The 55,133-nt window shown below is 46.4% G+C and carries 35 protein-coding genes, 1 tRNA gene and 3 pseudogenes (1 of these 39 cut by a window edge); 8 read left to right on the top strand and 31 right to left on the bottom strand.

Translation table 11 applies throughout. The features are described 5' to 3' along the window. The 12 genes and pseudogenes from CIK88_RS05380 to CIK88_RS05330 form a co-directional block, all read right to left on the bottom strand. On the bottom strand, window positions 1-656 hold a 656-nt coding region (locus CIK88_RS05380; RefSeq protein ID WP_144007322.1), incomplete at its 3' end, for a DUF6443 domain-containing protein. A gap of 120 nt (window positions 657-776) precedes the next feature. Further along, entirely contained in the window at window positions 777-1,358 is a 582-nt protein-coding gene (locus CIK88_RS05375; RefSeq protein ID WP_094389612.1) for a hypothetical protein, read from the bottom strand. Window positions 1,359-1,892: 534 nt separating this feature from the next. Further along, window positions 1,893-2,600 carry an RHS repeat-associated core domain-containing protein gene (locus tag CIK88_RS05365; RefSeq protein WP_254046317.1) on the bottom strand — a complete coding sequence of 236 codons (708 nt, stop codon included), beginning with the start codon at window positions 2,598-2,600 and terminating at the stop codon, window positions 1,893-1,895. Continuing rightward, window positions 2,563-3,510: an ankyrin repeat domain-containing protein gene (locus tag CIK88_RS05360; protein ID WP_094389610.1), complete on the bottom strand. Its 948-nt coding sequence runs from the start codon at window positions 3,508-3,510 to the stop codon at window positions 2,563-2,565. The genes CIK88_RS05365 and CIK88_RS05360 overlap by 38 nt, the downstream gene beginning before the upstream one ends. 2 nt (window positions 3,511-3,512) lie before the next feature. Continuing rightward, on the bottom strand, window positions 3,513-6,293 hold the full coding sequence (locus CIK88_RS05355) for an RHS repeat-associated core domain-containing protein (RefSeq protein ID WP_158214647.1): 2,781 nt from the start codon (window positions 6,291-6,293) through the stop codon (window positions 3,513-3,515). Window positions 6,294-6,464: 171 nt separating this feature from the next. Then, window positions 6,465-6,758, bottom strand: a pseudogene (locus CIK88_RS12795) (DUF6443 domain-containing protein); the annotation flags it as partial. A gap of 97 nt (window positions 6,759-6,855) precedes the next feature. Then, window positions 6,856-9,474 (bottom strand): hypothetical protein, encoded by a 2,619-nt coding sequence (locus CIK88_RS12370; protein WP_158214646.1) that lies wholly within the window; start codon window positions 9,472-9,474, stop codon window positions 6,856-6,858. A gap of 758 nt (window positions 9,475-10,232) precedes the next feature. Further along, window positions 10,233-11,294, bottom strand: a complete 1,062-nt coding sequence (locus CIK88_RS05350) for a hypothetical protein (protein ID WP_094390556.1) — start codon at window positions 11,292-11,294, stop codon at window positions 10,233-10,235. A gap of 11 nt (window positions 11,295-11,305) precedes the next feature. Further along, on the bottom strand, window positions 11,306-11,617 hold the full coding sequence (locus CIK88_RS05345) for a hypothetical protein (RefSeq protein WP_094435022.1): 312 nt from the start codon (window positions 11,615-11,617) through the stop codon (window positions 11,306-11,308). Window positions 11,618-11,798: 181 nt separating this feature from the next. Next, window positions 11,799-13,589 carry a hypothetical protein gene (locus CIK88_RS05340; protein ID WP_094390554.1) on the bottom strand — a complete coding sequence of 597 codons (1,791 nt, stop codon included), beginning with the start codon at window positions 13,587-13,589 and terminating at the stop codon, window positions 11,799-11,801. Window positions 13,590-13,755: 166 nt separating this feature from the next. Beyond that, window positions 13,756-15,513, bottom strand: a complete 1,758-nt coding sequence (locus tag CIK88_RS05335; protein ID WP_094435020.1) for a phage tail tape measure protein — start codon at window positions 15,511-15,513, stop codon at window positions 13,756-13,758. A 31-nt stretch (window positions 15,514-15,544) separates the two neighbouring features. Continuing rightward, a pseudogene (locus tag CIK88_RS05330) lies at window positions 15,545-16,449 on the bottom strand (IS982 family transposase). Between the two features lie 420 nt (window positions 16,450-16,869). On the opposite strand from CIK88_RS05330, the gene CIK88_RS05325 reads away from it, so the two are divergent. Beyond that, window positions 16,870-18,141 (top strand): ATP-binding protein, encoded by a 1,272-nt coding sequence (locus tag CIK88_RS05325; RefSeq protein ID WP_094435018.1) that lies wholly within the window; start codon window positions 16,870-16,872, stop codon window positions 18,139-18,141. A gap of 453 nt (window positions 18,142-18,594) precedes the next feature. On the opposite strand, the gene CIK88_RS05320 is transcribed toward CIK88_RS05325, so the two are convergent. From CIK88_RS05320 to CIK88_RS05245, 15 genes are all read right to left on the bottom strand, one after another. After that, window positions 18,595-23,847, bottom strand: a complete 5,253-nt coding sequence (locus CIK88_RS05320; protein WP_094435016.1) for a T9SS type A sorting domain-containing protein — start codon at window positions 23,845-23,847, stop codon at window positions 18,595-18,597. 130 nt (window positions 23,848-23,977) lie between these two features. Continuing rightward, window positions 23,978-25,324, bottom strand: coding sequence for a DUF4906 domain-containing protein (locus tag CIK88_RS05315; protein WP_144269581.1), 1,347 nt, complete (start codon window positions 25,322-25,324; stop codon window positions 23,978-23,980). Window positions 25,325-25,329: 5 nt separating this feature from the next. Then, window positions 25,330-26,322, bottom strand: coding sequence for a hypothetical protein (locus tag CIK88_RS05310; protein WP_158214645.1), 993 nt, complete (start codon window positions 26,320-26,322; stop codon window positions 25,330-25,332). Between the two features lie 108 nt (window positions 26,323-26,430). Next, window positions 26,431-27,414, bottom strand: coding sequence for a FimB/Mfa2 family fimbrial subunit (locus CIK88_RS05305; protein WP_158214644.1), 984 nt, complete (start codon window positions 27,412-27,414; stop codon window positions 26,431-26,433). 124 nt (window positions 27,415-27,538) lie between these two features. After that, window positions 27,539-29,251 carry an Mfa1 family fimbria major subunit gene (locus CIK88_RS05300; RefSeq protein WP_094435009.1) on the bottom strand — a complete coding sequence of 571 codons (1,713 nt, stop codon included), beginning with the start codon at window positions 29,249-29,251 and terminating at the stop codon, window positions 27,539-27,541. A 34-nt stretch (window positions 29,252-29,285) separates the two neighbouring features. Then, entirely contained in the window at window positions 29,286-30,608 is a 1,323-nt protein-coding gene (locus CIK88_RS05295) for a DUF3868 domain-containing protein (RefSeq protein ID WP_158214643.1), read from the bottom strand. A gap of 19 nt (window positions 30,609-30,627) precedes the next feature. Then, on the bottom strand, window positions 30,628-31,203 hold the full coding sequence (locus tag CIK88_RS05290; protein WP_094390240.1) for a DUF3575 domain-containing protein: 576 nt from the start codon (window positions 31,201-31,203) through the stop codon (window positions 30,628-30,630). A gap of 1,416 nt (window positions 31,204-32,619) precedes the next feature. After that, window positions 32,620-32,690: transfer RNA gene (locus tag CIK88_RS05280), tRNA-Gln, on the bottom strand. Between the two features lie 70 nt (window positions 32,691-32,760). Continuing rightward, window positions 32,761-34,056 carry a tyrosine--tRNA ligase gene (gene tyrS, locus CIK88_RS05275; RefSeq protein WP_094390946.1) on the bottom strand — a complete coding sequence of 432 codons (1,296 nt, stop codon included), beginning with the start codon at window positions 34,054-34,056 and terminating at the stop codon, window positions 32,761-32,763. Between the two features lie 53 nt (window positions 34,057-34,109). Next, complete coding sequence (gene yidD, locus CIK88_RS05270; protein ID WP_094391030.1) at window positions 34,110-34,361, bottom strand: membrane protein insertion efficiency factor YidD; 252 nt, start codon at window positions 34,359-34,361, stop codon at window positions 34,110-34,112. Window positions 34,362-34,363: 2 nt separating this feature from the next. Further along, window positions 34,364-34,756: a ribonuclease P protein component gene (locus tag CIK88_RS05265; RefSeq protein ID WP_094390947.1), complete on the bottom strand. Its 393-nt coding sequence runs from the start codon at window positions 34,754-34,756 to the stop codon at window positions 34,364-34,366. A gap of 93 nt (window positions 34,757-34,849) precedes the next feature. Then, a complete protein-coding gene (locus CIK88_RS05260; RefSeq protein ID WP_094435003.1) occupies window positions 34,850-35,599 on the bottom strand; it encodes a uroporphyrinogen-III synthase in 750 nt (249 codons plus the stop codon). Window positions 35,600-35,606: 7 nt separating this feature from the next. Further along, window positions 35,607-36,635, bottom strand: a complete 1,029-nt coding sequence (locus tag CIK88_RS05255; RefSeq protein WP_094435001.1) for a DUF4271 domain-containing protein — start codon at window positions 36,633-36,635, stop codon at window positions 35,607-35,609. 9 nt (window positions 36,636-36,644) lie between these two features. Continuing rightward, window positions 36,645-37,904 carry a methionine adenosyltransferase gene (gene metK / locus CIK88_RS05250; RefSeq protein ID WP_094434999.1) on the bottom strand — a complete coding sequence of 420 codons (1,260 nt, stop codon included), beginning with the start codon at window positions 37,902-37,904 and terminating at the stop codon, window positions 36,645-36,647. Between the two features lie 94 nt (window positions 37,905-37,998). After that, on the bottom strand, window positions 37,999-38,919 hold the full coding sequence (locus CIK88_RS05245) for a site-specific tyrosine recombinase (protein ID WP_094434997.1): 921 nt from the start codon (window positions 38,917-38,919) through the stop codon (window positions 37,999-38,001). A 114-nt stretch (window positions 38,920-39,033) separates the two neighbouring features. Between CIK88_RS05245 and CIK88_RS05240 the strand changes: the two genes are divergently transcribed. The 5 genes from CIK88_RS05240 (at window position 39,034) to CIK88_RS05220 (ending at window position 46,394) form a co-directional block, all read left to right on the top strand. Continuing rightward, window positions 39,034-40,884, top strand: coding sequence for a 2-oxoacid:acceptor oxidoreductase subunit alpha (locus CIK88_RS05240; RefSeq protein ID WP_094434995.1), 1,851 nt, complete (start codon window positions 39,034-39,036; stop codon window positions 40,882-40,884). Window positions 40,885-40,890: 6 nt separating this feature from the next. Then, a complete protein-coding gene (locus tag CIK88_RS05235; protein WP_094390953.1) occupies window positions 40,891-41,898 on the top strand; it encodes a 2-oxoacid:ferredoxin oxidoreductase subunit beta in 1,008 nt (335 codons plus the stop codon). Window positions 41,899-42,588: 690 nt separating this feature from the next. Next, window positions 42,589-43,689, top strand: coding sequence for a redox-regulated ATPase YchF (gene ychF, locus CIK88_RS05230; protein WP_094390954.1), 1,101 nt, complete (start codon window positions 42,589-42,591; stop codon window positions 43,687-43,689). A 75-nt stretch (window positions 43,690-43,764) separates the two neighbouring features. Then, window positions 43,765-44,583 (top strand): prolipoprotein diacylglyceryl transferase, encoded by an 819-nt coding sequence (lgt, locus tag CIK88_RS05225; protein ID WP_094434993.1) that lies wholly within the window; start codon window positions 43,765-43,767, stop codon window positions 44,581-44,583. Window positions 44,584-44,588: 5 nt separating this feature from the next. Further along, a complete protein-coding gene (locus tag CIK88_RS05220; RefSeq protein ID WP_094434991.1) occupies window positions 44,589-46,394 on the top strand; it encodes a HAMP domain-containing sensor histidine kinase in 1,806 nt (601 codons plus the stop codon). Between the two features lie 63 nt (window positions 46,395-46,457). Here the strand turns inward: CIK88_RS05220 and mutS are convergent, their stop codons facing one another. Genes mutS through CIK88_RS05205 form a run of 3 tightly spaced genes read right to left on the bottom strand, consistent with a single transcriptional unit; the run spans window position 46,458 to window position 50,799 of the window. After that, entirely contained in the window at window positions 46,458-49,079 is a 2,622-nt protein-coding gene (mutS, locus tag CIK88_RS05215; protein ID WP_094435060.1) for a DNA mismatch repair protein MutS, read from the bottom strand. Window positions 49,080-49,101: 22 nt separating this feature from the next. Beyond that, window positions 49,102-49,527, bottom strand: coding sequence for a SufE family protein (locus CIK88_RS05210; RefSeq protein WP_094434989.1), 426 nt, complete (start codon window positions 49,525-49,527; stop codon window positions 49,102-49,104). Between the two features lie 21 nt (window positions 49,528-49,548). Further along, window positions 49,549-50,799 (bottom strand): peptidase U32 family protein, encoded by a 1,251-nt coding sequence (locus CIK88_RS05205; RefSeq protein ID WP_094390958.1) that lies wholly within the window; start codon window positions 50,797-50,799, stop codon window positions 49,549-49,551. 331 nt (window positions 50,800-51,130) lie between these two features. Between CIK88_RS05205 and CIK88_RS05200 the strand changes: the two genes are divergently transcribed. Both CIK88_RS05200 and CIK88_RS12790 read left to right on the top strand, forming a co-directional pair. After that, the gene (locus tag CIK88_RS05200; RefSeq protein ID WP_094390959.1) at window positions 51,131-52,678 is read left to right on the top strand and encodes a YifB family Mg chelatase-like AAA ATPase; all 1,548 of its coding nucleotides are present in this window, start codon (window positions 51,131-51,133) and stop codon (window positions 52,676-52,678) included. Window positions 52,679-52,746: 68 nt separating this feature from the next. Continuing rightward, window positions 52,747-52,860 (top strand): annotated as a pseudogene (locus tag CIK88_RS12790) (group II intron maturase-specific domain-containing protein); the annotation flags it as partial. A 431-nt stretch (window positions 52,861-53,291) separates the two neighbouring features. On the opposite strand, the gene CIK88_RS05190 reads toward CIK88_RS12790, so the two are convergent. Further along, window positions 53,292-55,133, bottom strand: partial view of a TonB-dependent receptor gene (locus CIK88_RS05190; protein WP_094434985.1) — the 3' portion only. 567 nt of this gene lie beyond the right edge of the window; only the last 1,842 of its 2,409 coding nucleotides appear in the window; its start codon lies off the right edge, out of view — the gene reads right to left on this strand; the stop codon is at window positions 53,292-53,294.

Genomic DNA, 55,133 nt, shown 5'->3' with positions numbered 1-55,133 from the left:
GTATCTCCTGCTGCGGTGCGCTCCATAATCTTCCTCCCGAGCAGGTCGGTGAATACGGCTGTGCTCCTGTTGTCGGCATCGTAAGACACTGCTTTTGCCAGCGTTCCCTCTGGATAGTACTCGAAGGCTGTGTTCTCGGGGAGCGTGAGGCTGTACGAGCCGTCCTCGGGAGCCTCGAAGTGCAGCACCTGGTCGGAAGCGGTGTTTGCGAGGTGTTCCGTCCTGTCCTGCTTTCCCGCCTGTCTCCATGTGTCTCCTGCGATGTCGACTGCTGTCACCCTGTCGAGCGCGTCGTAGTGGCTCTCGGTGAAGAATCCGTCGTCAAGATAAAACAAGCCCATGGACGTGACCCCGCTCACGGGGATATAGTCGAGTCCGCTTGCAGGCACGGGGAGATACCTGCGTTTCTCGCGCCCCGCTCCGTCGTAGGTCGTCAGGGTGCAGGCGGTCTCGCCGTTTCCTCCCGCCGTGGCGACAGAGAGCGTGGGGCGGCCCAGGCCGTTGTAGTACTGCACAGCCTGAATGGAATCCGTCCCGTAAGCGTCGAGCATCGTCACGGTCCTGACGTAGTTCTGGGATGGAGTCTGAGCCAGAACCGAGCATGGCGGCACCGCAAGCATCGTTATCAGCGTTATGTGTATTTTATTTATACTCATGGCTTCCTGTAGTTGTAACTATTGATGGAGATAACGGAATCGTTCGTTTGGACGACATAATCTAAACAAATTTGAATATCAGTATTTTCAATGCGCACCGTGCTCATGTCTCAATTTACTTTAATTATGTTTAATCGACTCATAATCCATCTTCTGATCTGAATCTTGCACACTTATTACTGGATTTATGCATATATCGTTAGTGTCATTATTAAAGATTATGTTGGGAATTTTATCTATGTTTTTCCCATTCGTTGGCTTAACCAATTTTAACTCCATCTTTGACATCAACTCCTTGGTTGAAACATTCCGCAACCATTCGCTATCAGTACTGTTTTTAGGATATATGGCAAAAAGGAATGTAATTGAAATACTATCTCCCGGTGCAAAATATTGCTGTGCTGAACCATTAAACTTATTACATCTATATAATTGATATGGCTGATAAAATAAATCCCTTGACTCTATATTGGCAATAACCGTTTTCTCGTATGGATACCCTATTGGTATAAATATGGAGTCATTGGATTTGTTTATGGCTAAATAGTGAATGGACAAACATCTTATGTTGAAAACGTTATCCATTTCGTCTCTCCTTATCTCTTTATTATCACCAACCATGCATAAATTCGCCTGCAAGACATATTTGTCATTGCACGCAAACAAAAGGGGTACTAATGTGACAATTATTAATCTCTTCATCTTTTATTCTCCTAAAAAAAATTGTTTGTATCTTATCAAACTTTGTTTGTAAGTATCAGTTGTCTTATTCCATGTTGGGTGGTTCATTAAATAATTAAATATTTTAATATTGTCGGTTTTGTTAGGATTCCTACTATCTTTCATGTAGTGATGCCATTGTTTTTTTATATGGCAGGTGTATTCTTCTCCACCTAACATGTTCTGAATATTACTTCGTGATTCAAACATTTGTTTGTTGTCTCCCCAAAAAGCTGTTATATTGTTGCCTAATGTGCTCGCATTTGTTTTATCATCACCACCATGACATTACCATAATGGCTATCAACGTGTATAGTGTTGCTATATGCGTCACGTGACCATTTCACAACATTAATCTGATTACAATCTATTTGGGTTAAATCTACTTCAGGCATTCTTCCAACGATATGTGTGAAAATTTTTGATAAAGCTTCTGCCGAAATATCAGATGATGGTAAACCAACTCTTGTATTAAGATTGATAACATATTTGCCATCTTTCAGTTCGCGATAGTCATCACTTATATATATAATCCGATTCTGCAGAGTTTGTACCTAAGTATGTTCCGTCAGAAGTGTAATAATCATCCATCCCATCTGGATCCATCAACATTACCGGATTATTGTGGCAATACGCATACGGACTCACATTATAGTACTTCTCCGCCAGCGGATCTACCCTGTCCCAACGTGCAGTGACGGGATTGTACTGCCGTGCGCCGTAGTCGTAGGTGTTCAGTCCGTGCATCTTATCCAGTTCCTTACCATTGTATTTGTATGGCTGCACATCGTTGTTATTGGCGGAGCCGTCACAGAACTGGGCTCCAAAGGGGTAGTAGTTCATCGTCTGCATCACCGTCCCCGTGCTGCCTATCGCCTTCGTCACCTGACGGACATTGCCCAGGTGGTCCTTGTCATAGTAGAGGAAGGTGAAGTTGTCCTGCGTGGCATTATATTGTGTGGCCTGACAGTAGCCCTCGTCAAACTGGAACATGTCTATGCGTCCGTTCTTAAGCGTCAAGGCACCTCCAAGCAGATAGTCCGTGGAGTCTGTGTATAGTATCTCCGACGGCATGAGCTCCCTTGTGCTTCCTATGGCGACGGTGATGTTCGGAACGGCAGTCTGATACACCACTCGCAGTTTCTCGCCCGTGGCGGAATAGACAAACCTCGTCACGTTGCAGTTGTCAATACCGCTTGAGATATTCCTGTAATTCCTTTTCATCCTTCGGAGATATTTCACGTTTTATAACAGTTAAAGCCCAATCTGAGACAGGTGACTTCCAATAGTCCATTCCTCTTTCCTTTAAAAAATCTATGACTTTTAACTTTTCCTTATGCTTTTTAGAGTCAAGAGGATATGCCCTAAGTCTCAACATATAAAGAATGTCAACATAAAATGACTTGTAATATGCAGAGTCTTTAGAACTGATAACATCCATTCTTTTAAACTTCCTATTATAGTCTGCTCCGTGTTCCAGTAAATAAAGAAGGACATCCATACGGTCAAATGTTAGTGCGACATACATTGCACCTGCACCTGTATCTTCTGTCTGCATGTTAACATCAGCACCTGCCTCCACAAGCATTCTTACTTTTTCATAATCTCCATCCAAATCCACTGCCTCGAACAACGCAAAATGGCGAGCGGGAATCCAGTTGCCAAGATTGTCTTGCTGCACTCCGCGCTCTACGGAATTGGGGTCTCCACCATATTCTAACAACATCTTTAGTATTTCAGGGGAAACACGACTAAATCTTGAAGCAATAATAACCGAATTATCCCCTCTATATCTAATGGTATCACATGGTACATTAGGATTTGCACCTAATTCCAATAATGCTTTTACTGATTCTTTCTTATTATTATGGGTGGCAAGCATTAATAGAGTTTGCTTCCATCTATCTTCCTTATAATCAATAGGTATATTCTTATCCTGAACCTGCCGCCTTATTTCATCGGCATTTTCGTCTTGTACAGCCTTGGCTAAATTCCATGCAATGGTGCCTTGAAATAACCTAAAATCATCTCCTAATAGTTTTTTCTTATCTACTGGCGCCTCCCTGTCTATGCACGCGGACGACAACAATACCAGCAAGACACATATTGCACAAAAATATCCATTATGTTTCATAATTAAAAGCCAAATAAAATATTGTTAGTATTCAACGTATATTGCGATTGTGCATTTTTGCTCTTCTGCATTATCATTTCCTTTCCCGAGGGATAGAAATTCTTTATGCTGTGCCCCATTATTGCACGGTTTTTATTGCGCCAATGTATATTTCCATTAGCTCTCACTCCCATGTGTGTTTGTTGGAAAATATTCAATTCATCCCGAACATGAACATATGCGTCTATTTTTGCACCTTTCCTGTTCCATGGTGCAATGGTAAGGGGACTTACCCATGCGGCATTAAATGTCATTGCACTGCGACCTGTCTTGTAGGCATTCGTAGCCGCCATGCCTCCGCCCAAAGAATGACCTACGAAAGTAAGTTCTTGATTAATATTGTCCGATAAAACACGTGCGTTTTCCTTTGAAATATTATACTGCTCCGAGGCTCCAAATACCTGTAAGAAATTATTTTTCCAGTCTTCATAACTATCACTATCTGTTCCTGAAGTAGCATAGACATATTCTGTGACCCCGTCAATTGTACGTTCATATATAGCAGACTTAAAACCAGAACGGTCATCCCTTAAAGTGACTCCGTCTATATGCAAATTAGAGACTCTCCACCCCCCAATGAGTTCAACTTTGTCTTTGCCATATACATGATGCGCGATTCGAGCCGCTTCCTCTTCCGTAGGCTTCAAGCCATCTTCGTCCACAAACTTTACTGGATTCCCCAAACAATACACATACGGACTAACGCTATAGTATTTCTCCGCCAACGGGTCCATCCTGTCCCAACGTGCGGTGACTGGATTGTACTGCCGCGCTCCGTAGTCGTAGGTGTTCAATCCGTGCATCTTGTCCAGTTCCTTGCCGTTGTACTTGTACGGCTGCACGTCACCTGATGCGGCAGAGCCGTCACAGAACTGGGCTCCAAAGGGGTAGTAGTTCATCGTCTGTACTACTGTCCCATTGCTGCCTACCGCTTTCGTCACCTGACGTACATTTCCCAGGTGGTCCTTGTCATAGTACAGGAAGGTGAAGTTGTCCTGCGTGGCATTATATTGTGTGGCCTGGCAGTATCCCTCGTCAAACTGGAACATGTCTATGCGTCCGTTCTTAAGCGTCAAGGCACCTCCAAGCAGATAGTCCGTGGAGTCTGTGTATAGTATCTCCGACGGCATGAGCTCCCTTGTGCTTCCTATGGCGACGGTGATGTTCGGAACGGCTGTCTGATACACCACGCGCAGTTTCTCGCCCATTGCGCTATAGACATATTTCGTCACGTTTCCGTCGGTGAACTGTATCCTTATCGGATTGTTCCTCAGATCATAGTCTATCCTCGCTATCCTGCGGCTCGCGTCGCTCGTGAGCGACCCTGCCCCGTTGTATGTCAGTGGATACTCCTGCCCAGCCACGCCGTCGAAGTCCGTCGCCCCTGCGTACGGAAGTCTCCATACGTTGTCGAACACGCTTGCCAACTGGTTCCCCTCGTATGTCATCCGCAGGTCGTCAACCAATCCGAAACCTCCGTGCATCGCGTCCTGAAGCCCGCAACGTCGCAGCCTCTTGATGTTTCCGTTGCAGTCGTACTCCGCCTGCTCGTTGAAGTAGTTTCTGTTGCCTGTCAGGTTGTCGCCTGTTCCGAAAAGCGCCAGGTACAGGCGGTTGCACCCGTCGTACCTCAGGTTGTAGCCCTTGTATTCGCTATCATTCCTTGCCTTCCACCGCACGGTGCTTATGTTTCCGTTGTAGCATGCGCTGTCAAGACCGTCGGCATAGTACAGGTCTTCGCGGAATCCTCCGCTGCTGACGCTCTTGAGCCATCCGTGAACGTCGTATGTATATGAGCACATGGACTTGGATGTCCTGGTCAGTTGCCTTTCCTTCCTTTCCAGCCTGCCTATGGCGTCATAGACGTATCCCGTCTCACGCGACTGTGTGGAGGCACCATGTCTGACGGACAGGCTCATCTTTGTCTTTTTGCCATATTGGTACGTATAGGAGGTCTTTGCCATGAAGTCACTCCCGTAACCGACACCGGCATGCACCTCCGTGCTGTCAACGGCACCCGTGAACGTGTATGCCGTGACCACATCCTCGAGACGTCCGCCGAGACCCTTGCGTACACATCTCACCGCCTGCCCCTTGCGGTCGTACACGGTGACGGTGCCGAGGGCCTCGCCGCCGGTAGCGTACACCACCTGTCCCGTAAGGTAGCCGATGGCGTGCTGTCTCTGTTCCTGTCCAATGGTTAATGCAGGCATCGCGCTTGTAAGGTTGTTGCCGATGAATTCATAGGTGTCGTAGTAGTTGACTATCTCGAGTTGCGGGTCGCTGATGCTGTACGGTGCGGAGTAGCCTGTGCTGCAGACACCCCCTGATCCGCTCGTGTATGATGTAGCGGAGAGCACCGACCCGTCGCGGTTTCCGTCGCTGCATGTGCCCTGCACGCACAGCCTTCCGAAGCGGTCGTACAGGCAGAAGCGGTAGCGGTTTCCCAGAGCGGTGTCTCTCATGTACGCCATGCGGTCGGCACTGTCGTACCAGTACTGCACGCATTCCGCCCCGGGCAGTTTCTTCCATACCACCCGCCCTCTATTGTCATAACGATATTCGTATGCATATATTGTCTTTTCCTGCGATATTTTGTTGAATGCAGGTGTGAGCACGAAGCGCAGCTGGCCGAGGTCGTTATATACATAATAGGTATCTCCTGCTGCGGTGCGCTCCATAATCTTCCTCCCGAGCAGGTCGGTGAATACGGCTGTGCTCCTGTTGTCGGCATCGTAAGACACTGCTTTTGCCAGCGTTCCCTCTGGATAGTACTCGAAGGATGATGTGTTCTCGGGGAGCGTGAGGCTGTACGATCCGTCCTCGGGAGCCTCGTAGTGCAGCACGAGGTCGGACAGTGTGTTGGCGAGATGCTCTGTCCTGTCCTGCTTTCCCGCCTGTCTCCATGTGTCTCCTGCGATGTCGACTGCTGTCACCCTGTCGAGCGCGTCGTAGTGGCTCTCTGTGAAGAAGCCGTTGTCAAGATAAAACAGGCCCATGGACGTGACACCGTTCACGGGGATATATTCAAGACCGTTTGCCGGCACGGGTAGATACCTGCGTTTCTCGCGCCCCGCTCCGTCGTATGTCGTCAGGGTGCATGCCGTCCCTCCGTCGGTGCCGGCAGTGGCGACGGAGAGTGTGGGATAGCCCAGCCCGTTGTAGTACTGCACCGCCTGCAGCGAGTCTGTCCCGTCCGCGTCAAGCATCGTCACTGTCTTGACGTAGTTCTCCGTTGCCGTCTGAGCAGAGCACAGGGCAGGAACGTACAGCAGGAGTGCAAGTAATAGTTTTATATTGTTCATACTAGTTAGTCTTGTAGTTGTAGTTATATTTTTGAAGGATATTGTCGTCAGCGTCACGTGCTTCTTCCAGTCTTCCATAGGTGTCATAGCGGTATTTCGCCTTGTCTCCGTTAGGCTTGATGACACATGAAAGAGTATGCCATGGGGAATATTCATAAGCTGTCGCCATGGCTCTCTCATTCAGCAGGGCAGCGTGAAGAGACTCCGTAGCATTTGTTATTTCTGTGGCGGCAGTTCCATTTTCCAGAATGTCGACAATGCCCGACATTGCCTTTACTTCGGAATATGCCTTGCCGACAATCTCCAATACAGGAAGCCGATGGCAGTAAGACCATATTACGGCAACGGGAGTTCCGTCCTTCTTCTTATAACCGCAGATGTTTCCGTAGTCGTCGTAGTCTGTCACGTCCAGTTCAAGAACCTCGCTGTTGTTAGGAGTTATGGAATAGTTCTTGCTGACTACCGGCAAGCCATTTGAAAGCGGCATGTAAAGATTCCTGTAGCCGCCAACTGTGTTCCCGTTCCTGTATTGCAGAGCCTTTACTCTCTCGCTGATACAATGCGCGCTTGTCAGGCATGCCGTGTTTGAGTTGACGGCTTCCGCATCACCTGGGTACCAATACCTTGTCAGGCATGTCTCCTCCGTGTTGGCGTTGAAGGCAACGCTCTTTGTTATGCTGGAGGGCATGTAATTGTTTTCATTGTATTCGTAAGTTGTAGTTACTGGTTTCATCGCCACACCATCAACATAGCCAGTCTCGGTGACGCTTGAGGGCAATGCGCACAAGGGAGATTTGGAGATCAGGGCGTATTTGTAATATACATCCAAGGCACTGCTACCGGGACTCATGTCTGAGCATCGAGCCCAAGGGAAGAAAACCATATCGCTCAAGGCAGGGCTGCCGCCGATTACCGTATAAGAATAGCAAATCTTGTGCATCAGCACACTGTCACTTGAAAATGTCGCGGATTCTGTCAGTTTTCCGTTGAGTCCGTCCGTGTTTACTCCGAAAATGCCGTTGTTGACACTGTGACACCCGTCGTTATGGAAATTCTCTGTGCTATATGACATCAGTTGCCCGTCCTTGTCGTAATTCTCCTTAGTAACTTTAGAGTAGCCGACATCCGGGCATTCCAAAGAACAAACAGCAAGATATTTCGGGTCGGAGGTTATAAAGTAAAAGGCGCAGTACAGGGTTGACGGTATGGAGTAGAAACAAGGATTGGCAGGCTTGCTGGCAAAGAGGTACTGCATGTCGATGTGCTCTTTGTCAACTGTCGGTATGAGCAGTTTTCCTTCTTCATACCTATAGCGTGTATATCCTAACATCTCACCATCGCTGTCATAGTTCTCTACTGTCCTGATTCTTAGCCCACCGCCGACAGACTTTCCGCTGGCATCGGCAATAGATGTATCTTCGACGTATGCAGGCGGAAGCGTTACCTGAATGCGTCCTCCAGTTATTAATCCACTTGCCACAGTGCTGAATTTGCATGACAGCACATAATGTCCCTTGGGAAGCACGCATGATTCCTTGAAATCCTCCATGTCATTATATTTAGTATAATACCTTGAGAATACGGTTTGTCCTGTGGAATCCTTGCCGACGATGCCCAGGTCAAGTTTGTAGTATTGCTGTGGCGAAGGCAAATAAGAAGATCCAGAGGATATTTCGACGGGCACTGCCTGGTCGATGTCGAAATCCCTCGTCTCTGGTGTGTTGTTATAGCCTGTTCCGTTATAGCCTGTACCACATGTTACCGTCCTCGGAATCTTAACGCTTGAACTGGCAGACGGGTAGTAATATTTTCCGTGTTCATCGTCAAAGTGGTTTATCTCATATTCAAACAACGTGAAGCCGCCGGTAGGGTATGTAATCTGGTTTAATGTTCCAATCTTGCAGTACAATTCGTTAGCGTAACGGTTAGCCGGCCCAACAGTCTCAATACCTGTAAGCCTGCCATCATAGTCATATTTGTATTCTGGTGAAGCGCATAGGCCGTCAGCGTTGGTCTTCCCGTTGTAATACCCCCAGAAGTCTTGCCGCATGCTTATTCGGGAAGGCAATTCTTGCGCATCGTTATATCCGAATGAGTATTTCTTTCCGTCAACCGTAACGTCAGTTAATTTTAGCCGTTTAAAGCCATACACGTTTGTATATCCGTACTTGCTGCAAAGCGTGTGCTCATATTCGCTTTCCGTATGGTATCCATAGGCAAAAGCGACAGTATGCAATATCGTGCCGTTGTCGCTTGACCTTACGGTTATACTGTCTATTCTTTTCGCAAACTTTATGTCCTCCCTGCTTCCATAGGCAAACGTTACTGTCTCTTTGTCGGTTATAATGGTGTCAGGATAGTATTCCCTAATGCCATATACCAGCGTGCTTGGCTGGTTGCGCTTTATGAATATCTCCCGAATTGCTTCCGATGCTATCGGCATGTCGGAGTTTTCGTCGCGCTTGCCTACGGTCTCATAATAGGACTGTAAAAGACTGTATCCCTTTTCGGAGTATTTGAATTCTGCAAGGCATCGGCCCGCAGCATTCCTTATTTCCGCCAGATTGTATGACGCATTGTCCTCCATGGAAGTCTTTGGCGCCTCGGCAAAGACGTACATTTGCCCATGGTCGTCCGTAATCTCTATGCTGTGAGGATAGGAGCCGGTATAATCCTTTAGTTCTATTCTGTAAGCCGTTGCGTCGTTTCCGATAATCCTTGCCTCTTTGCTTCCAGTGTCGATGACAAAAGAAACTCTATGCCCGCAAAAGGAAGCCTGGAATATGTCCGGGACTCTTACCCCGTCTGAGACATCTCTCAGGATGTCAAACTTCTTTCGGTCTTCTTCTATAGGCTGGCAGAAGAGAGAGGGGTTTGCAGGAACTGAAGGAAACCTGACAAGGGGAAGGCCTGCTATGCAGTAATATGGTGTATATCCTATTCCAGGCAATACAGTCTGGAGCAGGTCCAAGTTGGTTATCGAACTTGGGTTTATGCTAAATGAATTCTGGTTAAAGTCATTCTTTCCACATACTATCTGGCTGATGCTCCCGCCCATAACCATGTTCCATCCCAGTCCAACATACGTTGCCTGCTGGTCAACCTTTATGCCTGACGCATCGTAGCACAGTTCTACAGGCATAGTGAAGTCTCCTGAGCATATGTCGAATAAGGGTACAGAAATGTTCGGCACACCAGTGTACCCCGAGTTGTTGTATTTCCCATACTGTCCAAGCGCGCTTGCCTCTGGAGTCAGATTCTGGAAGTCTGGCAGAAGGCTGTTATAGATATTTCTCAAATCTTGTGTGTCGTCGGCATTGGCATAACAAGAAAGAGCCGCCAGTAATAATAATGCTGCGGTTTTAATTGCTGTTGTTTTCATAGTGTCACTTTCTCGCTGTATACTTTTCCGTTAACGTTGATATAGAGGATATACACTCCCGGGAGCAGTCCGTTGCAGTCTATCTGTGTGGAATACCCCTGTCCTGCGTTTTGTGTCCATTGCCTGCTTACGCATAGCATGCCCATGTGGTTGGCGACGATGTTTGTGATGGTGGCGTCCTCGTCAAGGTCGTATGCCATCTGTATTACCTTCCCGTGTGTCTCTATCTGGTAATGTATGATTCCGTCGTCCTGCGCGTCCCCGTCAGCGAATCCCTCTTGCTCATCGTCTGACGGGAAGTCCGTCTGGCTTATATAATATGGCACTTGGTCTGAGGGCAGGTTGCAGTAGGCATATCTCGTCGTTCCCACAACGTCCATGTTGAAGTAGCTGGTGCTTGTCACGTCCTCGATAACGGGATACTGCGATTCGGGCAGATACCACTCGTAGCGTTCGTCAATGACCTGTGCGAGCCTTGCGGTGTCGAGGGCGGCGGAGTCGATGTCCATGCAGATGGAGTAGGAGTCGATGGTATGCACCCTGAGCACATTCCTCAGAGTGTCGTTCTCCGCCAGCACTATAGAGCCGTCGGCATCCACCTTGACGGTTGTCGTGCCGACCTCACGGAAAGGATGGTCGCCGCAGTACATCCCCTCGCATCTGAACGGCTTGCCGATAGAGTCTCCATATACGAGATGGAGTCTCCTTGTGGTTTTACTCAGGGCATAGTCCCTTTTCTCCAGCGTTGACTCACTGCCGACGAGAACGAGCGTGTCAGGGGTTGCCCGATAATAACGGATTTTGCCAGGCTCAATGACGGAGACCACGCCTGTGCTGTCCTTCATAAACATCACCTGTTCTGCCCCCTTAGATCCGAGTTTCCTGGAAAAGTCCCACACTTTGTTACTCCCTCCCTTACCGGGGGAGAAGTAACGGATTCTGCTCTTCTGTAAACTGTCGGTTGATGCCGGAACCATTTCAGACAGGTTCACCTGACCATAGACCGATGTTATCCCAAATAGCAATGATAAAGCAGAAATGAAAACTCTTATTTTCATCTTCGCTCTGCTTACAGTTCAATTACACCTATATAATATACAGAACCGACGGTGAGGCGGATGGCGTATTCTCCTGTAAATGTGGAAGGGAAAACGAGAGAAGTCTGACCCGGAGCCAGCCAATCGGTATAGACCAGGTTCTCGTCTTCGTCGAAGAGTTCCACAGAAATGATTTCCTCAAACGGATAGAAGAGGGTGAGCGTGTGCCCCGTGATGTCAATGGTCAGCGGACGAGCAGGTGCTTTTGGCTTGCCTGGATAAATGGGCGTTTCGTCAATGATCGAGGAGTGCAAGATTTTGGGGTTACCTTTTACTGAAGCCATGCTGCCTAACCAGACGCAAAGAATAAAATAAGAATCTTTTTCATCGTTGTTTTGTTTTGATTTGCATGCGAAATTACATCGTTGAATTATGATGCCAAAACAATAACAACAGAGATAATTAACCAAAAATTAACCTCAATGTAATTGACTGATTATGAAGCCGTTCTTACATACAGACGATTCAAAGACCCAATATTTCTTCATCAAGTTTCTTGGAATTACCCTCAACACCGAATAATTTTTTCATCATCGTATTGCGTATTTTCGTGATATAGGCAGATGAAACTCCAAGCAAGTTGCAGATGTCCTTTGGTCGGAAATGCAGACGGATAAGGATGCAGGTGTTGAATTCCTTTTCGTTCAAGGCATATTTCTTGGAAGATATAAACTGATAGAATGAGGGGAAAAAGTCTATGACCATCATATACATTTGTTGCCATTCTTCAGCAGAAGGCAGGTTTCCTTTTGCCGCCAACTTGTCAAAAATGTGATAGATTTCCGAATCCTTTAGTTTCGCCTCTGCAATTTCCCTTTCTTTAGTTTCTTTGCTCTGGTATTTCTCAATATCACTCCGTAGAATCTCAATGTCTATCTCCTTTTTCTCTATCAAAAGATTTAATTCTGAAGTGTAATTGTTTAACTCCTCTATATTGCTTTGTGCTTGCGAGAGGGCTGTTTCTATGTTTCTTCCATGGGATCTAAGCCTGATGACTTCCGACTGTGCCTTGGCAAGTTCGGCAATACTCTGTTTGTAATGATGGAGAGCCGCTATACGTTTCTTTCTTTCCCTACGTATAACAATGAAGGTTATAGCGATGATACTAAACGTAGAAAAGCCGATGACCATAAGCCTTTTGTGCATTTTTTCAGATTTCTCGTTGGCCAATCGGGCTGATTCCTGATAACGCGAATAGTCATACATGGCTTTCATCCGTTCCACTTCTTCCGTTGCCATGTTAGCATAGACGGAATCGTTCATCGTATAACTGTAAAGCGCGTATTTGGCTGCAGAGTCTGGCCGATGTGTCTTCTGGAAAAGCAGCGCCAGACCTCTTGATGCGGCATTCTGGTTGTTGAAATCCTTACCTTCACGGAGTTCCTTGCGAAAATAGTGTTCTGCAGAATCATATTTCCCGACAGCCAAATAATAGCGTCCTTTAGGGTAATAGTAAACCTCACGCCCCTTAACTATATCATGGTTTTCGTCAAAGAAACCGGATTCTGATTCGTATATGTCCATGAAGGTCTTGGCTTTGTTCAAGGAATCTTTCTCTACAAGTATCGTAATGGCTCCTCCTAAGATTCCGGCAGACAAGTTCTTATATCCATATCTTCTGGCGAGCACGGATGCTTGTTCGCAAATGGATAGTGCAGAGTCAGGCTTCCCCATTCCTTTATAGGCTGCTATATTTCCCGCCATACCTAATATTGCAGCGAGTGTGTCTTTTGCTTTCCATGAGTATCTGATAGCAAGATTATTAAACTTTAAATCTTCTTCAATCAGATTTTGGTGGTAGAAAACATCGCTCATCTGCCCATAAACTCTACTGAGCAAGGCATAGTCACATTCAATGTCTGTCGTATCTGCATGATTTGCAGCCTTCTGATAATTATTCAGAGCATTAGGGTAGTCATGAATATCTTGGTAAGCGCGTCCAAGGAGATAGTGGGCAAGCATTCGTTCGTTGGCAGTACCGTGGCTTTCATAATAATTGACGAGAAGTTTTTGGATACTGTCAGAACGGAAAACCGTATCGCATTTGTTCTGGGCATTGGTAAGCAACAACAGACGACGCATACGCTGGCTGCGGGATAGTCCGTCATTGCTAATGCTGTCGAGAATGGTGATAGCCTCACTGGAGTTTTCATTTATAACAGCCTCTGCTTGGTCAAGCAAACGCTGAGCCTCCCTACTACCACAGGCGTTGAGTAGCAGAACTAAGACGCATATATGGAAGAATCGTTTCAGCATCGTTTGTTTCTTAAGTTGTTGCAAAGATAATGAAAATAGTTGAAATTTATATTGAAACGCGTATGAAAAATCATAATAGTAAATTTTGAAACATCTCGCAACGCAGTCTACACACAAATTTAGAAATCTATTGACGAGGTTTTTAAATGAAACATGTTTAACACCATTACCCAAGACCGCGTTTTGATGTGCTACCCTTTATGAGAAGGCAATTATTATCAGACATACTCATTTCAGAGGCTAGTTGGTCCATACGACGTAAGGCAATATCCCATTTGAATTGACTAATTTCACCGACAATGGAATCTGCAATGTCCGCAATGCCTTTTGCCGCCTTCTGACGATTATTTTCATCGGATGGATTTAATCCTTCTAGTTGGCATTTTGCAACAATTCCCTGGCCTATTGTACGCTCATCCTTATTGGTGAATACAAGTTTCTTGCTTAGCGCCCAAGTTACTAATGCTTTAGCAGCTTCTTCGACAAGACCATAGAGATTACTCCAATTAACAAAGGCTTCCGTTGCTCCTGCTTGACTGATGAACCTCTCCATCATTGACAAGCGCTTTACTGATTCCTCCACTTGCTTTTCTGCCTTCTCTGCTCTCATGGTCTGTTCCCTGGCTTTTTGTTCTGCAATTTGGGTCTTGGCTTTCTCACGGGCTACTGCTCTTTCATCGAGTTCCGAGATACGTTGTCTCAACGCCATATTCTCCTTGTCCGTCTTAGCAGCTAAGGCAATCTTCCTTTTGACATCGAGATACATCTTCTTGCCGACATCATTGATTTTCTTTTTGTGCAGTTTCGATACGCTGAGTAACTGGCTCTGAAGGGTGGTAACAATCTCTTTAGCCTTGGCATTGCGTTCCTTTTGCCATTCTTCACGCTTCAATATAGGAATAGGTGTGCTGATTTCCCTATCAAGTCGTGACAATGTCATGTTAATAAGGTCTTTAACGGTCAACGGTTCCTTTGAACCTTGGAAGGAGAATGTCATTTCAGCAAATGGTACCGCCTCCAGTTCTTCTTCTGGAACACTCGTTGCAGAAAGCAATTCGTCGATGGCTTCCTGAAGTTTGGTCAACTTACTGTTACTGGCTTCTATGTTCTTCTGAATCTGCTTCACTTCTGCTTTCTTACGTTCAGTATATTCTGCTACCTCTTTGGCACGAATGGCTTCCTGCTCAGCCTTGAAAGTATGAGCGTCGCGCCATTTCTTGTCACTTTTCTTGCCACGCTCCATTTTGAGAGTATTAGCCAACATATCCTGAAGTTCTGACATATCATGACGGTTTAGATTGATGCACTGGCCTGTCTCATGGTCAGTCCAATCAAAAACATAGTGAGCATGGTGGTTCCAGAGAAAGATTGTCGAACCTTCTGCAGAATCGAGATACTTACCCTGCTGATGATCCTTATCCGTCACCAAATGCTCATGGCCTTCATCAAGGTGAGCATAGATGGCTTTGGTCTTGATGTCCCAACGCTGTTCGATTTGATTAGCCAAAGTCTTCATCTGCTCCATCGTCGTATTCTCTGTGATGACAGCAACACCTTCACGGACAGGCTCGGCATTCTTGGGCATCTTCTTGGGTTTCGACAAGTCGAGTTCCCATTCTGGAACAACCTTTTGAAGTCCAGTTTTAGGGTCAACGATTGGGTCGACCGTCTTTTTATCGTAAGCAAGTGTTGTCAATTGTTTTCCATTTTCATCAAGTTTCGCCTTACGACAGAAATGATGGCTGGAATAGCGTTCCTTAGCCTTGCGAATCTCATCGGCTACCGACTTGAAGTCCTCAGCTTCCCAACTCTTGTTAAGATTTGAATACTCGGGATGAACATGCTTCATCTCCTTCTCGCGTCTGTTGTGCTTCTCGGCACCATACTTGGCAGCGCAAATGTGTATCGATGTTTTTTTAGCCATAATTGTATATAATTAACGTGAGTTCGACGAATTAGAATAAGGTCAATTGTCTATCAATAGTCCTTTGAACGGCAATTGTAGGTTTCTTAGGAAAGAAGCAATATGCTGCCAAAGCTCCAAGAGTATTGACAATGAAGTTGTCGAAAGATCTGTGTCTGGAATGTTCCACCTGTGCAATATTCTTAAGTTCATCGTTAACGGTCTCTATGATAGCCCGCTTTCTAAGCAAGAGTCTATCTGATATTTTCATGATAGACCCCTTCATGTTGCTTTTTAGTTTCGTGATAAGTTGTATCCCATCAACGAAAAGTTTATCGAATAGGTTCTTGCCTATATACCCCTTGTCTCCAACAAGTTTGCCGTAGATGAAATCAACAAAGGCTTTATATTCCAATGGTTTACGGTCGCAATATCACCTGGAGTAATCATAAAATTCAGCAATTCTCCTTTTTCATTACATATCAGATGAAGCTTAAAACCGAAGGACCATCCCATAGAACATTTACCTCTTTGAGCGATACCTTTAAATGTCTTATGGATAAGGATTCTCTGGTTCCTACATACACGAAGAGGGGTGCTATCCACGAAACTGATTCCTGTACATTTTCCTAAAAGCACCTTCTTTATAAAGATAGTTAAAGGAATAGCAATAGTCTTCTAGAGTTCCACAAAACGATTGTATGACACAACATTGGGAAACAAGTGTCGAAGATGCACACATACATATTCTTTGTAGAAATGCTTCAAGCAACGAAAGCCTAAACTGTGAAAAAGTATAATGACAACCATAATTTCGGCCTTTGACATAGTCGATTCACGATGGTATTTGCGTTTTAAATTGCTTTTTATGGTGTATTTTTCCATTTGGGCATCAAAAACTTTGCAGAAGTCATCTGCAATACAGAAAATTTCAGTAACTTTGTCCTCGGTGATCATAGCGATTATTGTTTGTAAACTTTTGATTTTTTAGCACCTTAAAGTTACAACAATTTTCGCTAATCACCAAATTTTTAGACACTTATATTTCGTCGAACTCACGTTAAATATAGATTTCTGGCCATAGGCCATAGATTTTTTCAAAGATTTCCTCCAAGATTTACCTATGGTTTGTTTTGGCGTGACTCAACAGAGTGAACCGAGCTTCCCTCTGTCTTCGCTACTCCAAAACATCTTGCCGTAGGCAACTAACCCCCAATAAAATCTTTAATAGCGACATTATTCCGCCAACTAAGGAAACAAAATACAGCCAACTGAGGAAATAAAATACGGCCAACTGAGGAAACAAAATACGGCCAACCGAGGAAATATCAATAAAAAGTTGTATCTTTGCACACAAAATATCAAATATATGAAACTATGGAATACAAACATAGAATCGCAGATCAAATGCTAACCAAGAAACTGGCAAGCAAGGGAGCTATCTTGATAGAAGGCCCAAAATGGTGTGGAAAGACAACCACTGCAGAACAACAAGCAAACAGTATCTTGTATATGGATAATCCTGCCTCATTGGAAACTAATCTACAAATGGCAGAGATTGACGCTTCTGTTTTGCTGGATGGTGATACACCAAGACTTATTGACGAATGGCAACTGGCACCAAAACTATGGGATGCCATCAGATTTGAGGTTGACCATCGCCATGACGTGGGACAGTTTGTATTGACTGGGTCCGCAGTTCCTGCAGATGAAAAAGACATGCAACATTCTGGAACAGGGCGATTCTGTTGGCTGACTATGCGCCCAATGAGTCTCTATGAGTCTGGCGAATCAAATGGAAAAGTAAGTTTGGCACATTTATTTGAAACACCAGAAAAAATTGTTGCAGTTAACAAACTGAAGATAGACGATCTGGCATATCTGATTTGTCGTGGTGGCTGGCCATTTGCTTGTGGATTACAAGCAGAAGCTGCGTTGGAACAAGCCTTCGACTATGTGGATGCAGTCATCAAAAAAGATATTTCGCGAGTGGATGGAGTAAATCGCAACGCTACAACAACCAGATTGCTATTACGTTCATACGCCAGAAACCAAGGATCACAAGCTACCATCGGAACGATTGTGGCTGATATGATGACAAATGACGAAAATGAAATTAGTGTAAAAACAGCAGGTAACTATCTGGAAACGTTACGTAAGATTTTTGTAATAGAGGACTCTGAAGCCTGGAATCCTAACCTACGCTCCAAGACAGCTATCCGTACAGCGAATACCCGTTACTTCATAGACCCATCTATTGGAACGGCTGTTTTGGGACTTGGCCCTAAAGATCTTATTAATGACCTCAACACGATGGGACTCTTTTTTGAGACTCTATGTGTTCGTGATTTACGAGTTTTTGCTGATGCGCTGGATGGAGAGGTGTATCATTATCGCGACAAAAACGGATTAGAATGTGATGCCGTAGTACATCTGCGCAATGGAAAATATGGACTTATAGAAATTAAGTTAGGGGGTGATAAACTCATCAACGAGGGTGCTGAAAATCTATTAACTCTTGCGGGTAAAATAAATACAGAAAAAATGAATGAACCATCTTTCATGATGGTACTTACAGGAACAGGCGATTTCGCTTATCGAAGAAAAGATGGGGTTTATGTGGTTCCTATCGGATGCCTGAAAGATTAAAACCAAATGAATAAGCAGGAGTAAGATGTTAATTTTTGGGGGTAGCCTACGGCAAGATGTTTTGGAGTAGCGAAGACATAGTAAGAGCGCGCTTTTACTATGCTGAGTCACGACAAAACAAGCCAACTGAGGAAACAAAATACGGCCAACTGAGGAAACAAAATACGGCCAATCGAGGAAATATCAATAAAAAGTTGTATCTTATTTTTGACTTTTCTGTATATATAGATACAGATCATTCATAAAGACTGCATGCAAAATGATACTTTCTTACCAAGAGAGCCTAATACCGAAAAGTCAGTCAATATAAATGGACGTTCTGTCCAAGTATTCTTGACTTCGCTTCCATTCGGAATGTACCTATTCAGCGTTGGCTCAACAAACAATGTCAACTTTGGTGCAAATTGATATTGTATTCCGATGTTAGTGTTTACAGCCCACTGCATAGGTGTATTATCTTACACTTAGCTTGAATGTCTTGCTCTGTCCATCCTTAGTTTCAGCCTTTACAATATACAAGCCACAACCAATATTCTTGGTCCAAGATGCTTGATTAATGCCTAAAGCCGATGTTACGAGCAAGCCTTCGAAATTGTATATACGCACATTAGCAATAGCTATATTAGGTGAACTCACCGTTATAGTACCGCTATTAGGCGAGAAACACTTGATATTAGCCTCATCATTATGTTGCTTCAAGTTGTAAGTCGATGTGGTGATGTAGTATCTACCATGCTCATTCGCCATAATAGATATTGGAGCATCGGCAGGAGTGAAAGTTCCCATCTTGGCATCAAACACAAACAGCTTATCAGTAACATAGCGGTTTGCTGATATTTCAACATTAACAGTTGCGCCATTACTCATCACATTTCCATCCACCTTAGCAATGATGCCCAACGGCAGGAAGTTGATGTTTGAGAGTTTGTTAAGAGCAACAGCCTGATTGCCCGCGACAGTATACACTTGCGGAACATCTTCAATATCAGAGTTGTTAAGCAACTCAACATCCTCATCATCAACAAATTCGTCGTCGGCATCATTGCAAACCACAACCTTAGCTGTAGAACACAGATTATCATCATTAACTACATTGATATATACTGCAGCAGGTTCCTGTACAGCAGTACCACCAGATATCCAGCGGTCTGTAGTCATCATCAAAGTAAAGTTAGCTTGACTAACCGTCTCGCCCTCCTTAACCTTAACAAAGAAGCCTTGCATTGGCTCAATGATATAATCTTGACTGCGGTTGTATGTACCCTCTGGCACACTATGTGCCTTAAGAACACCATCTACTAAAGTCCACACCTTACGCTCAAAGCTCGGGTTTCCATTTAGGAATTGATACATACTAAGCGATGCAGTATACGGATTGCCCACTATGTAGTAGCGATTATTGCTATGAGTATTGGATGTGAGCGGCTGAGAGATTTCGCCCAACAAGCCAGGCTCATTAGAGTATGGCACATTTAGCATATACTTTTCAGGCTTTGGCACAGAAACCTTCAAGTCAGAATACCCTCCATCTGGTTCGAAGTATTTATATTCCTCATCCTCCTTAGGCAGACGGAATAGCCATTTTGCCGACAGGGTTTTATATTGGTCGCCAGCCTTTAGAGCAAAGCCCTTGCCTTCAGAATAATTCTCGTCCAGCTTATTGTATACATGGCTCCAATATAGCGACTCTACATTCATCGAAGCATCTGAAATAGTATCAATGCTGATATTTGTGCCATTATAGTCATGAGCTTTATAATTAGTAACTCCATCTACTACCTGGGTGGCATTACTATCCCAATTGCGCTGATACACTGGGGCTGCCACACGATTATCAGAAGTCCCATCGAAGTTCATTGCCGAGAAAGCAGTCTTCGATTCTTCCCTGCCTGTTGTTTTTGGCACAAAGAAGTCGCCAGCATAAATATTCTTCATTGGGGTCGATACGAGATTCCATTTGTTGCTCTCCACTTCCTTCTCCACGAAAGCCTTATTATATATAAGGTATGGCTGATTGAGCAGCTCAGCTTGTGCCTTGAAGAATATCTGGTCGCAGAGGTTACCATGGAAAGTCTCACACTTAAACGTTCCGTTGCCGTCTGTAGAATGGTCGTCAGGGTCGGCAGTATTGTCGTTCCATGTCACCACAAAGTCGTATGCAATACCCGATGTAGCCTCCTCGCCCTTAAAGTTTGTCAACTTCGTAGCGATATCGTTACTCACACGATAAACGATATTGCCAAGTCCTGGATATACCAACTTGTTTTCAGGTATAACAACCTTCGAGAATTTCATTGGCGTATAAGCCTGTTGTCTTGTCAATTTTGCATTAACCGGATTGCCACAAGTAGCCTCACCATAGTCTTCATAATTTTTGTCGTATAGCTCTGCTGCCGTAGATCTCTTCCAGTTCAGGTCGTTGTTCCAGTTGGCATTAAGCTTGTTTGCAACGGTAGGAAACCATGTAAGATACTCTGGCACCACCTTTAACGTTATGAACAAATCGCCAGGACATGCAGCTGTCGTAGTACTATTATGCAGTTCATACGAGAAGTTCAGCTCATACCAATATCCTTCATGCAGAATATCCAAGACATTATCACCAAACACCAGTCCCAATGTCTTTTTTCCTGATGCCAAAGTTTCTTCTTTCAACTTACCAACAATCTGTTTTGTTGAAGTGAAAGTAGGGTCGTTGCTGTCTGAGATAAATACCTTTTGATCATCAAGGAACTTAATCTCAATATTCTCGTCTTTTCCATTATTAAGTTCAACCACCGGCAATATCAGCATGCCATTATCCGCCTTCTTCAGCATCTCCCTTATTTGTGGCAAACCGATGCGCACGGCACGGTCGTCGGTAGGATAAGCCACTTTGTCGAAACCAAGAATAAGCTTCGGACCATTCTCCACAATACGAATAGTGAAGTACATAGGGTCTGAACATATTTCGTAAGTCACAGTTCCCTGCTTTATTGAAGTTGCAATAGGAACAGCCGCTATCTTGTATGTTCCCACCTGCTTAAACTTATACCCCGTAAGACTGTTGCTTACAGCAAGCACCAATGTTCCCTCGCCATCTACGCCCTTGATATATTTATCAAGTATGTCGTAGTCGGCAGGATTAGATGTTTGGAATGCTGCATTAAGAGAAGTCGCATCAGGAAACTTCAGGCGATAATTTCCTAACGCCTCCTGCAACCCCGAGATAGAAGAAAACTTATTGTCTGCGCCATCTGGAGTTCCCACAAACCAGTCAAACTTCACGTTATTAAGCAAGATAGAGCCACCGCCCACTTTGTCGGCAGTCTCAAGCTTTGCATTAATATCCACATCAGGTGTACTATTGCCGTCGCACGACACTCTCACCGTAGTAACCAAACTTCCGTTGGCATCAGATATAACCACCTTCTGCTGCACAATGCTGAACGCATCGCTATATGATGAGCATTCATCAGTAAACTTTCCCCATTCATCGGGATTGCCATCAGCATCAGGATAAGCCACCGAAACATAGAACTTCTTTCCCAAAGGCAAATCGAAGTGCCTGTTGTCAATCACCAATATTACATGTCCCTCAGGGTCTATCTCAAACGCCGAAGAAGAAGCATCATAGTTGGCAGGAATAGTTACCTCGCCATATTCGTCGGCAGTACCGTCGCCATTATAGTCGATGCCCGCAAACGGCTTGCCATCCATATCGGATATACGATAAAACAACTTCGACTCCTTGCCCACACCTGTTATAGCCTGCACATTTTCGTAGTGCGAAGTTATTTTAAGTGTAATCTCGTGGTTTGCTATGCTTCCGCTCTTAGCATCAGGACAAGCAGGCTGATTCTGCAGCACGTCCACCTTTGCATGCTGAATATATAGTCGAATATCGTCAATGGCATAGTCGGCACCTGTAGTATTCGCACACATATTGTCGAGCACAATGCGGAAGTCGGAATAGTTTTCCACTCCCATATTCTTTCTCATCACTATTCGGCTATACACCTGAAACCAAGTACCTAACTGTCGTCCACCCTTTGTGTTAGAGGCAAAGTCGCCTGATGTGAATGATGTCAGCAGTCGCTGATGAGTCACCTTGTCGTTCTCATCCTTTATGATGCCATAGATTTTGAACAGCACCTGAGGTTGTTCTGAAGCATGAGAACCTGTAAAGTCAGTAACCGCAGCCGAGAATATAAGACGTGCTCCCGAGCATAAGTCAGCCTTAAAGTCGATAGAAGCTATCTGTCGGCTTTCGTCTGATGCATCCACATAGAGGAAATATCCATACTGCTTACCGTTAGTAATTGCATGTGTACGGTCATGGAGAACTGCGGAATTCCACCACTTGTACAAAGTCTTTCCTGTAGTTGAAGTTACTGAATTGTCAGAAATACCAGCCAAGTTAGCACTCTTAAACAGTCCATATTCGCCATGTATTAAAGCCATCCTATTAGGACAAGCATAGTCGCGCAGCTCTGGATATACAAAGCTATATGCACGTCTGTCCCATCTTGAGGCATAATGTGCCATATTGTTCTCTACTGTAGGAGCCACCATGGTAAGCTTGTCGTTATCGTCGTCAAACGATATAGGCTTTGTGACTTGCTTATAATGCGATTCAAAATAGGCAAGTGTACGCTCATTATCGCCATCATCTGTCAGCTGCTTCATCGTCTTTGGATAAGTATTCTGATATAGAATCTCAAAACTGGCTATTGGAGCTTTGATAGAGTCATTATTATAGTAGGCGTAAGCCACAAGATACACTATACTACCGAATGTAATATTTGGTTTCGTAGTAGGAGTACCATCTAAGTTTTTCCAACCATTTCCGTTATTCATTAATACGTTCATGGAAGTGAAATTGTGCAATTGTACAGTACCACTTGATATCAACACAGTATACTTTGTCTTTGTCTCGTCATAGGCAAGCCATACAAATCCATTGGCATTATATAGTGTACTCTTGTCGTAGTCGGCTTGTTTTATGCTATGCGCTTCGTCCGAAGAGAGAAGATGCCTTTGTTTACCATCTTTTGGTTTTAGAGGATAAAAGAAATAATTGCTCGGCTTATAGTTTACACGTACCGACATTTTTGCATTTGCATCCTTTGCACCAAACACAATACGGCGGTTGTCCTCTATCGTCAAGTCAGAGTCTGCGGTGCGAAGGTCGGTAGCTGTTGTTTTTATAATATTCTCTGCCATAGCCTTTGCAGGGCGAATATGGAAGATATAGCGTATCTGCAATGTAGGCTCGTGGGTGAAGTATTGGTCTGTGCCACTTACCATAGGTTCAAAGTCGGTATATTTGCTCACATCACATGCAACATCCTCACCTTTCCATGTAGCGGCATCGGCATCGGTAGGCGCTTTATACTTCACACCAACTCTATTACGGTTTGGACCGAAAGGTTCACTATTTGTCTTATTTTTCCATGCAAACAATCCACGTGCTTTGTCGTTATTGTCATTGACCTCTTTCAAGTTTGTAGTGTTATATACAGAGAGTCGTGGATTAGCCATGTCTGTATTATAGTCGTACCATCTGATGTAGCCTTTAGGCTCGATGTCTGTATTTTGTTCTTTAGTATAATTTTCAAACGGCAATGGTAAGTCTATCTCACGACCTCCCATTACGTAGTATGTATATTCATACTCATGCACCTGCTGCATCTCTATACCATATGGATTTCTGATATACGGCATGTCATTCACGCCTTTATAATGCGCAAACACACTCTGGGCACTAACACTTGTGCTGACACAACATGCCAACACCGCTATCAAGCATACATATATATATCTAAACTTCTTTATCATATTATATCAAGCAGATTTATTCTTTTATTATTTCCACTCTGTACGGAATGGCATACTCCAAATCCTTTATGCCTATCAGTATCTGGTGAATGGCATAGCCATTGCGATTGCCCACCACGCCCTCTATGGTCTTTCGTGATGGCACAGCCACAGGCATGCGGTCGTAAATACATACTCCCTCATCACCATCTGGCACCATCTTCTGCGTTTGCCATCCATCAAACCTCCATCCGTTTTCGCTATCGGTACCCGGAGTTAGCTCTACGCCATCGCTTAAGCGCACAACATAAGGGATAAGATGAAATTCGCCATAGCTCTTAAATCTTATGGTCAGCTTCTCGTCGTTTTGCTCCACTTTGGGCAATACGCCAATAGCTGTAAATTGCTCCACCTTAAATCTCACTCTATAGTTGTTTAGCTTTATAGGTATCTCCAAATAGTCATTGCGTGATATGGTATTCCATTTTGATAGTGCTGCACGTAGGTTCATCGTGGCATGGTCGGTCTTTACGCCCACTACAAAATAGTTTGGATTCTCTGCTACCGACTCGTTCACATAGAATGATATTATCTTCGGAGTCGTAGTCTTTGCCTCCACCACCACCTCAGGGTTGAAATTTATCACGTAGTCCTCCTTCGATGCCGATGGATTTAGATTTGGCTCCACGGCTGTGCCATTATCCCTGCCAGGCAGCAGATACAGATTGTTTGCCTCGTTCTTGGTAATATCTGTTAGCGACACACTCCTCAACTTTATTTCGTTTGGCGTGTCGTTTGTTATCTTCAGCTTCACCTTAGCCACCATTCTTATCACTTCGAGATTCAGGTCGGCAGTAGTCTTCTTTATCTCTATGGTCTGCTTATTGCTCATAGGTATTCCCTTCGGAAAGTCGGCTGCCGTAAGCACATTGCCTTTCACGCTATATAGCTTGCTGTCAAAACCTGTAGGTAGAGGAGTGTTGGTGGTGGAATAGTCTATTTTCGAGTCTATTCCCACATCCTCCGGCTTTATATTGGCAAACGAATAAAAAGTAGTCTCGCCTGGATTTATTTTTGCCGTAAGCGTTCCAACCCAGCTTTTCTCCTCAGTATAGTCTTCGCTAACAAGCAGATTCTTGATAATGCCGTCCTGCACGATAATGACGAAGCAATTTTTCATCATCTCTCCCTTGTCGCTATTGTCGTCGGTCCATTCCAGCTCTCCGCTGCCTCGTGACAAAGCTCCGCCTGCAGATGCAAAAATATTTATGCGCACGCTCACAGGCTTGCTCTCCTCTGCCCACTCTTCATTAGTGTCAGCCGAGCAGCCACAAAACATCAAAGTTGCTATGAGTGTCAATATCGCAAGCAAAATATTCTTCATATTCTTTACATTATTATATCTTCGTCGTATACGCGCTTATTCCATTTCCTTACATGCAGGCTAACAATGATTTTTCCGTCCTCTTTGTATATCAAGAATGTATAGTAGTGGTTGCGCTGAATATCGTATGGTGTGCCTGTAGGCTTGCCGTCGGTATCATAATTGCGAAACTCCAGGGTGTAAGTGCCTTCGTGCTTACCATTTCTGTTCAGATCTACGGTTATTGTCGATGGCGTAGCCCCTGTGCTGGTATTGTCGTATTCTGGTATGTATGTTGCTTTTCTATCCGTCAATCCTATGCTTGCCGCTCGGCTGTCAAGTACGTTTAGCGAATTGTCGAAGCGTATCTCCTGAGTCTTATTTACCGATTGATAGTTCTTTGGCAAACAATATCCTTGAGTGTTATAGTTGTTGATGTGCATGCTACCTATGGAATATCCATACGATGCCATATCCGAGCGCATCTCCACTTTCACCTTCGCCATCGCTCTGAGCAAATATATCTGCTCTGTCATGTCTGTTTGTGTGCCTAATGTAAGTGCTGGCAGCGATGCCACACCCCACATAGGTATATATTTCCTTGTCTCAGTATCTATGTTGTATTTCAAGTCGGGTAGGTCGATTGTGCTTAGTTTCGTAGCATTGCAGTTAGCCACAATCATTATCTTCTTAGCCCTTGCAATATCGTCTTTAGCGTTCTTCCATACTCCTGTTATTGCATATTTAGTACCCGAAGGGTCGCTCATTGGCGTCACCGTTATAGTCTCCACATCTCCAATGATGTTGCCCATACCGTCGCAAATGGCTATACGTAAGTCGTCGGTGTTAATCATATTCTCATCTTCTATGCCTGGTTGCTTAGGGTCGTAGTTGTCCCACCCCTCGTTTGCGGCACGTGTAGATGTAGCGTCGGCAACCATCATTGTGAAGGCGACGCGCACATCGTTCTTGGCGATAGCGCCTACGCCATCGTCGTCCGAACATGCCGTCATTGCCACACACAGCAATGGCACAATAACTGTTCTAATTATAATATTTTTAATATGATAAAACATCAAGTGTCGATATCTTTTTCTATGATAATAAGTATCGTGTTTCTTACATTCCTACATGTCTACATTCTGCAACACCACTCTCCATGAGTTAACGAATATCGAGGCGCTAAGCCAGTTCATGCCGTCGTCTACAAAGAATACGAAGCTATATTCGTCTTGGCGGTCCAAATAGTCTTGGTCGGTCATATCCTTGTTGTAGTTGCCCTTAACGAGCAGCGCATAGTCTACGAGCGGAATGTTGAACACCAGTTTTCCATTTTCGTTGTTATAAACCTTTAGTCGTGGGTTTTTGTTTGCAAACAGTCTGTTCACAGTCATCTCAGCCACCACTGCCGACACCTGTGTTTCGCTCTCTTCTGCGCCCACAATGCCGTCGTATTGCGACCATGGGCGATAAGTTATCGAGTCTTCTTTTATATTGTCGTTATAGCAATCAAGCCATGAGTTGTCGTCGTCAATCTCGAAGCTGAAGTCGCTTGCTTTCAACTTTTTGCCCGAGGCATTCTGTATCACCACTTTTATGTTGTTGGTATTCTTAGTCAGCGGCATGGTGAACGTCTTCACCCCGTAGTCGTCCATTCTCAGGTCTACGTTTCCCATCATACCGTGATACAGAGCGTTAAGGTCGTGGTCCACCTTTCTTCCGTCTCTGTTTATCTTGCAGTCCAGGTTTTCAATACCATCTTCTGCCTTTCCTTTAGTTGAATATTTGTATGATCCGTCATACACGTTTTCGCCCTCTGCCCATACTTGTAGCGAGTATACGCATGGCTTTATGTCGAGAGTAATGTATCCTCCTGCAGCCTCTATGTCGCTTACAGCTTCCGTTTTGTCGAAAACCATTTCTCCGTTCTTGTTGTAAGCATGCAGCGATAGAGTCTTCACCTGTGAGCTGAAGGCATCGGCAAATTTCATATTCTTGTCGTATTTGAACTTCAGCCTTAGTTCTTGCTTACATTCGCCCATGTCTTCGTGCATCATCGAGCACGAGCATGCGATGATGGGCAATAGCATAGCCATGGATGCTACTTTCATTTTGTTCAATATATACGTCAAGTTTATCATAATTCGTTGTTTTGTGGGAGAATTATATAGGAGGTACGGCTCCCCCTCCATGTGTGAGAGCCATACCGCCTAAAAAAAGAGTTGTTAATATTTACTATTTGCCAAGGCTTACATTCTGGTTTACTATGCGCCATTGCAAAACCTGAACGCGGGCAGCCAAAAATGTATTATCGTAAGAAGGCACAGTTGGGTCAATAACCTTATCAGGATTGTATACTGGTGTACCAAAGCCTTTAATACCATTCAAAGTAATCTTGTAGAAGTGGTTGCGCACAACACCATATTCGCCAAGAGTTCCTGCAGTACCAAGGTGCTTTACTGGAACATAGTAGTATGCTTTACCTTCTGTTCTGATTTCTGCCTTATCTGCTCCAATGGCTGCATTAACCACATCTTTACTTACCAATGTATATGTGCCAGTTGAAGATTTTGTGTAATACTCCTTTGTACCAGCAGGATCGTCAACCAAAGTTGGAGTAACTTGATAATTCTTCATAGAAGTAGTAGGCTCAGCAAAGGTGATGTCGTCTTTAGCAAGCTGAGTATATGTAGAACCATTATCAGTACTTGTATAATACTTCGAGAATGTATTTGCCACCTGCGTCTTCAAGTTGTCTATTCCAAGAAACTCCACACCATTATATCTACATATCTCTGCTAAATGCCAATTGTCATTCTCATCTTTGTATTTAAGAGTAGCTGCGACCAAGAATTTTGTCACATTGTTATCATATACATTAGTAATTTTGGCGTCTGGAGTGTTAGGCAATGTGTACAATACGTCATTCATCTTGGCCTTAAAATCTTTATACAAATGATTAACAGGCTGATTGCCGCCAATGCCTGCATCTAATGCTACAGATTGTTCCCAGAAACAACGGTGATAGTCGGATGTTGTCCAAGGGCTAAAGCCTAAATTTCCGTCAGTCCATGATTTGCTTACCTGCTTTTCTATCTCAGCCTTACCGTTCTCGTCAGCCAATCCCCAACCATCGATAACTGCATAAACGTCGTAAGCTCCGATTTTGCCTACAGCTGTTTTTGTACCATATTTGGTAGTTTCCCAGTTAGAACCATCGCCAACCTTAAAGGCATCTTTATCCACATCGGCAGTAACCTTAGCCACAACACGCTCTACATATAGGTCTACTGGCTTTGTCATGGCAGTTTCTTGCGAAGTTGCTATATGACCTGCAACAAGCGAAGCACAAACATCTTCACCTGTATTTACATATACTGAGTTGCTCATTACAAAGTCAGATAGAGCACCTGTAGACGCATCCTTTTTGTAGAAATTTTGACCTACTGCAGCTTTACGAAGTTCGCTCAATCTCATAGTTGCGCCATCCTTGAGAGTTGCAGGCTCAACAGTCTCTGGATTAACAACAGCCATAATAGCAGCAGGAGCAGCATTCTGCTCACCATTGATTACGAGTACGGTTTGCGTAATCTTCTCTACACTTGTTGAGGTGCCAGGAGTAGTGGTATCGTCACCAGGGGTAGCCTCAAGATAGTTTACGCTTCCACCACCTGTTACTCCTGTAACATTAGGATTCTTGATAAGATAAGGCGATCCATCACCATTGAAGAAGTAGAAACGCACCTTTTTGATTTTGCTTTCCTCCGTAGTTCCGTTCTCATAGTCTCCGGCACGGGTAGGGGTTGTTCCCACATTCACAATGTTCACAGCGAGATACTGCGGATCACTACCAGGTTTTGTTGCTCCACCTTCGATGTTGTTGTCCGAACTACATGCACTCATCATCAATGCAGCGCATGCCAAAGGGAAAAATTTTAATATCTTCATAATACTTTGAGTTTAATTATCAATGTTAATTATGTTATTTAATCTCTTCGTATACTTTTCTTGCAGCCTTAGCCTCCTCGCTGTCTCCAGCCTTGTCAAGATAAGGCTTTGCACCCTCGGCATCGCCTGCGTTAAGACGTGTGCAAGCTGCATTAAGGTTGGCTGTTGGATCGTCAGGATACATACGTACCGCTATCTCCATTATCTCGTTGAACTCCTTTGAGCCAGGCTCGTAGGTTTGTGCCACCATATACATCTCGTTTTGCGATAGCAATTGTGGTCGGGTCTTTACCAAAGCCTTGGCCTCCTCAACATTGAATGGGCGCACCTTATATTTAATATGGTAGTCGGAGTGGCGCAGGGCTGGATAGCATACAGCCAGAAGGAATTTGTACTCGTCTGCAAATGCAGCCTTAATCTTAGCCTCGCGTTCGTCTTCCTTTAGCGATGTGTCGTTGGCAAGGTCAAGTATCTGCTGCTTGTGCTCGATGTTGCTCTCGGCTACAAACTTGCGCAGACCGTCCCAGTCTTCTGCCGTGTGCGACACCGTGAAGATGCCTTCGTCGAGCTGCACCATACGCTGCACATACTGTGTAAGGGTGTGCGCACGCTCCTTGGCAAGGCGGTCGTTGTTGTCGAAGCGTCCCTCTGGCGATGCAAATCCGTGGATATTCACTGCCAACACCGTTAGGTTGTTGTCTTCCTTTAGCGTGTTGATAGTTCGTATTATACTGTCGAGCTGTTCGGGATTGCGACGGTACAGAGGGTTAAGCTCGGTGCGGTTTACTGGGAAGTCGATGTAGGCACGCTTGTCCAGCTCGCGTATCTTCTCTGCCACCACCTCTGGTCTTACAAACTTGGCAGTTGGTCGGCGATATTCCATCAGTTCGTATTGTTTGTTGGCAAGGTTGTCGCCACATCCGCAAAGGTCCTCGTTAATACGCACCTTATAGTCAACAAACTTCTTGTCGTAGGTAACAGAGCGCAGATAGGCTATCTGCTGCGGTTTGCCGTTGGTGCGTTTCACGATATAGGCATCAGCACCATAATTGTTGTGGCGGTTGCGCTGCTGCATAATGTGCTGTCGGTTGCCGTTAACCACAATCTTAGGCATAGCCACATCGCCATCGGCAGTTGTTATGGATGGAGAAAGAACAAACTGGTTGTTGGTGGGCATCTGCAGCTGGTCGAGGTTGAGGGTCATCGACAACGTAAGCTGCTTGTCGATATGGCTCACCCTTACATTCTCCACCTTTATGCTGCTGTTGGCTATGGATACACCCTTGCACTCTTGCCCTCGGCATGGACTGACGGCAAGTGTCAGAAATGTCAATATGTAAAGAAAGTTCTGTTTCATATCGTTTTTCAGCTTTGTTCTATAATACATATATCAGCGATAGTGCTGCCTTGGTAGGTCCAAAGTAGTTGGTGTGGCTGCTCTTAAGTTTTCTGCCACATGTGCCACATTTATATTTGTCGTACTTTATAAAGTCGTAGCCTATACCAAGTGATGTCTCAAGATTCCAATGTCTTGACAATGGCCATTGGTATCCGCCGCTTACGCCTCCGCCAATGAACCATCCCTCATAGCGGTGATTCTTCTGTGTGGACAGCAATCCAAAGGGAAAGTCTACCCCACTAACGTTAAACTCACCTCCCATGAGATGAGCTCCAACAAACCAACCGTTGAAACTCTGGCAGAACCAGTATCTATACTCGGGCGTAAACGACCAATGACGCAATGTAGAATGGTCGCCTCCCGACTGTTTCCAAGGGTTTAGTCCGAAAAACATTTGTGCTGTATGATTCTTGTCTATCGAAACCTCGGCTCCGATATTAGGTGTGGTAGTAGCCCAGTAAAGGAAGTTTGTCTTTACGGCTAAATTCTGAGCGGACAGTTGCGAGCTTGTCATTGACAATATGACAACAATGAATAATGCCAACTTTTTCATAAATATACATATTCAGGATATGAGTGTCTATGCCTCTATTTTTGTGTTTGTTGGGGTATACTTCAATCCTTAGTTGTTTTGTTTTATCTGTTGTTGTGTTTGGGGTGGTTATTTGTATTTTGTTATTTTATGTCTGAAGCGTGTTGTTCATTTATGTTTTGTTGTTAAATAAGTTATTATTATAACTTGTGGCAAAGTTACAAATAATTGTGCAAACAGAAAAGAGTTAGGTCTGTAATTTTATGTTATTTTTCATCTGCCATCTGCCGCCTTTAGGCAAACATCGCTGTAACACGATGAATGTCTGTGGGTTATAGGGTGGAAGATAGGGTGGCAGATAAAACGAAAAACTTTGTTGTCGTGTAATGAGCTACGAGGAGCGTCGCCGCCTCGGCGACGAATTAGAAAAGGTTCATCCAGAATATGGAGTGACAGAAGTGTAAATTGCAGTTTATCGGGGAGGTTGGCATGCTAATGTTCGTGTAATGAACGTATAATATATGGTTCGTATAATGGACGTATAATTTTACTTGTAGATATTTGCTTGGAGTTCCCTTGCCTATAGTTCCTTGGATAAAAAAATTTCGTGTGCGACATAAAAATCACGACATTCATATATCTCAACACCACAAACGACATACAAGGTAAGATATACATACATTTTATCGCAAATTTCATCCAACACCCAGCCATTTTTCGTTCGCTTCTCGATCACTTCTCGTTCGTCCCTCGTTCGTCTCTCGTTGTGCTTTCGTTCGTTATTCGTTAGCCGATCGAGGACATAACGAATAACGAACGAGAAAACAGCGAAAAAACAACGAAATGACGACGAGAAGACGACGAGAGCCAATCGAAACGGCGACGAGAGGCAAACAAAGCAATCTGTCAACCACAACCTCCAACCATTATGCCTGTTTTCAGCCATTTACAAGGCGCGTGCTGCAAATCAACCCACCGGATGGTACACCCTAAGCACAAGACAAAGCAAATGGCTGTAATGAGCTCTTTTTACCAACACAAAGTCTGAAACTGCTCGCGCGCGAACCTATTAATATCCGACAAAACCTTTCAAACCCCATCACATGTTGTCACCCCCTGAACAGGAACACGAACTGACCATTTTCCCATGCCACAACATCCACTGAAAGCCATCTGACGCACATTATAACCAATTACAGTTCAAGCACACACAATAACTAACCATATTTAAACAACAAAAAGGCGACACAAGACCACTGTATTAAAATTGATTTACAGATAAAACAAAATAATATAACACAAACATTTACAACTCATTCGATTATCCTATCATAAAAGCACATAACCTTTTTTCTGCGAGTTAGAAACAGAAATAATCAATAGCAAAAGGCTGGACTCATTTGTGAGAGTCCAGCCCTTTTGCTATGGCCTGGAATGTTGTCCTAGGCGGATTCGAACCACCACAAACAGAACCAAAACCTGTTGTGCTACCATTACACCATAGGACATACATACCCGTTAGCGGCTGCAAAGGTACGCAAAATTTGGCGTTCCACCAAATTTTTCCTTCAAAAAATATTATTTTACTACCAACAGATAGTAGTTCTTCTTACCTTTCTGTGCCAGAAGATACTTTCCATCGATGAGATCTTCGGCTGTAATAGGACGATTCTGGTCGGTCAGCTTCTCCTTGTTGAGACTTACACCGCCTCCCTGAACCATTTTGCGCATCTCGCCCTTTGAAGGGAATACAGGTGCTGCAACGGTAAAGAGTTCGATGGCAGACTGCCCCAACTGGTCTTTGCCAATCTCAAACTGAGGAACTCCGTCGAATACATCGAGGAAGGTTTGTTCGTCGAGACGCTCCAGGCTCTCCTTGGTAGATTTACCGAAAAGGATAGACGAAGCCTCGATAGCGGTGTCAAGCGCCTCCTGCGAGTGAACCATGACAGTAACTTCCTCTGCCAAACGCTTCTGAAGAATACGGCGACCGGGGTCCTGTTTGTGTTCTTCGACCAGTGCATCGATCACCTCCTTCTCCAGTGAAGTGAAGATTTTGATATAGCGTTCCGCATCATCATCGCTCACATTGAGCCAGAACTGATAGAACTTATAAGGTGTGGTGCGCTTAGGATCGAGCCAGATGTTACCACTCTCGGTCTTACCAAACTTCTTACCGTCGCTCTTGGTGATGAGTGGGCAAGTGAGTGCAAAGGTCTCCACATCGTTGCCAAGGGTACGGCGGATGAGTTCTGTACCTGTGGTCATGTTGCCCCATTGGTCGTTACCACCCAACTGAAGTTTCACACCTTTGTGCTGATAGAGGTAGAGGAAGTCGTAGCCCTGAAGCAACTGATAGGTGAATTCGGTGAATGACAGTCCGTCGCGTGCAGTTCCATTGAGACGTTGCTGCACACTTTCCTTAGCCATCATATAGTTAACGGTAATGTGCTTTCCCACCTCTCTTGCGAAATCGAGGAAGGTGAAGTCCTTCATCCAATCGTAGTTGTTGACCATCTCGGCGGCATTTGCTTCTTTAGAATCGAAGTCGAGAAACTTAGCCACCTGTGCTTTGATGCACTCCTGATTGTGATAGAGTGTCTCATTGTTCAGCAGATTGCGCTCCTGACTCTTACCTGAAGGGTCGCCAATCATACCGGTAGCTCCACCCACCAGGATGAATGGTTTGTGGCCGCAACGCTGCAAATGGCGCAACATCATGATACCACAGAGGTGACCGATGTGTAACGAATCGGCAGTAGGGTCAGTACCCAAGTATGCCGAAACCATTTCTTTCTGGAGCAGTTCTTCTGTGCCAGGCATCATCTGTGCCAGCATTCCGCGCCAGCGAAGTTCTTCTACAAAGTTCTTCATATACTATATTGTTTTTAGATTTCCTGTATGTTGTTTCAAGTTGTGGGCATGGTTCACGGCACGGGGTCATAACCCGAACCGCCCCATGGATTGCATCTGAGGATGCGCCAAATGGCAAGTGCAAGTCCTTTGACAGGGCCATGCTTGATGAGTGCCTGACGTGCATATTCGCTGCAAGTGGGTGTGAATCGGCATGACGGCGGTGTATATGGTGTGATAGCCACCTGATAGAAACGGATGGGTAGCAGCAACAACCACACCAAGATGCGCGATATAATCTTTATCAGACGACGTACCCACTGCATCATCATAATTTCTCTGCTATGCGGTTCAACAGTTTGTTTATCTTCTCTGCCACCACCTCAGAAGGGAAGAGTTCGTCGGCAAGCCATACAAATCCCACCATCAGTGCACGCCCCGACTGCTGTTCTACAGCCTCAACAATAATTTGCTTATTGAGTCGGTATGCTTCGCGCAACTGTCGTTTGACGCGATTACGCTTGACGGCCCGTTTGAAATGGCGTTTAGATACGCTCATCAGTACCTTGACAGGCGGTTCGCCCTCGTGGCGTTCAGTCTCTCTCCAGACTGCCCTGATAGGGAATGAAGCCACAGAGCGGCTGCCTGCCCTGTCGAAGAGTTGTTCTGTGAGTCGCAATCCACACAACCGCTCTTGCTTGTTGAGCGTATGGGTAGCCATGGTGATATCTGTCTATACCTTATTTATATATAGAGGCTCGGTCATCCACTAACGGATAAGACCTCGCCATTGGGATAGCGCAATGTTGCGCAGTTAGCCTTTGTGCTCTTCCAGATAGTGTTGAAGTGCACCAGTCATTGAGGGATATTGCTTTGAAGGAGCTTCCAAGTCGACGCGCAATCCTGCATCCTGAGCAGCCTTGGCTGTAGCAGGACCGAAGGTTGCGATAGCCACTTTTCCCTGATCGAAGCCGGGGAAATTCTTGGTGAGTGACTCAATTCCCGAAGGACTGAAGAACACCAACATATCGTAATCGAAGTCTTTTGCTTCCTGTTCGGTAAAGTCGTTGCTCACGGTGCGATACATCACGCACTCGCGATGCTGCAGTTTTTTCGACTCCAGCAACTTAGCTACCGATCCACTGTTTACATCACTCATTGGCACAAGATATTTCTCTGTCTTGTGCTTAACCATTGTAGGCAGCAAATCGTCAATCTTTCCAGTATTTCCGAAGAACACTTTGCGCTTGCGATACTGCACGTATTTCTGTATATACAGCGATATTGTCTCTGTCACACAGAAATATTTCATATCTTCAGGAATGGTGATACGCATCTGCTTTGCCAGCGTGAAGAAATTGTCGATGGCGTGACGTGAAGTGAAAACAATTGCCGTAAAATCGAGAATGTTTATTTTCTGCGCACGAAACTCTTTAGGTTCCAGTCCTTCAACCTTGATGAAAGGACGGAATACAAACTCTACGTTATATTTTTCCGCAATATCAAAATATGGCGATTTTTCACTTATTGGTTTCGGTTGCGAAATGAGAATCTTCTTGATCATCGGTGTCCTAAAAATTTATTTGCAGATAATTTCCTATGAATACCGCTATACTCCAAAAAACAAGCAACGGTACTATTTCAAGGGTGCAAAAGTACAAAAAAAATTGCAAATTAACGAGTTTTCTATTGAAAAAGATGGTCAGACACTTACTGAGCGACATGATTTTAACCAAAATGGCCACGACAGCAACGCACGTAATGCTGGTTTCCGGACTTAGACCGAAATAGGCATGCAGCAACACGACAGGGAACAAAAGCACTCCTTCCACCGATAAAAGAAACAAGGAGGACTTTATCCATTGTTCATTTTTTTTCTTTCCAAAGAACACCAGATTGACCCACGTACTAAGGAGGAGCTTACCTGTGAAATATGCCACTGTCAATCCAAAGAAGATGGCTATGAGTTGGTAGTTGGACTGAAGTGTGAAGGTGGTGCCGATAAAGTTTAGCGTATAGAAATAGCACACCAGTGCCACTAACAGGCTGGTGACTAATCCTAAGAAAAACTGGAAGCGCATCTCACTACTTGTCTCCTTCACCTCGGTGATTCCTTCTGCAGGTCGATAGAAGAACGCTTTGAATTGGCGAGCCACGAAACGACGGGCATGGGAGAATGCCACAACGGCAGCCAGGAAACATACCACCAGCATAGAGGTGATGAGGTCATCGTTATGGATGCTGTAGGGCACGGGTGAACCGGCAATACCGATACGTCCACCGGAGAGTTCGGGGTGGAACATGGCATTGTGGGAGAAGAATCCTTCGCGATAATACTGCGGGAGTTCTGCCTTCAACAGATCGTGACCCGCATCATGTCCCGGCAGATGCAGGGTGTCGGGGCGCGTACTCCATCGGATGGGTGCCGGCTTGAAATGGGCTTGAATGGCAGAGTCCTGCTGAGCAGGCGTAGCATTGCGAGGCAACCATCTGAGCACCTGAGCCGGTGTCAGTTGGCGCACGGGTGCAGCACCAGTTGCCGACGCAGTGTCGGCATGTGCCGTATGTTGACTATGCGCAATGCTGTCTGCCTGTTGCACGGAATAGAATTAAAGTGCGAATTCGCGTTTGATATCCTCTACCCGATCGAGCTTTTCCCAAGTGAAGAGCTCTACATCGATGGTTTTTGTCTCATGATAACGACTGGTAAAGGTTTTCTTCACCACTTCGGGATGACGTCCCATGTGACCATAGGCTGCGGTCTCCAGATACATGGGCTGGCGCAACTTCAACTGGCGCTCGATGGCTTTTGGACGCAGGTCAAACAGTTTCTCGATGCGCTGTGCTATCTCGCTGTCGGTCATATTCACACGTGAACGACCGTAAGTATTGACGTAGATATTCATCGGACGTGCCACACCGATGGCATAGCTCACCTGTACCAACATCTCGTCGGCTACTCCGGCAGCCACCATGTTCTTAGCGATATGGCGTGCGGCATAGGCAGCAGAACGATCGACCTTAGAAGAGTCTTTACCAGAGAAAGCACCGCCACCGTGTGCACCCTTACCTCCGTAAGTATCTACAATGATCTTACGACCGGTAAGTCCGGTATCTCCATGAGGACCACCGATAACAAACTTACCCGTTGGGTTGACGTAGTACTTGATCTGATCGTCGAAGAGCCTGAGCACCTTCTCGCTCTTGATCTGTGCTTTAACGCGTGGTATGAGGATGTTGAGCACATCAGCCTTGATTGTGGCAAGCATGCGCTCGTCGTCATCGTCAAACTCATCGTGCTGGGTTGAAACGACGATGGTATCGATGCGTTCGGGTGTTCCGTCGTCGCTATACTGTACGGTCACCTGACTCTTAGAGTCGGGGCGGAGATAAGTCATCTCCTTTCCTTCGCGACGAATATCAGCCAAAGTGCTTACGATAAGATGTGAGAGGTCGAGCGAAACAGGCATGTAGTTCTCTGTTTCATTTGTTGCATAGCCAAACATCATGCCTTGGTCGCCGGCGCCTTGGTCTTCGTCATCCTCACGGTCAACACCACGGTTGATGTCGTCGCTCTGTTCGTGGATGGCGGTAAGCACGCCGCAGGAGTCTCCGTCAAACTGATATTCGGCCTTGGTATAGCCGATTTTCTTGATGGTATTGCGGGCAATGGCCTGCAAGTCAATATATTCACTGCTTCTAACCTCACCCATGATAACCACCTGTCCGGTAGTTACAAAGGTTTCGCAAGCCACACGAGCATGCTCGTCGTAAGCCAGAAACTGATCGAGTATGGCGTCACTGATTTGGTCAGCCACCTTATCGGGATGGCCTTCAGATACTGATTCTGATGAGAAAAGGTATGACATGTTTATCTTCTTATATTTTTGTTTTCGGCTGCAAAGTTACGCAGATTTCGGGATATGACAAAATAAAACGGCGGTGTTCTGCAAGCATTTATACCTATTTAACCTCGTTTTTGACGTTACGCGGATGATGTTCCAATATCTGCTGGCGTAGCGTACTCATATCCACATGGGTATAAATCTCGGTGGTGGCTATGGATTCGTGGCCCATCATCATTTGTATGGCACGCAAATCGGCACCTCCTTCCAGCAATGCCGTAGCAAACGAATGTCGAAGGGTATGGGGAGAGATGGTTTTCTGAATACCGGCAGCCACAGCCTGGCGCTTGATCATGATGAGTATCATGGTTCGGGTGAGATGCGCCCCACGTCGGTTGAGGAACACATAATCTTCCTCGCCGGGCTTGATATTCATCTGCCGACGGTCGGCAAACCAAAATTCAATTTCGTCGAGGGCTTTCTGCGAGATGGGTACGAGACGCTCTTTAGATCCTTTGCCCACCACTCTGATGTAGCGCTCTTGTATGAAGAGGTTGCTGAGCTTGAGTGTGACGAGTTCGCTGACACGCAGTCCGCAGGAAAAAAGCGTTTCGATAATCGCCCTATTGCGCTGCCCTTCCCATTTGGTGAGGTCTATGCTTGCCTTGAGCATATCCACCTCGCGGGTGGAGAGTACCTCTGGCAGATGAGTGCCGAGCACCGGACTCTCCAACAGTTCCGACGGATCGTCGTCACGCCAACCGTCGGTCTGCATGAACCGAAAGAAGGAACGCACCCCACAGAGTATGCGACACTGGGAGCGTGGCCCGATGCCGATATCGTGGAGTGTAGCAGCGAAATGTTGCAGGTCAGGCAACTGCACATCAAACACATCTTTGTTTTCATCGCGCAGATAGCCCAACAACTTCTGCAAATCGCGCTCATAGGCATCGAGCGTATTGTCGGAAAGTCCGCGTTGCAACCTCAGGAAACGCAAGTATGGACGTACGTAGTCTTTGCTATTTTTCTTCATATTCATTCACAAAATTACTGCAAAACGCGCAAAAAACAAAATATATATGCTTTTCTTTTTGTTATTCCGCTTTTAATCGTACCTTTGCAAACACATTTAGCAATTTAGATTTTTATTTTTATGGCTGAAGAATTAGAAATCAAGGAGCTCGACCAGGTAGTCGTACGCTTCTCGGGTGATTCCGGTGACGGTATGCAGTTGGCCGGAAACATCTTTTCTACGGTGAGCGCCACCGTAGGTAATGGTATTTCCACTTTCCCAGATTATCCGGCAGATATCCGTGCCCCACAAGGCTCGCTGACCGGTGTCAGCGGATTCCAGGTTCACATCGGTGCTGGCAAGGTCTATACCCCTGGTGATCAGTGTGACGTGCTTGTAGCCATGAACGCTGCAGCGCTGAAGACACAGCTGAAGTATGCCAAGCCCCAAGCCACCATCATCATCGACACCGATTCATTCGGTCCGAAGGACTTGGAGAAAGCACAGTTTGCCACTCCCGACTATCTCGGCGAACTCCATGTAGATCCCGATCGTGTCATCCAGTGCCCGCTCACCACTATGGTGAAAGCGTGTCTGGCAGAAAGTGGCATGGACAACAAAGCCATTCTGAAGTGTCGCAACATGTTTGCGCTGGGTTTGGTTTGCTGGCTCTTCAACCGCGACTTGAACCTCGTTGCCAATTTCTTGCGTGAGAAATTCGCCAAGAAACCTGCCATTGCCGAGAACAATATCAAGGTGGTGCAGGCTGGTTACGACTACGGTCACAATACCCATTCATCCGTACCGGCTACCTATCGCATCGAATCGAAGACCAAGGTGCCCGGACGCTATATGGATATCACGGGTAACAAGGCTACTGCCTACGGTCTTATTGCTGCTGCCGAAAAGGCAGGTCTGCATCTCTTCTTAGGCAGCTACCCTATCACTCCAGCCACAGATATTCTTCACGAACTGTCGAAACACAAGTCATGCGGTGTCATCACCGTACAGTGTGAAGACGAAATCAGCGGATGCGCTTCAGCCATCGGTGCTTCGTTTGCCGGAGCATTGGCTGCTACCAGCACCTCCGGACCTGGTGTATGTCTGAAGAGCGAAGCGATGAACTTGGCAGTGATCGACGAGTTGCCACTGGTTATCATCGATGTACAGCGTGGCGGTCCTTCTACAGGTCTGCCCACCAAGAGCGAGCAAACCGACTTGCTGCAAGCTCTCTTCGGCAGAAACGGTGAGAGTCCAATGCCCGTTATTGCCGCACTGAGCCCCACAGACTGCTTTGACGCCGCCTACGAGGCAGCAAAGATAGCGCTCGAACATCTGACTCCCGTCATCCTGCTCACCGATGCTTTCATCGCCAACGGATCTGCTGCTTGGAAGTTGCCAACCATGGAGGGACTCCAAGCCATTAAGCCTCACTACGTAACTCCTGAGATGAAGGGCCACTATACCCCATACTTCCGCGACGAAGAAACAAAGGTTCGCTACTGGGCAATCCCCGGACAGGAGGGCTACACCCATATCCTTGGCGGACTGGAGAAGGACGGTAATACCGGTGCCATCTCTACAGATCCTGAAAACCATGACCAAATGTGTCGTCTGCGTGCCGAGAAGGTGGCTAAAATCCCCGTTCCCGACTTGCAGGTACTGGGCGACAAAGACGATGCCGACCTGCTCATCGTAGGTTTCGGATCTACTTACGGTCACCTTGTAAGTGCGATGCAGGAACTGCAAGCCAAAGGCTACAAAGTGGCACAAGCCCAGTTCAAATATGTCAATCCACTGCCTAAGAACACGGCAGAGGTACTCTCGAAATATAAGAAAGTGGTCATTGCCGAGCAGAACCTCGGCCAGTTGGCTACTTGGCTGCGTGCCAATGTAGATGGCTTAGTGCCCTACCAGTTCAATCAGGTAAAGGGACAGCCATTTGTAGTGGCAGAGTTGGTAAAGGCATTTGAGGACATTTTAAAGAAGTAAAGCGTTATGAGTGAATATACATTCCAAGACTATAAGAAGGGACAGCCACGTTGGTGTCCGGGTTGCGGCGACCATTTCTTCCTGGCGTCGCTCCATAAAGCCATGGCAGAAGTGGGTGTTGCACCCCACAACATGGCAGTCATATCGGGTATCGGTTGCTCCAGCCGTCTGCCCTATTACGTAAACACCTATGCCATGCAGACCATCCACGGTCGTGCTGCAGCTATTGCTACTGGTGCGAAAGTGGCTAACCCAGACCTCTGCATCTGGCAGGTCAGTGGCGACGGTGACGGTCTTGCCATCGGCGGTAACCACTTCATTCATGCCATGCGTCGTAACATCGACCTCAACATGATTCTGCTCAACAACCGCATCTACGGTTTGACAAAAGGTCAGTACTCGCCCACCTCACCCCGTGGCTTCGTTTCTAAGTCGAGCCCCTATGGCACGGTAGAGGATCCATTCCGCCCCGCTGAACTCTGTTTCGGTGCTCGCGGTCACTTCTTTGCCCGTAGCGTTGCCACTGATGCTGCCGAGACTCAGGACATCCTGAAGGCTGCTTACCAGCACAAGGGTGCTGCCGTTTGCGAGATTCTGCAAAACTGCGTTATCTTCAACGACGGTTGCCACGAGTCGGTATATACCAAGGAAGGCCGCAAGAAGAACGCTATTTATGTGCGCCACGGCGAGAAACTCGTGTTCGGTGAGAACAACGAATTTGGTCTGGTGCAGGAAGGTTTCGGCCTGAAGGTCGTGAAAATCGGCGAAAACGGCTATACTCTCGATGATGTATTGGTACACGATGCCCATTGTGAGGACAACACCCTGCAGTTGAAGTTGGCTATGATGTCCAACGAAAACGGCTTCCCCATCGCCCTCGGTGTTATCCGCGACGTTGACGCACCTACTTACGACGAGTCGGTACACGTACAGCTCGATGAGGTATCGAAGCAGAAGAAGTATCACAACTTTGCCGAACTGCTCGAAACCAACGACATCTGGGAAGTGAAATAAAACGCACTGACACCCTATAACCATCAACGATATGGGGCTGCAACAGCATTCGTGCCTGTTGCAGCCCTTGTTGTTGGACTGCATCCTCCCACTAACTACCGTAAGCACGGCATTTCCCGTGCTCTCCTATGGTGCATCGGTTTTCATCGTCTCTCCACAATCTTCCACCCCCACATGACACAACAGGGCATAAAACAACCGTTTCCAAGTCATCTTCCAAAAGCCACATAATCTGCTAACCACCACCACTTTGCAACACTACAAAAGGCACTTTCCTCAGCAAATCAATTTGAATTGCTCAGTAAATCAATTTGAATTGCTCAGCAAATCAATTTGAATTGGTCAGCAAATCAATTTGAATTGCCATCAAACATAAGTGACATGGGCAGGTAATGATGCCACCACACAGCAGCAATGTATAGGGCAAAAACACGTCATGCCCTATTCCTTGCTTGACAGCACAACCTCTTCATGCAGAAAAAGTATTACCAAAACGCTTTATCTTGACATTTTTTAACCAGCATTTTCCAATAATTCCCCTGTTAACTTGAATTCACACCGACATATGACCACCATAATTGCGCCATCTGTTATACTATTTGTGCAAAATTGATAATTATTCCGTTTTTTGTTTGGCAATTAGCCGATTTATTGATAAATTTGCACTAAAATAGAAATAAACGAAGAACTATGTCTTTAAAATGTGGTATAGTGGGACTTCCAAATGTGGGTAAGTCCACTCTTTTCAACTGCCTGTCAAGTGCAAAAGCTCAGGCTGCCAATTTTCCATTCTGCACGATAGAACCCAACGTCGGAGTAATCACAGTACCCGACGAGCGACTCACCAAACTTGCTGAGATAGTACACCCAGGACGCATCGTACCCGCTACTTGTGAAATAGTGGATATTGCAGGACTGGTAAAAGGAGCATCCAAGGGAGAAGGACTCGGTAATAAATTTCTGGGCAACATCCGCGAAACAGATGCCATCATCCACGTGCTCCGCTGCTTTGAAGATGATAACATCACCCACGTAGATGGCACCATCGACCCCATCCGCGACAAAGAAATCATCGACACCGAACTGCAGTTGAAAGACCTGGAGACCATCGAGAGCCGTTTGGCAAAAACCGAAAAGGCTGCCGCTGCAGGCAATAAAGATGCAAAAATAGAGGTGGCTGTGCTCAAAGCCTATAAGGAAGTGCTCGACCAAGGAAAGAACGCACGCATCGTAGAGTTTGAGAGCAAAGACGAACAAGACTGCGCGCGCAACCTCTTCCTGCTGACTGCAAAGCCCGTGCTCTATGTGTGCAACGTCAGCGAATCGGATGCCAAAGAGGGCAACGACTACACCCGACGTGTTGAAGCACTGGCACAGGAGGAAGGTGCCGAAGCCATGGTGATAGCCGCCAAGACCGAGGAAGACATTGCCGAACTGGAATCATACGAGGACAAACAGATGTTCTTGGAAGAACTCGGACTGGAAGAGAGCGGTGTGAACCGACTCATCAAGAAAGCCTACTCCCTGTTGAACCTCGAAACATTCATCACCGCCGGAGAAATGGAAGTCAAGGCATGGACCTACCACAAAGGATGGAAAGCGCCGCAATGTGCCGGAGTTATCCATACTGACTTTGAGAAAGGATTCATCCGTGCAGAGGTCATCAAATACGACGACTATATCCAGTATGGATCAGAAGCCGCTGTACGCGAAGCCGGAAAAATGGGCATTGAAGGCAAGGAATACATCGTGCAGGATGGTGACATCATGCACTTCCGCTTCAATGTATAAGTCATGGCGCCCCTTTCCATGAAAGGTGGCGCAACGGACACTAACTCATTGATTACTTAAATTCATCTACGAGACATGCTTAACCTTATCAACTTCATTGTCTGGAACCCCAGCATCTCATTCGGACCATTCCGCTGGTATTCCCTATGCTGGCTTCTCGGACTGGCGCTGGCCTATTTCACCGTGCGCCGCCTCTATCGCGAACAGCACATCAAAGACGAGTATTTTGATCCGCTATTCTTTTATTGCTTCGTGGGAATACTTGTCGGAGCACGTCTCGGTCACTGCATCTTCTATCAACCCGACTATTTCCTCACCAGCGGAAAGGGATTCGTAGAGATGTTGCTGCCCATCCATTTCATGGCAGATGGCGGATGGAAGTTCACGGGCTACGAAGGTCTCGCCTCCCACGGAGGTACCCTCGGACTGATGATAGCCCTCTGGCTCTATGTGAAGCGCACCAAACTCAGCATCTGGACCGTACTCGACAATATCGCAATAGCTACGGGTGTGACCGCCTGCTTTATCCGACTCGGCAACTTGATGAACTCCGAAATCATCGGAAAGGTTACCGATGTGCCCTGGGCATTCATCTTTGAGCGTGTCGATTCAGCACCACGCCACCCTGGACAACTCTATGAAGCGATTGCCTACGCCATTCTCTTTGCCATCATGTGGCCACTCCATAAGCGCATGACAAACCGCATCGGAACCGGTTGGTTCTTTGGATTCTGTCTGACATACATATTCACTTTCCGTTTCTTCATAGAATACACGAAAGAAGTGCAAGAGGCTTTCGAGGCTTCGCTACCGCTCGACATGGGACAAATCCTGTCCATCCCCTTCATTATCATCGGCATCTGCTGCATGTTCAGAAAACCTAAAAAGGAATAGCCACTATGCGAAACCTGCTCCTTCTCATCATCCTGTCACTGTGTGGAAGTATCACCACACAAGCGTCACGCCATTCGCAAGATACTGCCTATGTAAAAATGACACTCCACTACTTTGACCTCTACCAAAAAGGCAAAGACGAGAAGGCGTATTACAATGCGGCAAAGCAGATGAAAGACTATCTGCTGGACCACAATGATAAGGAGCTATATTATACCATTCGCAGTCAGGAAGTGATTTTCGATGCCAATCTGGGCAAGACCTACAGAGCCTTGCAGAAGGTGAACACCATTCTGAAAGACATCGAACAGGAGAAAAACAAAGACTCCTATGTACAACTCATCGACTACACGCTCGGCAGCATTTACCACCTGAGAGGCAACTACCGACTGGCAGAATACTACTATAAGAAAGCCAATGAGAAATGCGCACCAACGGATTCACCGTCGCGCATGGACATCTATTCGCAGATGGCAGAACTAAAACTCGTTGGTTCGCCTAAAGAAGCAGACCAGTGGATAGAGAAACTGGGCGATCTCACCCGTGCCAGCCATAATCCAGAATACCACAAAGCCTATCTCATGCTAAAAGGAAAACTATACTTCTATCATAAAGACAGATGGAACTTTGATAAAATCTATCGGGATTTCTTCAGTATTCAAAGAAAACATCCCGAATTTGACAACGACGGTGTGGCACTCATGAAAGCCATGGATCTGGCTTTCTCAGGCGACTATCAATCAGCACTGCAGTTGATCAATGCCGACAACAACGAGATTGAAGCAATCGACAAACCGGGATTGCGCATCCAAATCTACAAGATGATGGATCGCTATGACCTTGCCCTTGATGAATTTCGCAAGATTAAAATGCGTCGCGACTCGCTGGATACCGACATGCTCTTCGACAGTATGAGCGAAATAGATACGCAGATGTCGATCTATAACCGTACCAAACACATGGCAGACAAGAACCGCAAGATGTTGACAGCATCGCTCTTTACCATCTGCGTCATGCTCACTCTGGCACTCATATCCATCATCTACCACCATCTGATGCGCCGCCGCTATCAGAAAACCATCGAGCAAAAGAACCGTGAACTCAGTGTGGCACTGGAGCAAGCCACGGAGTCGGACCGTATGAAGACAGCATTTATCGAACATGTCAGCCATGAGATACGCACACCACTCAATATCATTACAGGATATGCGCAACTCATCGGCAATCCAGAATACGAAATATCGCCCGAAGAACATACGGAGATGGTGAACAGCATCAATGAGAATAGCAACATGATCACCACCATATTCAACGAATTGCTCGATATTGCACAATACAGCAGCAATAAAAAGTTTGTTTGTGAGGATATGGTAAACGTTGGAAGTCTCTTAAAAACCATCATCGGAGATGCTGAAGAAAAGAACAAGGGACGACTGCAACTGATTGCCGAGAACACCGAGCCAGACGACTTCACCATCAAGACCAATAAGATTGCACTGTGTCGTGTGCTCTCACAACTGATGGACAATGCCATCAAATTTACGAAGAGTGGATCGGTAACACTCGGTTTCCATGCCGACAAAGCGTCGAAGACCTTACAGTTTACCGTTACCGATACAGGTATCGGCATACCGTTGGCTCATCAAGAAAAGGTGTTCGACAGATTCTACAAAGTAGATCTGTTCAAACAGGGATTCGGTCTCGGACTCCCCATTTGCCGCAAAGTCAGCGAACTGCTTGGTGGTACTATTGTGGTTGACAAAGACTACGTTGGCGGTGCACGCTTCATCCTTACACTGCCCATGCTGTAAGGATGAAACGCCACGGCTATGTTTTCAAACAAAGACTTTTCTGATTTTCAGATACGGAATCGTTTATTTCCCAGAAACGATTCTACGGATTTCGTTCAGTTTGTTGAGTGCCTCAACGGGGGTAAGGTTGTTGATGTCCAACCCTAATATCTCATCGCGAATCTGACAAAGCACAGGGTCGTCGAGTTGGAAAAACGACAACTGCATGCCTTCCCTGCTATCGGCAATAGCCGCAGTAGGCTTACCTGCCGTGCCCACTTGCGCATTGTCTGCCTCCAGTTGTTGAAGAATCACGTTGGCACGCTTCACAATGGACTTCGGCATACCGGCTATTTCTGCCACATGGATACCGAATGAATGTTCCGAACCGCCCTTCATCAGTTTGCGCAGGAATATCACTTTGCCATCCTTCTCCTTCACACTCACATTATAGTTGCAGATGCGTTTGAAGTTTTTCTCCATCTCGTTCAACTCGTGATAATGGGTGGCAAAGAGCGTGCGAGCCTGTGCGCGCTGGTTTTCATGCAGATATTCCACAATAGCCCATGCTATTGAGATACCGTCGTAAGTACTCGTTCCACGTCCCAGCTCGTCAAAGAGCACCAGTGACCGTGGTGTAACATTATTCAATATATTAGACGCCTCGGTCATTTCCACCATAAAGGTAGATTCGCCGAGCGACAGATTATCGCTGGCACCAACACGGGTGAATATCTTATCCACCAATCCTATATGTGCACTGTCTGCCGGTACAAAGCTTCCCATCTGTGCCATGAGCACGATAAGGGCGGTCTGGCGGAGCAAAGCCGACTTACCTGCCATATTTGGACCGGTGATAATCATAATCTGTTGACGTTCGCGGTCCAAGTGAATATCGTTGGGCACGAAATGTTCGCCTATCGGGAGTTGCTGTTCTATCACAGGGTGACGACCCTGACGGATGTCGATCACATCGGTTTCGTCGATGACCGGTCGCACATAATGGTTTTCCTCAGCCACCTTGGCTGCCGACAACAGGCAGTCGAGATAGGCCACCACCTGTGCATTGGTCTGCAGTTGTGGGATGATATCCTGCAAGGCTGTGACCAGTTCGGCAAAGAGCCGTTGTTCAAGTGAAAGGATTTTATCCTCCGCACCGAGTATCTTCTCTTCGTATTCCTTCAGTTCCTGGGTGATGTAACGTTCGGCTTGCGCCAGCGTTTGCTTGCGAATCCAGTCGGCAGGCACCTTGTCTTTATAGGTGTTGCGCACCTCCAGATAATAGCCAAACACATTGTTATAGCCGATTTTCAACGAAGCAATTCCCGTCAATTCTGTTTCGCGCTCCTGTATCTTCATCAGGTAGTCCTTACCCGAATAAGCAATATTGCGCAAGTCATCGAGTTCGGTATCGACGCCAGAGCGTATCACCCCACCGCGTTGCACCAGTTGTGGCGGATCGTTGTTCACTTCGCGTTCTATTCTATCGCGCAGTTCTTCACACAACTGCAGTTGGCGCCCTACCCGCACAATAGCGTCATTGTCGGCAGACAGACAGGCCTGTTTGATGGGAGCTATGGCTTGCAAAGCAGTTTTCAACTGCACCACTTCGCGAGGTGAAACCTTTCCTGTAGCCACTTTGGAGGCAATGCGCTCCAAGTCGCCGATGCGCTGCAACTGATCATCCACACACAGTCTGAACTCCGGTTGACGGAAGAAATAATCCACCACATCAAGGCGTTCGTTGATGCGCTTAGGATCTTTCAACGGAAAGACGACCCATCTACGCAACTGGCGACCGCCCATCGGCGATACGGTGCGGTCTATCACCGACAGCAATGACTTACCGTCTTCCTGCATCGTGCCCAACAGTTCGAGCGACCGTACGGTAAACTTATCCAAGCGCACATAGCGGTCTTCCTCAATACGGTTGAGCGATGTGATATGTGAGATATGGTTATGGAGGGTCTGTTCCAGATACTGAAGGATGGCACCGGCAGCCACCATGCCGCTTTTCAAATGGTCAACACCGAAGCCTTTCATCGACTTCACATGGAAATGGCGCAGCAGTTTCTGTTGTGCAGCCTGTTCGGTAAACACCCAGTCTTCCATTTCAAAGGTACAAAGCCGCACACCGAAGTTGCGTTCAAATTCTGCTTTGCGGTTGTGGTTATAGAGCACCTCCTTCGGTTGGAAGTTGGACATGAGTTTCTCCACATAGTCGGCAGTGCCTTCACCGGTAAGGAATTCGCCCGTTGAGATATCGAGGAATGCCACACCGCATAGTCCTTTACCGAAATGTACAGCAGCCAGGAAGTTGTTTTCCTTATAGTTCAGCACATTATCCTGCATGGCAACACCCGGTGTCACCAGTTCGGTAATGCCACGCTTCACCAGTTTTTTGGTCAACTTCGGGTCTTCCAACTGGTCGCAGATAGCCACACGCATACCTGCACGAATGAGTTTCGGCAGATAAGTATCGAGTGCATGATGCGGGAAGCCCGCCATGGCATCGCCTTTGGCGCCTGCACCGTTGTTTCGGTGAGTCAAAGTGATGCCCAACACCTGCGAGGCAGTGATGGCATCGTCGCAATAGGTCTCATAAAAGTCACCGCAACGAAACAACAAGAGTGCCTCAGGGTGCTTTGCCTTGAGGTCGAAAAACTGTTTCATCATCGGTGTGAGTTCCTTTTCTTTCTTTGCCATCGCCGTCAGTCTTTTATTGTGTTTATCCTTGTTCTTTAGTGCGGAATGCCAATGCATACATACGCATCTGTTTCACCATAGCCAGCAAACCGTTGCTGCGAGTGGGTGACAGATGCTCTTTCAGTCCTATCTGCTCTATGAAATACAGGTCTGCATCGAGTATTTCCTGCGGTGTATGTCCGCTGAGCACACGGATGAGCAATGCCACAATACCTTTCACGATAAGTGCATCGCTCTCTGCCGTAAAGGTAATGATGCCGTCAGCATAGTCAGCCTGTAGCCACACACGGCTTTGACAACCGTCTATCAGGTTGCTTTCCACCTTATAGCGCTCATCGAGGGGTGCTTGTTCGTTGCCCAAGTCGATCAGCAGTTGATATTTGTCCATCCAGTCGTCGAAACCGGAAAACTCATCGATAATCTCGTCTTGAATTTCGTTGATGGTCATAAATATATATTATAGGTGTGTTTAATCTTCGTTGTTTTTGATAATCTTAAAGAGTTTATCGCTGGGGCGCACCTTCTCTGGAACTTTGAACGATACGCGAGTGCCTTTCTGTGCGGTTGTCACGGCATGGGTATCGTCATGGATTTCCTCTACCGTCACATAGAGTGCGCCAGTGGTAGGACCGGTGATGAGCATCTTGTCACCTACTGAGAACTCGCAAGCCTCGCATGAGAACTCGGCAACACCAAGTTTCGAGAAGTATTTCATGCCCTTGCCCACATACACTTTGCGCTCTGTGGCACACGATCCGTAATGGCTGTTCCACTCTCCAAGGCGCTGTCCTTGATAGTATCCGTCCCAGAAACCGCGGTTGAAAACGGTAGCAAGGCGTTCGTCCCAGTCATCCTTCTTCTCCTCGGTAAATGTTCCGTCGAGGACACTCTGAATGGCTTCCTTATAACATTCCACTACAGTTTTGACATATTCGGGACCGCGGGCACGACCTTCAATCTTAAACACACGGACGCCACTCTTCATCATTCTGTCGATGAAGCGCACGGTCTTCAGGTCTTTCGGACTCATGATATACTTATTGTCTATCTCCAGTTCGATGCCTGTCTCCCGATCGGTCACCAGGTAAGAGCGGCGGCAGATCTGCATACACTCACCGCGATTGGCAGAGCGTCCGGTATTGTCAAGACTCATATAGCACTTGCCGCTGATAGCCATACACAAGGCGCCATGACAGAACATCTCGATACGGATCTGTTGTCCGCTCGGTCCGCAGATGTGCTGTTCTTCTATCTGCTGATAGATTTCAGCCACCTGGTCGAGGTTCAACTCGCGTGCCAATACCACTACATCGGCAAACTGGGCATAGAATTTCAATGCCTCGATATTCGAAATGTTCAGTTGGGTAGAGAGATGTACCTCTTGCCCGATACGGTTGCAATAGGTCATCACCGCCACATCCGATGCGATCACTGCAGAAATGCCAGCCTCTTTGGCGGCATCCACAATCTCGTGCATGAGCGGAATATCCTCACCATAGATGATGGTATTGACCGTGAGATAGGTCTTTACCCCTTGTGCATTGCATGTTGCAGCGATTTCCCGCAGGTCGTCGATAGTAAATGCCGATGCGCTGTGAGCACGCATATTGAGTTTCTCGATGCCGAAATACACCGAGTCTGCTCCGGCTTTTAGTGCCGCAGCCAGCGAGTCATGACTACCCACAGGAGCCATGATTTCATAGTCAGCTATCTGGTTCATGGGTGCAAAATTACAATAAAATAGGTGGATAACAAAATGAAAAGTCATTTTTATCCTCAATCGGTCATCAGATTTCAATTCTGACGGAACACACTTACGAAAGAAACGGAAATATCATACCGTCCTGCTATTTCAGCAGAAGGGTAGTTGGATAGGACTGACAAGGTACTTACCTACCACTTCTTGCTGTGTAACAATATTATATGGGAAGAATATTGTGGATTTGCATAATTTTGCTTAACTTTGTGACCACAATCAGACTGTGCCGGATGATGACCGGCATGGCAACGTACTTTTCAGTACATCAATAACGCTACAAAGAACTATAAATATGTTAGTCAATACCTTTTGTGCCGCCGTCAACGGACTTGAAGTGACCACGGTAAAAGTAGAAGTGAGCATGACTCGCGGAGTGCAATTCCACCTGACGGGACTTGCCGATACTGCTGTGCGTGAGAGCTATGACAGAATCAGGGCGGCACTACAGAACAACGGATTGAAGATGCCGATGATGGACATCACCGCCAATCTATCGCCTGCCGATATCAAAAAGGAGGGTAGCGGCTATGACTTGCCATTGGCTATCGGTATTCTGGCGGCAAGCGGAAAGGTTGACGGGAGTCGGCTGAATGATTACATGATGGTGGGTGAGTTGGGACTTGACGGCAGGTTGCAGCCCATACGCGGTGCACTGCCCATAGCCATTCGGGCACGCGCCGAACATTTCAAAGGTCTTATCGTGCCGAAACAGAACATCCGCGAAGCGGCTGTGGTCAACCAAATAGAGGTGTATGGCATGGAAACCCTCATCGATGTCGCCAATTTCTTCAATGGTTCATCGGAGATAGCCCCTACGGTTATCGATACGCGCAAAGAGTTTTATGAACAGCAATCACAGTTTGAACTCGACTTCGCTGATGTGCGCGGACAGGAAAGTGTGAAGCGCGCACTGGAAGTGGCGGCTGCCGGTGGACATAATCTCATCATGATAGGTCCTCCGGGAAGTGGTAAATCGATGATGGCGAAACGCCTGCCAAGTATTCTGCCTCCATTATCGCTCAGCGAAAGTTTGGAGACCACACAGATTCATAGTGTGGCAGGTAAACTATCGCGCGACACCAGTCTCATCTCGCAACGACCCTTCAGAGCGCCACACCACACCATCTCGCAGGTGGCATTGGTTGGGGGTGGACAGAATCCGCAACCCGGTGAAATCAGTTTGGCACACAATGGTGTGCTGTTCTGCGACGAGTTGCCTGAGTTCAACCGGTCGGTGCTGGAAGTGATGCGCCAGCCTTTGGAGGACCGCTGTATCACCATCAGTCGTGCGAAATACAGCGTGCAGTATCCCTGTTCGTTTATGTTTGTAGCCTCCATGAATCCATGTCCTTGCGGCTATTATGGCGACCCCACTCACAGTTGTGCCTGCACGCCCGGACAGATACAACGGTATATGAACAAGATCAGTGGTCCGTTGCTCGACCGTATCGACATCCATTGCGAGATACAAGCCGTGCCTTTCGCACAACTCTCGCAGATGGCTCCCGGTGAATCGAGCGAAACGATTCGCGCCAGAGTCATTGCCGCTCGCAAGATGCAGGAGGAACGGTTTATGGATTACAAGGGCATCCACTGCAATGCCCAAATGACGGAGCGCATGCTGCATCAGTTTGCCGAACCTGATGCCTCATCCATGGACATGTTACGCATGGCCATGGAGCGATTGAAACTCTCTGCACGTGCCTATAGCAGGATTCTCAAGGTGGCACGCACCATTGCCGACCTTGATGGCAGTGAGCAGGTGCAACTTCCCCATATTGCAGAAGCCGTGGGCTACCGCAATCTTGACAGAAGCGACTGGTCAGAGAGGGGAATTTAATAATTGATGGAATTTTAATATTACTGAAATCCATTACCAAGCGCAGTAACGGCAAAGGTTTATCGTGGTTGAAGAACCGCTTGACGGAATACATCCGTGGTTGGATAGGATATTACTATCTGGCAGATATGAAAACATTTCTCCAAAGAACGGAGGAATGGTATCATAGACGCATACGGTGTTATATCTGGAAATGTTGGAAACGAGTCCGTACTCGTTTCACGAACCTCATGAAATGTGGTATTGGCAGATGGAGGGCATGGCAATGGGCAAATACCCGCAAGGGGTATTGGCGCATAGCGACGAGCCCTATTCTAAAGTGTGCCATAACGAACGATGGACTTGTTAGGCAAGGTTATCCCTCACTTCTTGGCATCTATACCAAATTGCATAGCAATTAGAGAACTGCCGTATGCCGAACGGCACGTACGGTGGTGTGAGAGGTCGGAAAACGAAAGTAGGAAGAAAACTGCTTCGTTTTCCTCCTACTCGATTTGCATGACGGGCATGTCATACGACACTCTGCACTCAGAGATAAATCAAAAATCTGACAAAGCGAATTAATAGAACCCACCTAAAGCCTTTTGACGGTGGGAATTAATAGAACCCACCATTAGAAGCTGATGCGGTAGTACACGTTTGGCAGTGAGATGCCTGAGTCGTAAGTCTCCACAGTGTTCTTCTTGTAGTTGTAAGTGTTCTCGTAAGGCACTTTTTTCTGCAAGAGGTTGAGACCTTCGAAGGCTATGGTGTGGTTGCACTTCTTGCCTGTTATCTTGTAGCTGATGGTGAAGTCTACGATGCATGCAGGGTCGTACTGCTCAGAGAAAGCCTTTGTCTCGTCGTACACGACATCTGGTCTGCCAGCCTCGTAGTTCAATTGGCTTGCCGCCACATCGGCAGGAGTGTATCTCTGACCGCCTTGCAGGGTGACTTTGCCGTTGACACTCAGCACGTTCTGCCTTCTCTTGCCGAGCATCCATTCCTTACCGCCGAGCACCTTAACCATGAAGGTACGGTTGTAGCGTGAGTCGCGCCATATATTGTCGCCACCCTTGTACTCTGACTTGTAGAGCGAACCGTCCACCATCCAGTAGTAACCCTTGTGCATGTATTGCTCCAGTGCGACGTCTATGCCATAGTTGCGTCCCTTGCCTTTGCTCACGAGCTCGCGCTCCTCGTAATAATAGCGGCGGTTGATGGTGCAGTAGCTGCCGTCTTCAGTCACGGGAAGGTCGAAGAGGCTCTGGTAGTATGCCTCCACGCGTAGGTTGAGCTGGTCGTTGAATCGGTGGATGTACGAACCGATGATGTGGTGAGCCTTGCTCAGTTTGAGGTCCTTGTTTACAAAGCCCTCATTTTGGTCATAGACAAAGTATGTGTCCATCTTCTCTGTCTTGCTGTGCATGCCGTAACCCACAGAGAACTGGTTCTTCTCGTCCGGATTCCACTGGAAGGCTGCGCGTGGCTCAACTGACACGTCGTCGTTGAGGCGGAAATACTGGGTATTCAGACCAAAGGTGAAGGTAAGCCAGCGGCTCATGTTCCACGAGTTGGCTATATAGGCGTTGAACAGGCCAGTGTGGCTGTCGGCTGTATAGATTGATTGTGCAGGCATGGCGGCTCCTACCTTTGGGGCCATCTTGAGGTCGATGTCGAAGAAGTACTCTGTGTATGTGGCACCAATCTTGGACTGGAACTTAGGGCTGAAACGCTTCTGCACATTCGTTGTGGCTGTAAACTGCGAGTTGTTCTGGCGCATCCTTATGTAGGGCAGGCAGTTGCCGAGCTTGTTGGCCTGGTTGGGCTGTCCGTCATAGTAGCTCTGGTCTCCGTCGTTCTTGAAGTAGGAGGCTGCTATGGTGCTGTTGATGTTCCAGTTCTTGCCGAGGTACGCCTTGTGGTTGACGCCGCCAGCGAGCATTGTCTGATTGCTGACCGTGTACTCTTGGTCATACATGCTCTCCCACTTTGAGGGGTCTTCGAGCTCGAGCCAGTACTTGTCCTTCAGTCCTACTCCGAAGACGGAGAATGTGCCAGCCTTCTTTGTCGGGAAGTTGAGCTTGAAGTTGAAGTCCTGGAAGTCGGCCTGGTCTCCGTCGAGGGAGAGGAGTCCTATCTCACGGGCGATGGTGGTGACGGAGTAGCGGTAGTTGACGAGGTAGGATGCTCCTGTCTTCTTACTTATGGGGCCTTCCGATGTGCCTTCGAGGCCCAGCGTGCCTATCTGGAGCGCATGGTGGTAGCTGTCGTTGTCGCCTGCGCGCATTCTCATGTCAAACACGCCTGAGAGGGCATTGCTGTACTCGGCTGTGAAGGCTCCGAGGTGGAAGTCGGAGTTGTCGAGAACATTGGAGTTGAGTGCGCTGACGAGTCCTGTGCCCATGTTGAAGGCGTCAGTGAAGTGGTTCGGGCTGAAGATCTCCACGCCCTCAAGTCGCCACTGCATGGCCTG

This window comes from Prevotella sp. P5-50 (assembly GCF_002251295.1).
In the GTDB taxonomy this organism is placed as follows: domain Bacteria; phylum Bacteroidota; class Bacteroidia; order Bacteroidales; family Bacteroidaceae; genus Prevotella.
The sequence above is the reverse complement of the archived record's forward strand: the minus strand, read 5'-3'. Positions and strand labels throughout refer to the sequence as shown.

What these genes read in the sequence shown, in the direction of transcription:
- CIK88_RS05375 (WP_094389612.1), bottom strand. Translation starts at nt 1,358, where the DNA reads ATGAAGAGATTAATAATTGTCACATTAGTACCCCTTTTGTTTGCGTGC.
- CIK88_RS05365 (WP_254046317.1), bottom strand. Translation starts at nt 2,600, where the DNA reads ATGAAAAGGAATTACAGGAATATCTCAAGCGGTATTGACAACTGCAAC.
- CIK88_RS05360 (WP_094389610.1), bottom strand. Translation starts at nt 3,510, where the DNA reads ATGAAACATAATGGATATTTTTGTGCAATATGTGTCTTGCTGGTATTG.
- CIK88_RS12370 (WP_158214646.1), bottom strand. Translation starts at nt 9,474, where the DNA reads ATGTACGTCTTTGCCGAGGCGCCAAAGACTTCCATGGAGGACAATGCG.
- CIK88_RS05350 (WP_094390556.1), bottom strand. Translation starts at nt 11,294, where the DNA reads ATGAAAATAAGAGTTTTCATTTCTGCTTTATCATTGCTATTTGGGATA.
- CIK88_RS05345 (WP_094435022.1), bottom strand. Translation starts at nt 11,617, where the DNA reads ATGGCTTCAGTAAAAGGTAACCCCAAAATCTTGCACTCCTCGATCATT.
- CIK88_RS05340 (WP_094390554.1), bottom strand. Translation starts at nt 13,589, where the DNA reads ATGCTGAAACGATTCTTCCATATATGCGTCTTAGTTCTGCTACTCAAC.
- CIK88_RS05335 (WP_094435020.1), bottom strand. Translation starts at nt 15,513, where the DNA reads ATGGCTAAAAAAACATCGATACACATTTGCGCTGCCAAGTATGGTGCC.
- CIK88_RS05325 (WP_094435018.1), top strand. Translation starts at nt 16,870, where the DNA reads ATGGAATACAAACATAGAATCGCAGATCAAATGCTAACCAAGAAACTG.
- CIK88_RS05320 (WP_094435016.1), bottom strand. Translation starts at nt 23,847, where the DNA reads ATGCCGTATATCAGAAATCCATATGGTATAGAGATGCAGCAGGTGCAT.
- CIK88_RS05315 (WP_144269581.1), bottom strand. Translation starts at nt 25,324, where the DNA reads ATGAAGAATATTTTGCTTGCGATATTGACACTCATAGCAACTTTGATG.
- CIK88_RS05305 (WP_158214644.1), bottom strand. Translation starts at nt 27,414, where the DNA reads ATGAAAGTAGCATCCATGGCTATGCTATTGCCCATCATCGCATGCTCG.
- CIK88_RS05300 (WP_094435009.1), bottom strand. Translation starts at nt 29,251, where the DNA reads ATGAAGATATTAAAATTTTTCCCTTTGGCATGCGCTGCATTGATGATG.
- CIK88_RS05295 (WP_158214643.1), bottom strand. Translation starts at nt 30,608, where the DNA reads ATGAAACAGAACTTTCTTTACATATTGACATTTCTGACACTTGCCGTC.
- CIK88_RS05290 (WP_094390240.1), bottom strand. Translation starts at nt 31,203, where the DNA reads ATGAAAAAGTTGGCATTATTCATTGTTGTCATATTGTCAATGACAAGC.
- tyrS (WP_094390946.1), bottom strand. Translation starts at nt 34,056, where the DNA reads ATGAAGAACTTTGTAGAAGAACTTCGCTGGCGCGGAATGCTGGCACAG.
- yidD (WP_094391030.1), bottom strand. Translation starts at nt 34,361, where the DNA reads ATGCAGTGGGTACGTCGTCTGATAAAGATTATATCGCGCATCTTGGTG.
- CIK88_RS05265 (WP_094390947.1), bottom strand. Translation starts at nt 34,756, where the DNA reads ATGGCTACCCATACGCTCAACAAGCAAGAGCGGTTGTGTGGATTGCGA.
- CIK88_RS05260 (WP_094435003.1), bottom strand. Translation starts at nt 35,599, where the DNA reads ATGATCAAGAAGATTCTCATTTCGCAACCGAAACCAATAAGTGAAAAA.
- metK (WP_094434999.1), bottom strand. Translation starts at nt 37,904, where the DNA reads ATGTCATACCTTTTCTCATCAGAATCAGTATCTGAAGGCCATCCCGAT.
- CIK88_RS05245 (WP_094434997.1), bottom strand. Translation starts at nt 38,919, where the DNA reads ATGAATATGAAGAAAAATAGCAAAGACTACGTACGTCCATACTTGCGT.
- CIK88_RS05240 (WP_094434995.1), top strand. Translation starts at nt 39,034, where the DNA reads ATGGCTGAAGAATTAGAAATCAAGGAGCTCGACCAGGTAGTCGTACGC.
- CIK88_RS05235 (WP_094390953.1), top strand. Translation starts at nt 40,891, where the DNA reads ATGAGTGAATATACATTCCAAGACTATAAGAAGGGACAGCCACGTTGG.
- ychF (WP_094390954.1), top strand. Translation starts at nt 42,589, where the DNA reads ATGTCTTTAAAATGTGGTATAGTGGGACTTCCAAATGTGGGTAAGTCC.
- lgt (WP_094434993.1), top strand. Translation starts at nt 43,765, where the DNA reads ATGCTTAACCTTATCAACTTCATTGTCTGGAACCCCAGCATCTCATTC.
- CIK88_RS05220 (WP_094434991.1), top strand. Translation starts at nt 44,589, where the DNA reads ATGCGAAACCTGCTCCTTCTCATCATCCTGTCACTGTGTGGAAGTATC.
- mutS (WP_094435060.1), bottom strand. Translation starts at nt 49,079, where the DNA reads ATGGCAAAGAAAGAAAAGGAACTCACACCGATGATGAAACAGTTTTTC.
- CIK88_RS05210 (WP_094434989.1), bottom strand. Translation starts at nt 49,527, where the DNA reads ATGACCATCAACGAAATTCAAGACGAGATTATCGATGAGTTTTCCGGT.
- CIK88_RS05205 (WP_094390958.1), bottom strand. Translation starts at nt 50,799, where the DNA reads ATGAACCAGATAGCTGACTATGAAATCATGGCTCCTGTGGGTAGTCAT.
- CIK88_RS05200 (WP_094390959.1), top strand. Translation starts at nt 51,131, where the DNA reads ATGTTAGTCAATACCTTTTGTGCCGCCGTCAACGGACTTGAAGTGACC.